This window comes from Methylopila sp. Yamaguchi, from assembly GCF_002897035.1.
In the GTDB taxonomy this organism is placed as follows: Bacteria; Pseudomonadota; Alphaproteobacteria; order Rhizobiales; family Methylopilaceae; genus Methylopila.
Genome location: NZ_BAUX01000019.1, coordinates 1 through 57,167, shown reverse-complemented (window position 1 = coordinate 57,167; position 57,167 = coordinate 1). Strand labels below are relative to the sequence as shown.

The window sequence follows — 57,167 nt, the reverse complement described above, 5'->3', positions numbered from 1 at the left end:
GCTCTACGTCGCCCTCAACCTCCTGATCGACCTCGCCTACGGGCTGATCGACCCCCGCGTGAGGCTGGAGTCATGAGCAACCTCGACGTCTCAGCCGCGCTGCCGCAGCCGCTCCCGGAGCCCGCCCCGGCCGTGATCGAACAGCCCGCGCGGCCCGCCGCCGGCTTCGCCGCCGGCCTCGGCCACGCCCGCTACGTCGCGACCTCGAACCCCGTCACCGGCTTCGCCTTCGCGCTATTCTTCGTGATCGCGCTCGCCGCGATCCTCGGACCCTGGATCGCGCCCTACGATCCCCTCGCCTCCGACACCGCGGCGGCGCTGCAGCCTCCCTCCGCGGCGCACTGGTTCGGCACCGACCAGATCGGGCGGGACATCTTCTCCCGCGTGCTGGTCGCGACCCGGCTCGACCTGACGATCGCGATCTGCTCGGTCGCGCTGGTGTTTGCGCTCGGCGGCTTCGCCGGCGTCTGCGCCGGCTTCTTCGGGGGCTGGACCGACCGCGTCATGAGCCGCGTCAGCGACACCATCATGGCCTTCCCGCTGTTCGTGCTGGCCATGGGCATCGTCGCGGCGCTCGGCAACACGGTGACCAACATCGTCATCGCCACCGCGATCGTGAATTTCCCGCTGTACCAGCGCATCGCCCGGGCGGAGGCCAACGTGCGCCGCGACGCCGGCTTCGTGCAGGCGGCCCGGCTCACCGGCAACTCCGAGATGCGCATCCTGATGACGCAGATCCTGCCGAACATCATGCCGATCATGGCGGTGCAGATGTCGCTGACCATGGGCTACGCCATCCTGAACGCGGCCGGCCTCTCGTTCATCGGCCTCGGCGTGAAGCCGCCGACCCCCGAGTGGGGGATCATGGTCGCCGAGGGCGCCGGCTTCATCATCTCCGGCGAGTGGTGGATCGCGCTGTTCCCCGGGCTCGCGCTGATGATCGCCGTGTTCTGCTTCAATCTGCTCGGCGACGGCCTGCGCGACATCATCGACCCGCAGCGGAGGACGTGAGGCATGACCGCTCTGTTGGACGTTAAGGCCCTCACTGTCGAGTTCGCCACTCGTAACGGCGTGGTGCAGGCGGTGAGGAGCGTCGACCTGGAGGTCGGGCGCGGGGAGACCGTCGGGGTCGTCGGCGAGTCCGGCTCAGGCAAGTCCGTCACCTCCTACGCCGTGATGCGGATCCTCGACCGCGCCGGCCGGATCGCGGACGGCTCGGTCGCCTTCTCCGGCGTCGATCTCCGCGCCGCGAGCGAGCGGCAGATGACAGACGTGCGCGGCCGCGAGATCTCGATGATCTTCCAGAACCCACGCATGGCGCTGAACCCGATCCGCAAGGTCGGCCGCCAGATCGAGGACGTGCTGCGCCGCCACGCGCAGGCGGGCTCCATGGACGCCAGGGCCAAGGCGATCGAGATGCTGGAGCAGGTCAAGATCGCGCGGCCGGAGGAGCGCTATCACGCCTATCCGTTCGAACTGTCGGGCGGCATGTGCCAGCGCATCGTGATCGCGCTGGCGCTCGCCTGCCGGCCGCAACTGCTGATCGCGGACGAACCGACCACCGGCCTCGACGTCACCACCCAGAAGGCGGTGCTGGATCTGGTGACGGAGCTGACGCGGGCGCGCGGCATGTCCACCATCCTGATCACCCATGACCTCGGCCTCGCCGCCGCCTACTGCGACAAGGTCGTGGTGATGAGGAAGGGCGAAGTGGTCGAGACCGCGCCTGCCCGCCAGGTCTTCGTCGCGCCCGCCCACGACTACACGCGGCGGCTGATGCGGGCGACGCCGCGGCCGGGCTCGACGCTCCGCGGCCTGCTGCCGCCGGAGAGCGCGACGCCGGCGAACCCGCGCGCCTCCGTGACCGGCGACGTGCTGCTCAAGGTCGAGGGGCTGGTGAAGGAGTACCCGCGCCAAGGCGCCTCCAAGACCTGGGCCCAGATGTTCGGTCGCGGCGCGCCCGCGGGCGACCAGGCGCCGTTCCGCGCCGTCGACGGGCTCTCGTTCGAAATCCGCCGCGGCGAGAGCCTCGGCCTCGTGGGGGAGAGCGGCTGCGGCAAGTCCACCACCTCCATGATGGTGATGCGGCTGCTCGATCCGACCTCGGGGAGGATCACGCTCGGAACCGACGACATCGGCTCGATCCCGGCGAAAAGCTTCGCGTCGTCCCCACATCGTCGGCGCATCCAGATGGTGTTTCAGGACCCGACCGACAGCCTGAACCCACGGTTCACTGCGGCGCGCGCCATCGCCGATCCCTTGATGCGCATGGGCGCGCTGGAGGGCCGCGACGCGGTCCGCGCCCGCTGCGAAGAGCTCGCGGCGCTTGTCGGGCTGCCGCTCGACCTGCTCGATCGCTTCCCGCACCAGATGTCCGGCGGCCAGAAGGCGCGCGTCGGCATCGCCCGCGCCATCGCGCTCGATCCGGAGCTGGTCATCCTCGACGAGCCGACCGCGGCGCTCGACGTCTCGGTCCAGGCGGTGGTGCTCAACCTGCTCGACGACCTCAAGGCGAGGCTCGGGATGAGCTACCTGTTCGTGAGCCACGACCTTCACGTGGTCCGGCTGCTCTGCGACCGCGTCATCGTCATGCGGCAGGGCGCGGCCGTCGAGCAGGGATCCGCGAAGGCGGTGCTCGAGACCCCGCAGGCCGCCTACACGCGCGAGCTCACCGCCGCGATCCCGCACCCGCCGGCGTGAGGGGCGCGTCGAATGGAAACGCGCCGTCGCGCCGCGCGGCGGCATGCACATCACTTCAGCGGCCTCGATTTCAGGAGCGCGCCATGACGACCAAACTTTCCGAGCTCGCCTTCGATCTCGCCTCGCTCAAGGCGGCCTACGCCGAGGGGCTCGATCCCGTCGCCGTGGTCGACGAGGTCTACGACCGGATCGAGGCGCGGAACGATCCCGGCGTCTTCATCTCGCTGGTCGACCGGGAGACCGCGCGCGCGGCGGCCCGCGCGCTCGGGCCGAAGCCCGACGGGCGGCCGCTCTGGGGCGTTCCGTTCGGCATCAAGGACAGCATCGACTTCGCCGGCCTCCCCACCACCGCGGCCTGCCGAGAGTTCGCCTACGAGCCGGCGCGTCACGCCCCCTCCGTCGAGCGCACGCTTGCGGCCGGCGCGATCGCGATCGGCAAGACCAACCTCGACCAGTTCGCGACCGGCCTCGTCGGCGTGCGCACGCCCTACCCCATCCCGCGCAACACGGTCGATCCGACGCTCGTGCCGGGCGGCTCCAGCTCGGGATCAGCGGTCGCGGTCGCGGCGGGGCTCGTGCCCTTCACGCTCGGCACCGACACGGCGGGCTCAGGCCGCGTGCCGGCGGGGCTCAACAACATCGTTGGCGTGAAGCCGACCGTCGGCCTGACGCCCACCAGCGGCGTGGTCTACTCGGTGCGGCTGGTCGACGGCGTGACGGTGTTCGCGCAGACCGTCGACGACGGCTACGCGGTGCTTGGCGTCATCGGCGGCTACGACCCGGACGACGGGTTCTCGCGCGACATGGCCGTGCCGCCGCTGGGGCCGCTTCCGCCCCGGACGCGCGTCGCAATCCCCGACGCCGCAAGCCGTCGCTTCGGCGGGAACGCCGCGGCGGAGGCGGCCTTCGACGGCACGCTCGCCGACGTACGGGCGCTCGGCGGCGAGACCGTGGAGATCGACTTCGAGCCCTACTTCGCGGTCGCGCGGATGCTCTACGAGGGGTCCTGGGTCGCCTCGCGCTATCACCAGATCCGCGACTTTATCGAAGCCTCGCCCGAGGCCCTGCACCCGGTCACCCGCGAGATCATCGAGGGCGCGCGGACGTTCTCCGCCGCCGACGCCTATGGCGACGTTTACCGCCTGCTGGAGCTGCGCCGGGAGCTCGGCCGCGTCTGGGACAAGGTCGACTGCATGCTGGTCCCGACCTTTCCCCGCGCCCACACGGTTGAGGCGGTGCTGGCGGACCCGATCTCGCTCAACAGCGAGCTCGGAACCTACACCAACTTCGTCAACCTGCTGGACTACTGCGCCCTGGCCGTGCCCGGCCGGCCGCGCGCCGACGGCATTCCCGCCGGCGTCACCCTCATCGGGCCCGCCGGCGCGGACGGGAGGCTCGCGGCGCTCGGGGCTGCGATCCATGCGGCGGGCGGCGTCGCGATCGGCGCGCTCGGGCGCCCGGCGCCGCAGCCGGTTGTCCGGCCGGCCGTCGCGGAAGCCGGCGAGATCGAGATCGTCGTCGTCGGCGCGCACCTCTCCGGCATGGCGCTGAACGGCGAGCTCCTGAAGCGCGGGGGGCGCTTTCTGCGCGCCGTCGCGACGGCGCCGCTCTACCGGCTGCACCTGCTCGACGGCGCGACGCCGCGGCCCGGGTTGCTGCGCGTCGCCGACGGCTCCGGAGCGGCGATCGAAACCGAGGTCTGGGCGCTGCCGGCCGCAAGCTTCGGGCCCTTCGTCGCCGGGATCCCGTCGCCGCTCGGCGTCGGGACGCTTCGGCTCGGCGACGGGACGAGCGCGCTCGGCTTCCTCGTGGAGGCGGCCGGCGCCGCGGGCGCGCCGGACATCACCTCGTTCGGCGGCTGGCGCGCCTATGCGCGCTCGCTGAAGGCGGCCTGACCTCAGGCGGCCGGGGTCGGAACCTGCCGGCCCGCGCGCTTCTCCTGCGCGCCGGTCTCGGCCGACTGGCGCTTCAGCTCCTCGACGAAAGCGTCGACATGGGGCGCGTCGCCCTTCAGCCGGCGCGTCGCCACGAAGTGCTGGGAGTCGAAGCCGTAGCTCTCGGCCTTGAGCGCCTTCATTCGGCCGCGCGAGGCCCAGTCGTCGCCGATGTGGCGTGGCAGATAGCCGATGAAGCGGCCGGACAGGATCAGCATGGCCTGGGCCTCCATGTGCAGGATGGAGCCGCTCGCCCGCGGGTGGTTGACCCGGTAGAGATCGTCGAGGTGCCGGTAGCGCCGGACCGAGAACAGCGCCGCCTCGATGTCGGCGTGGCGGATGTCCTTCATCCCGAAAAGCGGATGCCCCGCGCCGCAGTAGAGCGCGTGCGGCTCCCGGCAGAGCGGGGTGTAAGCGACGCCCGGCGCCTTCTGGGAGAACGGGCCGATGATGACGTCGCGCCGCCCGTCCATCAGCGCCTGCTCGAGCTCGAGCGGCGTGCCGAGCTCGAGGTCGACGAACACCTCCGAGGCGTAGTCCATGTAGCGGCTGAAGGCCGTCTGCAGGCCGAGCTTCGCGTTCGTCACCACGCCGTCGATGATGCCGACGCGCAGGCGTCCGACGAGGCGTTGGCGGTCGCTGCCGACGCGGTTCTGGAAGGCGTCGATGTCCTCGAACAGGCGCTTCGCCGCGGCGTAGGTTGACTGCCCGAACGGCGTCAGCCGGAAGCCCGCGCGGCCGCGTTCGCAAAGCTGGCCGCCCATGTTGCGCTCCAGCGCCGCGAGGTGCGTCGAGAGCGTGGACTGCGACAGGTTCAGGACCACCTGCGCGTCCGCGAAGCTGCCGGCCTCCGCCAGCGCCACGAACACGCGCAGCAGCCGCAGATCGATGTTGTCCAGCCGGCGCATGCGATGCCGCTCCCCGTCGTTCGCCAGTAGGCGATCTTACATCGACATTCCTCGATGTAAGATTTCAACATTCATGATTTTCGTCGATATGAATTCGCGCAAGCATCCGGCCATCGTCCCCGCCCGGAGCTTCCCCGCATGACGCGCATCACGATCGCCGCCGCATTGTCGCTCGCCGTCCTCGCCGGGACGGCCCACGCTGCGGACAACAAGATCCGCGTGCTGGCCCCGACCTGGACCGGCTACGCGCCGGTCTTCGTCGCCATCGACAAGGGCTACTTCAAGGAGCTCGGGATCGACGTCGAGATGCGGTTCGAGGACGACCGCTCGAACGTGCTCGCCGCCATGACGCGCGGCGACGTCGAAGTCGACATGCGCACCGTCGGCGAGCACCAGGGCCGCCCGCGCGACGCCTCCACCCCGGGCGTCATCATCGGCACCATCGACATGTCGGTCGGCGGCGACGGCGTGATCGCCGACGGCAAGATCGGCTCGGTCAAGGAGCTGAAGGGCAAGACGGTCGCGATCGAGCCCAACATTCCGGCCCGCCTGCTGCTGCAGCTCGCGCTGAAGAAGGAGGGCCTGACCCTCGACGACCTGAAGATCAAGGAGATCATGACGCAGGACACCGTGGCGGTGTTCGCGGACAGCTCCATCGACGCGATCGGCACCTACGAGCCGGTGATGTCGCAGGCGCTCTCCTCGCAGACCCAGCGCAACGGCAAGCTGCTGATCTCGTCCAAGGACAGCGACATCGTCGTCGACATCATCGACGTGCGCCAGGACGACCTGAAGAAGAACCCGGTGAAGTACCAGCACTTCCTCACGGGCATCTTCAAGGCGATCGACCTCTACAAGAGCGACCCGGCCGAGTTCATCAAGCTGGCGGCGCCGCACTACAACCTGAGCGACAAGGAGGTGAAGGAAATCTTCGACACCAGTCTTGAGTTCACCGACAAGGCGGCGGCCGCGGCGATGCTCGGGACGCCCGAGAAGCCGGGCAAGCTCTACGAGATCTTCGACACCGTCATGCAGCTCAACCTCGACTACAAGTCGGCGGACGTGAAGCTCGACGCCAAGCAGCAGATCGACCCGTCGGTCATGGCCGCGATCTCCGGCGCGAAGTGAGCGCGGTGGCGGAGACGATCTCCCGGCCCGAGGCCGCCGCGCCCCCTGCGGCGGCCTCGGCGGCGGCGCGCCCCCGGAAGCGCGCCACCCGCGGGCTTCTGCGGCTCAGGACGCCGCTGCCGCGGGGATGGGGCCCGACGATCGCGGTCGGCGCCAGCGTCGCGATCGTGCTGGCCTGGGAATTCGTCGCCCGCCTCGGGCTCACCACGCCGCTGTTCTTCCCCTCCCCCACCGCGATCCTCTCCGCCATGGCGAGGATGATCTCGGACCAGCACCTGCTCTGGCACGCCTGGGTCTCCACGCTCCGCGTCTGGGGCGCCTTCTTGCTGGCGGCGGTGCTCGCCATCCCGATCGGCGTCGCGATGAGCGGCTACCGCGTGGTTGGCGCGGCGCTGGAGCCTGCGATCGACTTCATCCGCTATCTGCCGGTTCCGGCGCTGGTGCCGCTCGCGATCATCTGGTTCGGCGTCGGCGAGGAGACCAAGATCTTCCTGCTGTGGCTCGGCACCTTCTTCCAGCTGGTGCTGCTGGTCGCCGACGACATGCGGCGCGTGCCGCAGGAGTACGTCGAGATCGCCTACACCGTCGGCGCGAACGAGGGCCAGGTGCTGAAGGACGTCGCCTTCCGCGCCATGCTGCCGGGGCTCGTCGACAACCTGCGCATCACCCTCGGCTGGTGCTGGACCTACCTGATCATCGCCGAGATCGTGGCGGCGGACTCCGGCCTCGGCTTCGTGATCTGGGCGGCGCGCCGCTACATGAAGACGCCCGAAGTGATGGCCGGCGTCGTGCTGATCGGCGTCATCGGCCTCGCCACCGACCAGCTGCTGCGGCTCATCCACCGCCGCGCCTTCCGGTATCTGTGAGGGCGCGGCCGTGACGCATCTTCAGTTCGATCAGGTCACCAAGAGCTTCGGCGCCGTGCCGGTGGTCGAGACCCCGTTCAACCTTGCGATCGACCGGCACGAGTTCGTGGTGTTCCTCGGCCCCTCGGGCTGCGGCAAGACCACCCTGATGCGCATGATCGGCGGGCTCGACCAGCCGACCTCCGGAGAGATTCGGCTCGAGGGCGAGCCGGTCGGCGCGCCGGACCGGCGCCGAGGCATGGTGTTCCAGTCCTACTCGTCGTTCCCCTGGCTCACCGTCGCGCAGAACGTCGCCTTCGGGCTGAAGTACCGCAACGACCTCTCCGAGCAGGAGAAGGCCGTCCGCGCCGAACGCTACCTCGACCTCGTCGGCCTCTACGAGTTCTCCGACCACTTCCCGAGCCAGGTCTCCGGCGGGATGCGGCAGCGCATCGCGATCGCCCGCACGCTCGCGGCCGGCGCCGACGTGCTGCTGATGGACGAGCCCTTCGGCGCGCTCGACGCCCTCCGGCGCGAGCAGCTCCAGACCGAACTGCGACGCATTCAGCGGCGCGACGCCAAGACCATCGTGTTCGTCACCCATGACGTGGAGGAGGCGCTGTTCCTGGCCGACCGCGTAGTGGTGTTCTCGAAACGTCCGACCCGGATCGTCGCCGAGATCGACGTCCGCAGCCGGCTCGGCGAGGAGCGGTCGCTGGAGATCCGCGACGGCGAGGACTTCTTCGCTCTCCGGCGCGAGACCATCGGCCTGGTGCGCGCGGCGGCGGGAGACGAACTGTGAACCTCGAGGGGCTCGCCGGCCGCACGGTCGTCGTCACCGGCTCCAGCCGCGGCATCGGGCTCGGCATCGCCCGCGCCTTCTCCGCCGCCGGCGCCGAGCTGATCATGCTCGCCGACGACCCGGCGATCCATGAGGAGGCGCAACGCCTCGGCGCCCGCGGCCATGAGGTCGACGTCACGCGATCGGCCGAGGTCGAGGCCTTCGCCGCCGCGCTGCCGAAGCTCGACGTTCTGGTGAACAACGCGGGCTACGAGCGCCTGACGCCGCTCGACGACGCCAGCGCCGCGAACGAGGCGACCTTCCGCCGGATCCTCGAGATCAACGTCACCGGCATGTTTCTGATGACCCGGGCGCTGCTGCCGAAGCTCTCGTCCGGCGGACGGGTCATCAACACCGCCTCGGTCTGGTCGCGCACCGCGGAAGCGGCGTTCGGCGGCTACGTCGCGTCGAAGCACGCGGTCATCGGCCTCACCAAGACCTGGGCGAAGGAGCTCGGGCCGCGCGGGATCACCGTCAACGCGGTGTGTCCGGGCTGGGTGCGGACCGAGGCTTCGCTGCGCTCGCTCCAGCGCATGTCCGAGCGCTCGGGAACTCCGGAGGAGGCTCTGCTCGACGGCGTCGTGGCCGCGCAGGCGCTGCCGGGCTTCATGGAGCCGGAGGACGTCGCCGGCCCCTACCTGTTCCTCGCCTCCGACCTGGCGGCGAGCGTGACGGGGCAGAGCCTCGGCGTCGACCGTGGAGAAGCGCCGTGGTGAATGGGCACGCAGGCCTGAAGGTGGTGGTGACCGGCGCCTCAAGCGGCATCGGCCGCGCGGGCGCCCTGCGGCTGGCGGAGGCCGGGGCCAAGGTCGCCGGGATCGATCTGTCGCCCGCCGACGCGCCGTTCCTCACGATCACCGCCGACGTCTCGGACGAGGCCGACATGATCGCCACCATGGCCGAGGCGGCGGAGTCGCTCGGCGGGATCGACGCCGTGGTGAACTGCGCCGGCGTCTACCGCGGCTCCCCCCTCGCGGCGTTCGACTTCGCCGCCTTCGACCTGATGGTCGCCGTGAACCTTAGGGGCCTCATCCTGTCCGCGCGGGAGGCGCTGAAGCATTTCGGGCCCGAGGGCGGCAAGATCGTCAACGTGGCCTCCGAGCTCGGCTATCTCGGCCGCGCCGGCGCCTCCGGCTACTGCGCGACCAAGGGCGCGGTGCTGGCGCTGACGCGCTCCTGGGCGCGCGAGCTCGGCCCCCGCGTGCTGGTCAACGCCATCGCGCCGGGCCCGGTCGACACCCCGCTGCTCGACGCCGGCGCGATGTCCCCCGAGGAGCTCGCGGTCGAGACCCGCAACCCGCTCAACCGCATCGGCCAGCCGCACGAGCTGACCGAGGCGATCCTGTTCCTCACCAGCCGCCACACGACGTTCATGACGGGCCAATGCGTCAGCGTCGACGGCGGCGCCGCGATGCACTGAAGGATCCCATGGTCGACAGCGTTTTCATGTCCGAGCTGAGCTGGCCGGAGTTCGAGAGCAAGATCGCCGGGGGCGCCCCCGTGTTCCTGCCGCTCGGCGCGACCGAGCAGCATGGGCCGCACCTGCCGCTCGGCGTCGACGTGGTGCTCCCGACCGGCGTCTGCGAGCGCGTGGCGCGTGAGGTCGGCGGGCTCGTCGCCCCGACGATCCCCTACGGCTACAAGTCGATGCCGCGCTCGGGCGGGGGCGAGCTGTTTCCCGGCACGGTCAGCCTCGACGCCAACACCTTCTCCCTCGTGGTGCGCGACGTCATCCGCGGCCTCGGCCATCACGGCGTCCGCCGCATCGTGCTGGTGGTCGGCCATTTCGAGAACGCCTGGCCCTCGGTCGAGGGCCTCGACCTCGGCCTGCGCGAGCTTCGCCGCGACGGGATCGCCGACATGCAGGCGATGCGCTTCGAGTACTGGGACTTCGTGCGGCGCGAGACGCTCGACCGCCTGTTCCCGGACGGCTTCCCCGGCACCGAGCTGGAGCACGCGAGCCTGCTCGAAACGTCGCTGATGATGCTGCTGTGTCCGGAGCTGGTGGAGATCGACAAGGCGCCGACCGACGGTCCGGCGAAGTTCCCGACCTACGACCGCTTCCCGGTGCCCAAGGGCTTCGTGCCGGCCTCGGGCGTGCTCGCGATTGCGCAGGGATCCACGGCCGAGAAGGGCCAATGGCTGATGGACGACCACGTCGCCCTGATCTCCGCCGCCGTCCGAAAGGAATTCGGGCTCTGATCCAAGGGAGCGCCGCGATGACACGCACGTCCCTATCCGTCGAGGACGTCCGCGAGGCCGTTTTCCAGGCCGCCGCGCTGCCTCTCTCGCGCGCGGTGACGCTGCCGCCGGAGACCTATATCGACCCCGGATTCTTCGCCCACGAGGCGGAGATGGTGCTCGCGCGCGGCTGGATCTGCCTCGCTCACGTCTCGCAGCTCAAGAAGCCTGGGGACTATCTCCGCCTCGACGTCCTGGGAGAGCCGATGGTCGTCATCCGGGGCCGGGACGGAGACATGCGCGTTCTCTCGCGCGTCTGTCCGCATCGTGGCGCCGATATACTCCACCCCGTCTTCGGCGGCGGCGAAGAGGGCAATGAACCTATCCTCGTTTGCCCGTACCACCGCTGGTCCTTCGAGGCCGACGGAGCGCTCAAGGGCTGCCCGGAGATGCAGAAGGCGGAAGGCTTCGAGAAGGCGGACTGGCGGCTCGCGCCGTTCCGCGCCGAGATCTGGCACGGCTTCGTTTTCGTGAACATCTCCGGCGACGCAGCTCCGGTCGCCGAGCTCTACGCCGGCTTCGGAGACGCCATCGCGCCGTGGAGCGCGGCCGAGATGGAGGTCGTCATCGAGTTGAAGTGGGACTGCGACTTCAACTGGAAAGTCATGGTGGAGAACTGGATCGAGTCCTACCACCACCTCGGCATACACCACCATACGCTCAACACGTCCATGCCGGCCGCCATGACCTGGACGGAGCCGGAGCAGGGCCACTTCATCCGCTGCCATCTGCCATTCAACGAGAAGACGAGGCGCGCGACCGAGGAGGCGGCGGCCCGCGACGCGGCGCTCGACGGCTTCAAGCCGGTTCCCGGCCTGCCGGTCGACCGGCAGACCGAGTGGGGCCTCTATCTCGGCCTGCCCTGCTTCATGCTGCTGACCGCGCGCGACCGGGTCATCTGGTACAGGCTGCTGCCGCAGGCGGAGGATCGCTGCGCGCTGCTCACGACGACGCTCGTGACGAAGGCGGCGATGACGGACCCGGACTACGCCGCCACCCTCGAAGCCGAGACGAGGATGCTGCGCGACTTCCATGTCGAGGACATGCAGGTCAACGCCGCCATGCAAGCGGGCCTGCGCTCCTCCAAGGTCGTGCGCGGCCGCCTCAGCCATCTCGAAGAGCCCATCTGGCATATCCAACGCTATCTCTCGCGCCGCCTGCGCGAGAGCGAACCGAGGCGTCCGGCATGAAATCTCCCAACGACGGGCTCCCGCAGCCGCTCGATTCCGGAACGGTGCCGCGGTTCGCAGGCATGCCGACCTTCATGCGCCTGCCTGTGATGACGCCGGAGGAGGTGGACGTCGCGATCGTCGGCGTGCCGTTCGACATCGCGGTGACCAACCGTCCGGGCACGCGGCACGGGCCGCGGGAGCTCCGCAACCAGTCCTCGCTGATGCGGCGTTTCCATCACGTCACGAACCGCTCGCCTTATGACCTGGCGCGGGTCGCGGATTGCGGCGACGCGCCGGTGCACCCGCTCGACCTGATGGAAAACCTGAGCCTCATCGAGGGCTTCTACCGCCGCATTCGCGACGCCGGCGCCATCCCGCTGACCGGCGGCGGGGACCACCTCATCACGCTGCCCATCCTGCGCGGCCTCAATCGCGGCGAACCCGTCGGCCTGATCCAGTTCGACGCGCACTCCGACACCTACGACGAGTTCTTCGGCCAGAAGTACAATCACGGCACCCCCTTCCGCCGCGGCGTCGAGGAGGGGCTGATCGATCCGAAGCGGTTCGTGCAGATCGGCATCCGCGGCTCCATCGGCGATCCGCGCAACTTCGACTTCGCCAGAGACGCCGGCGTCCGCACGATCTTCATGGAGGAATTCGTCGCCCGCGGCGTCGACGACGTCATGGCGGAGGCGCGCGAGATCCTCGGCGACAAGCCGACCTACGTCAGCTTCGACATCGACGGGATCGACCCCTCCCAGGCGCCGGGCACCGGCACGCCCGAGATCGGCGGCTTCACCACCCGCGAGGCGCAGGCGATGGTCCGCAAGCTCGCCGGCCTCAATGTCATCGGAGCGGACCTGGTCGAGGTCGCGCCGCCCTTCGACCCCTCCGGTCTCACCGCAATGACAGGCGCGACGATCATGTTCGAAGAGCTGTGCGTGATCGCCGACAGTCTGGCGGCGCGCCGCGGCTGAGAGGACGTTGGGCAGCGACGACGCTCTGAATCCCGCCGTCGTTCCGGGCTTGTCCCGGAACCCATGATCCCGCCGACCGAGAATGATCTCCAGCGAGGGGATTATGGGCCCCGGCACTTCGGCCGGGGCGACGGCGAGCTTGAAAAGGGCGGTTCGCCGCCCGATCCCAAACCACAAGGACCCTGCGCCATGGCTCATGGCTACGACGCCGGACGGCTCGACCTCCCCTTCGTGGGGGTCGCGACCTTCGGCAAATACCCGCTCTGCCTCGACTGGGACCGGCTGGACGCGGACGTCGCCATCCTCGGCGCGCCGTTCGACCTCGGCACGCAGTGGCGGTCGGGCGCCCGGTCGGGCCCGCGCGCGATTCGCGAGGCTTCGACGCTCTTCGCCTTCGGCCACGCCGGCGCCTACGACCACGAGGACGACGTCGTCTACCTGCCCGCGGGGCAGGCGCGAATCGTCGACGTCGGCGACGCTGACATGGTCCATACCGACACGCTGCAGAGCCACGCCAACATCGAGGCTGCGGTGCGGAAGATCCTGAAGGCGGGCGCGTTGCCGGTGACGCTCGGCGGCGACCACTCAGTCAACATCCCCTGCATCGCCGCGTTCTCGGACGAGGAGCCGATCCACCTTATCCAGGTCGACGCCCATCTCGACTTCGTCGACGAGCGGCACGGCGTCCGCTACGGCCACGGCAACCCGATGCGGCGCGCGGCCGAACGCCCTTACGTCACCGGCCTCACCCAGCTCGGCATCCGCAACGTCTCCTCCACCGCCCGCGAAGGCTACGAGGACGCCCGGGCGATGGGCTCCGACATCCTGTCGGTGCGCCAGATCCGCAAGCTCGGCGTGGACGCCGTGCTCGAGCGCATCCCTGCGGCCAAGCGCTACTACCTCACGATCGACATCGACGGATTCGACCCTTCGATCGCGCCCGGCACCGGCACCCCGAGCCACGGCGGCTTCACCTACTACGAGGTGCTGGAGCTGCTCGACGGGATCACCAAGCGCGGAACGGTGGTCGGCGTCGACCTCGTCGAAGTCGCCCGCGAGTACGATCCCGCGGGCGTAACCTCGATCCTTGCGGCGCAGGTGCTGCTGAACCTGATCGGCCGCATCCTGCACAACCGCTGAGGCGCTCTCGGACGCCTCAGAGCACCGCCTGGCCGCCCGCCACGGTGATCAGCGCGCCGGAGGTGTAGCTCGACTCGTCGGAGGCGAGCATGACGTAGGCCGAGGCGAGCTCGGCCGGCTGGCCGGGGCGCCCCATGGGGGTCTTGGAGCCGAAGGTCTCGACGGCCTCGGGCGGCATGCCGGCGGGAATGAACGGCGTCCAGATCGGCCCAGGCAGCACGGCGTTCACGCGGATTCCGCGCTCGCCCAGCAGGCCGGCGAGACCAAGCGTCATGTTGGCGATCGCGCCCTTGGTCGCGGCGTAGGGCAGCAGCATCGGCGTCGGATCCTTGGAGTTGATGGACGCCGTGTTGATGATCGAGCCGCCGGCGCCCATGCGCGCCACGGAGAGCTGGGCCAGGTGGAAATAGGCGTGGACGTTGACCGCGAAAGTCTTCTCCCACTCCTCGAGCGTGATCTCCTCGATCGACTGATAGGGCTTCTGGTAGGCGGCGTTGTTGACGAGCACGTCGAGGCCCCCGAGTTCGGAGACGGCGCGCTCCACGATCTCCGCGCGGAAGCCGGCGTCGCCGACGTCGCCCGGCAGCATCACCGCCTTGCGGCCCGCCTCTTCGATGAGCGCGCGGCAGGCGGCGGCGTCCTCCGCCTCGTCCGGAAGGTGGACGATCACGAGGTCTGCTCCCTCGCGGGCGAAGGCGATCGCGACGGCGAGGCCGATGCCGCTGTCGCCGCCGGTGATGATCGCCTTTTTGCCCGCAAGGCGGTCAGAGCCGCGGTAGCTGGTCTCGCCATGGTCCGGCTTGGGGTTCATGCCGGAGGTCTTGCCGGGAAAGGACTGCGACTGCCGGGGGAACGGCGGGGTGGGATAGGTCATGGTCTGCTCCTGTCGTCGGGAGCGAAACGACCTCGGCGGCGGTTTGTTCGCCTTCGCCTGCGGTTTGTCGCCCGGCGGCGTCAGGCCGCCGCGGGGCCGACGATCATCGTTCGCGCCCAGACAAGCGCCATGGCGTGTCGCGCCAGCGCGTGCAGACCGTCACGCTGCGCCAGCGTCAGGCCGCCGGGCCGTGGAACGCCGTCGCCGACGCAGACGGTCCCGATCATCTGGCCGGAGGGCGTACGCATGGCGACGCCCGCATAGAAGCGGCAGAACGGCGCGTGGGTCACCACGCCCTTGTGGCGGAACCGCTCGTCCGCCGCGAGATTGTCGACCACGAGTTCGTCGAGGTCGTTCTCGACCATGTACGAGCAGATGGCGTCGTTCCACGCGACCTCCTCGATACCGACGCCGATATGCGCCTTGTACCAATGCCGCTCGGCGTCGGCGAAGCTGACCACCGCCTGTCCCGCCTGGCACAGCACGCCGGCGAGCCGCGCGATGTCGTCGAACCGCGGCTCCGGCGGGGTGTCCAGAACCCCGTAAGCCCGGAGGGCGGCGATTCGAGCGGAGGCGTCGGCCATCTGGCCCTTCTGTCGGCGCCGTTGGGTTCGGTCCTGAGACCGCGGCGCGCGGTCGGCGGATAGGAGGGCGCGCGATGCGCGGAAGGCCTCCGGTATGTAGCTAGACGCCGAAAATCGACCAGCCCGTGCGCTTCACAAGCGCTTCAAGCGCGATGCGTCCGAGGTGCGAGTTTCCGGAGGCGTCGAGGCCCGGCGACCAGACCGCGATCGACGCCTTTCCCGGCGCCACCGCGAGGATGCCGCCGCCGACCCCGCTCTTGCCCGGCAGGCCCACGCGGTAGGCGAAATCGCCCGAGCCGTCGTAGTGCCCGCAGGTCAGCATGATTGCGTTGATGCGGCGCGCGCGCTCCGGCGTCACCACCGAACGCCCGGTCGAAGGCTGTACGCCGGAGTGCGCCAGGAAGCGGCCGGCCATCGCCAACTGCCGGCAGGACATCGCGATGGCGCAGTGGTGGAAGTAGACGCCCAGCGTGTAGTCGACCGGGTTCTCGATCACCCCGAACGACTTCATGTAGTTCGCGAGCGCGGCGTTGCGGAAGCCGGTCCGCTGCTCAGACGCCGCCACCGCTTCGTCGATCGCGATGGTGTCGTCGTCGGCCAGGAACTGCATGAAGCGCAGGATCTCGCCCAGCGCCTCCCGGGGCTGGTGGCCGGAGACGATGGCGTCGGTGACGGCGATGGCGCCGGCGTTGATGAAGGGATTGCGCGGCACGCCCTGCTCGCGCTCCAGCTGAACGATCGAGTTGAACGGACTGCCCGAGGGCTCACGGCCTACCCGCCGCCACAGCCGGTCGCCCGCCTTGCCGAGCGCCAGCGTCAGGGTGAACACCTTCGAGACGCTCTGGATCGAAAACGGCGCGTCGCTATCGCCGCCGGCGCTTACCCGGCCGTCGGCGTCGATGACGACCATGCCGAAAGCCGACGGATCGACCCGCGCAAGTTCGGGAATGTAGGTCGCGACCTCGCCGCGGTCCGGCCGCCGACGCATCTCGTCGGCGAGCTCCTGCACGATCAGGTCAAGGTCGGGGCGTAGGCTCATGGGGGAAGCTTGAACGAATTTACAGGCGCAGGCGCGGGTTTATTGGAGACGCTCCGAGCGACATCCGCGCGCAGCCCAAAACGAAGAGCGCCCCGGCTCGGGAGCCGGGGCGCTCGATGATCTGTCATGGGGCGGCGCGGGGGTCCACCCCCCGCATCCGCATAGCCGGTCATTCCGCCGGGACGAGCGCCGGAGCGGGAGACGCGGCTTCGAGCGCGGTCGGCTCGCCGGCGAGCGCGGCCCGCAGCTTGTCCGCGTCGAGTTCGCCTTCCCAACGGGCCACCACGATGGTCGCCACAGCGTTGCCGACGAGGTTCGTCAGAGCGCGGCACTCGGACATGAAACGGTCGATGCCGAGGATCAGCGCCATGCCGGCGACCGGCACGGAGGGAACAACCGACAGCGTCGCGGCGAGCGTGATGAAGCCCGCGCCGGTGATGCCGGCGGCGCCCTTGGAGCTCAGCATCGCGACGAGCAGCAGCAGCACCTGGTCGGCGAGGCTGAGCTCGATGCCGGTCGCCTGCGCGATGAACAGCGCGGCCAGCGTCATGTAGATGTTGGTGCCGTCGAGGTTGAACGAGTACCCGGTGGGGATGACGAGCCCGACCACCGACTTGCGGCAGCCCGCGCGCTCCATCTTCTCCATCAGCGTGGGCAGCGCGGCTTCCGAGGACGAGGTGCCGAGCACCAGCAGCAGCTCCTCCTTGATGTAGCGGAGCAGCGCAAGGATCGAGAAGCCGTTGTAGCGGGCGACCGCGCCGAGCACGATGAACACGAACAGCAGCGACGTCAGGTAGAAGGTGCCGACGAGCATCGCGAGGTTCGCGACCGAGCCGATGCCGTACTTGCCGATGGTGAAGGCCATTGCGCCGAAGGCGCCGATCGGGGCGGCCTTCATCAGGATCGAGACCAGCTTGAACATCGCCTGCGACAGCGAGACGAGGACGGTCATCACCGGCTCGCCCTTGTCGCCGACCGCGCCCAGCGCGATGCCGAACAGGACCGCGAAGAACAGCACCTGCAGGATGTCGCCCGAGGCGAGCGCGCTGACCGGCGTGTTGGGAATGATGTTGGTGAGGAAGCCGACGATCGTCGTGTCGTGGGCCTTGGCGGCGTAGTCGGCGACCGCCTTCGGGTCGAGCGAGGCCGGGTTGATGTTGAGGCCGGCGCCCGGCTGCACGACGTTGCCCACGACGAGACCGATGATCAGCGCCAGCGTCGAGAAGGTGAGGAAGTAGAGCATGGCCTTGCCGGCGACGCGACCGACCTTGCCCATGTCCCGCATGCCGGCGATGCCGGTCACGACGGTGAGGAAGATCACGGGGGCAATGACCATCTTCACCAGCTTGATGAAGGCGTCGCCGAGCGGCTTCAGGTCGGCGCCGACGGTCGGGTAGAAGTGGCCGAGCGCCACGCCCGCCGCGATCGCGACGAGAACCTGGACGTAGAGGTGCTGGTAGAACTTGCGGGGCGCGGCGGCCGGAGCCGCGGCAGGAACGGCGATCGCCATGATCTGTCCTCCTTGTCGACCGTCGTCGCCTTGTGGGGGCCGGCGCCGTTGCGGTCTGATGTGACGTTGCAGGGCGGCGTCGAGCCGACGTCGCGCAGTTCCATGCGCAATCCGCATGCCAGACGCGCCGAAACGCCGCGACCGCTTTAAGTCGTTGAATTCGCTGGCGATCGCCGGACGTCCAAAGATTTGCCTCGACAGGATGTGCGGAATGCCGCACAAATCCCGGCGGCCGCTGTGCGAAAAGCCACACAGGCTAAAGGGGCCGCGCCGCCGTGAACGCAGGACGCCGATGGTCGGGTTGGGTGCTGATGCTGCTCGCGGCGGCCGCCCTCGTCGCGCTCGACCGCGGCGCCGATTACGCGGGCGAGCGCTGGGCGCGGTCCAACCTGGTCGCCGCGGCGCAGGCGGCCGCGGACCTGCGGATTTCGGCCCTCCGAAGCGAGATCGAGAAGCAGCGCATCCTGCCGGTGGTGCTGGCGCAGGACCCGGACGTGCGCGGCGCGCTCGAAAGCCGCGACGCCGGGCGGCTGGCCGCCCTCGACGCCAAGTTCCGGACGCTGGCGGAGGGGACCCGGGCCGGCGCGATCTATCTGCTCGACGCCAAGGGACTGACGCTCGCCGCGAGCAACGCCGGCACGCCGACGAGCTTCGTCGGGTCGGATTACTCCTTCCGGCCCTATTACAGCCGCGCGATGGCGGACGGCGCGGCGGAGCATTTTGCCCTCGGCACGGTCAGCGGAAAGCCCGGCCTCTACCTCACCCGCCGCATCGACGGCGCCGGCGGCCCGCTCGGCGTGATGGTGGTGAAGGCCGAGTTCGAGGCGCTGGAGACGGAGTGGCGACGTTTCGCCGAGCCGACCTTCGTCACCGACGACCGTTCGATCGTGCTGATCGCGAGCGAGCCCGACTGGCGCTTCCGGGCGACCGCCCCGATCCCCGAGGAGCGGCGCGCCGAGCTCAGGGCCAGTCTTCAGTTCGGCGCCGCGCCTCTGGACCTTCTCCCGATCAGCTCGAGCGGCGACGGCCTTGTGCAGGCGGCGGCGAGCGCAGGCGCGCGCGCCCGCAGCTTCGTCGAAGCCGCAGCCCCGGTCCCCACCACCGCGTGGACGCTGCACGTCCTGGCGCCGACCGCGCCGTCGGTCGCGCTGGCGCGCACGGCGGCGCGCGCCTCCGCGCTGCTCGCCGGCGTGCTCGTGCTGGGCGCCGTCGGGTTCGCGCTGTCCCGACGTCGAAGGTCTGCGAGCGAGCGCGCGGCGCAAGCCGCCGCCCGGCGCGAGCTCGAGGAGCGGGTCGAGGCGCGCACCCTGGAGCTCCGCGCCGAAATCGACGAGCGCCGCCGCGCGGAGGCGGCGCTGCAGGACCTGCAGGACGAGCTCGTCCAGGCGAGCAAGCTCGCCGTGCTTGGCCAGATCGCCGCCAGCGTCGCGCATGAGATCAACCAGCCGGTCGCGGCGATCCGCACCTTCGCCGACAACGCCCGAACCTTCCTGGACCGCGCCCAGACCGGCCCCGCGGCGGACAACCTTGCGACCATCGCCGTCCTGACGGAGCGGATCGGCGCGATCACCGGCGAGCTGCGCGCCTTCGCGCGCAAGACCAAAGGGGTGACGGAGCCGGTCTCGCTCCGCGCCGCCGTCGACGGCGCGCTGCTGCTGGTCGGCCACCGTCTGCGCGAACAAGGCGTGACGCTCGATCTCGACCTCGCCGACGACGTGACGGTTGCGGGCGAGCGCGTCCGACTCGAGCAGGTCTTCGTCAACCTGCTGCAAAACGCCCTCGACGCGCTGGCGGACCGCCCCGGCGGCCGCATCGTGGTCTCCGCGGCCGTGACCGAGGACAGCGCCGTCGTGACCGTCGCCGACAACGGACCGGGCCTGCCGGACGCGGTCATGGGCGCGCTGTTCATGCCCTTCACCACGACGAAGCCGGCGGGCCTCGGCCTCGGCCTCGTCATCTCGCACGACATCGTCGCCGAGTTCGGCGGCCGCCTCGCCGCCGAAAACCGCGGCGGCGCGGTCTTCACCGTCACCCTACCGAGGCTCGCCTGATGGACGTCGCCTTCATCGACGACGACGAGATGCTGCGCGCGGCGAACGCCCAGGCCCTGACGCTGGCGGGCTTCGCGGTCGCGCCCTACCCCTCCGCGACCGCGGCCCTCGGCGCGCTCGGCGCGAGCTTTCCCGGCGTCGTCGTCACCGACGTGCGCATGCCGGGGATCGACGGACTGGAGCTGTTCCGCCGCCTGCGGGCGGTCGATCCCGACCTCCCGGTCATCCTCATCACCGGCCATGGCGACGTCGCGATGGCCGTCGAGGCGATGCGGGAGGGCGCCTACGACTTCGTGGCCAAGCCCTACCCCGCCGACCGGCTGCTGGGGCCGATCCGCCACGCGCTGGAGAAGCGGCGCCTGGTGCTGGAGAACCGCGCCCTCCGGCGCGCTGCCGAAGAAGCCAGCGCCACCGACATGCCGCTGCTGGGCGGGACGCCGGCGATGGAGCGGCTGCGCGCCACGCTGCGCCAGATCGCCGACGCCGATGTCGACGTGCTGATCGAGGGAGAGACCGGCGCCGGCAAGGAGGTGGTCGCGACCGCGTTGCACCGCTGGAGCCCGCGGGCGGCCCGGCCCTTCGTCGCGGTCAACTGCGGCGCCCTGCCGGAAAGCGTCATCGAGAGCGAGCTTTTCGGCCATGAGGCCGGCGCCTTCACCGGAGCGGTGAAGAAGCGTGTGGGCCGGATCGAGCACGCGCACGGCGGCACGCTGTTCCTCGACGAGATCGAGGCCATGCCGCCCGCGCTGCAGGTCAAGTTCCTGCGCGTGCTGGAAGCCCGGGAGGTGACACCGCTCGGCATGAACGAGACGCGGAAGGTCGACATCCGGGTGGCCGCGGCGTCCAAGGTCGACCTGCTGGATCTGGTGCGGACCAACGCCTTCCGCGAGGACCTCTACTACCGGCTGCACGTGGCGACGATCCGCATTCCGCCGCTGCGCGAACGGCGGGATGACGTGCCGCTGCTGTTCGCCCATTTCCTCGACCGCGCCGCCCGGCGGTTCCGCCGCGAACCGCCTCCGATGACCGCGACGGTCCGGCGGAAGCTCGACGAGCACGACTGGCCCGGCAACGTGCGCGAGCTCGCGCATTACGCGGAACGGGTGGCGCTCGGCCTCGACGACGGCCCGCCCCCCGCAGCCGCTCCGCCCGCCCCGCCCGGCGGCACCCTTCCCGACAGGGTCGAGGCCTTCGAGGCGGAGCAGATCCGCCAGGCGCTCGCCGCGACGCAGGGCGACATCCAGGCGACGCTTCTGGCCCTCGGCGTTCCGCGCAAGACGCTGTACGACAAGCTGAAGCGGCACGGGATCGACCAGAGCGCGTTCCGGCCCACCAAACGCTGACGTCCCCCAAAGCTCCGACGCTTCGAGGCGCCTTTCTGGGGAAAAGCCGGCTGCGGCTTGGACTCTGAGGCCGCGATCGACCACGGTTCGGCGCGCGACACGCGCAAGGGACGGCGACGACAAGGCATCATGACGGTCAGCATCGACATCGGCGCGAAGTCGAACGGACAGCGCTCGACGGTCGACCTCGAGGAGCTGCTCGCGACCCGTCTTCTCGTCCAGGGCAACTCCGGCTCGGGCAAGTCGCACCTGCTCCGCCGGCTGCTGGAGCAGAGCGCGCCCTGGGTGCAGCAGTGCGTGATCGACCCGGAGGGCGATTTCGTCACGCTCGCGGACGCCCATGGGCATGTGGTGGTGGAGGCCGCCGGCGTGGAGCGCGACCTTGCGATGATCGCCGAGCGGGCGCGGCGGCACCGGGTCTCGGTGATCCTCAACCTCGAGAGCCTGGACGTCGACCGCCAGATGCGCGCGGCGGCGGTCTTCCTGAACGCGCTGTTCGAGGTCGAGCGCGACTGCTGGTACCCAATGCTGGTGGTGGTGGACGAGGCGCAGCTGTTTGCGCCGGCGGCCTCCAGCGAGGCCGACGAGGAGTCCCGCCGGCAGGCGCTCGCCGCCATGACCAACCTGATGTGCCGCGGGCGAAAGCGCGGCCTCGCCGGCGTCATCGCGACGCAGCGGCTGGCGAAGCTCGCCAAGAACGTCGCGGCGGAAGCCTCCAACTTTTTGATGGGGCGCACATTCCTCGACATCGACATGGCGCGGGCCGCCGACCTGCTCGGAATGGAGCGCCGGCAGGCGGAAGCCTTCCGCAATCTCGACCGCGGCCAGTTCGTGGGGCTCGGCCCCGCCATCGGGCGCCGGCCGGAGACGGTGAAGATCGCGCCCGTGGCGACGCAGGGGCGCGGCGGCAGCCCGAAGCTCATGCCGCTGCCGGAGACGCTCGCCGAGGACGCGGCCGGGCTGATCTTCCGCCGCGGGGCGGACGAGGCTCGCCCACGCGCCGCGCCTGCGACGGCGAACACGGCCGAGGTGCTTGCTCAGCTCGCTCAGTCGCGCAGCGACGCGACCGCCGCCCAGCCGTTGCCGGCCGACCTGTTCGCCGACGCAGAGCGGGAGAGCAAGATCGCCGAGATCATGACGGCGATGATGGCCGAGCCCGACGCGAGCTTTCAGCCTGTGTCCTTGCTCTACCAAGACTTTCTCGTCCGCTGCCGCATCGCTCGCCTGCCTGGCGACGCGCCGGACTTGCCGCGGTTCCGGCGCGAGCTTGCGATTGCGAAGGCCGGCGTCGACGACGGCGAGGTGGCGAGTTCCGACTGGGATCAGGCGACGCTGATCGCGGCGTCGCTGCCGGAGGATGTGCGGGGCGTGTTTCTGCTGGTGGCGAAAGCGGCGTTGATGAAGGGGCCGTGCCCGAGCGACGCCGACATCGCGAAGGCCTATGGCACCCGCTCCACTGGGCGCGCGCGTCGGCTTCTGACCTACATGGAGGAGCGCGGCTTCATCAGTTGCGCCTCGGACCTGCGGGGCAACCGCATCGTCATGCTGCCCGACCTCGGCTGGCAGACGGCGCCCGGCGCGCTCGAAAGCGCGTCGGGGCATTGAACGTCGATTACTTGTTGAGGGCCGCCATCCACCAGGACATTGCGGTCATCCAGAACGCGATCGGGGTTCCAGCGAGAGGATGCATGAGAGGCGCTCCTGTTGCCGCCGACGGCGCGGGTCTCGCTTGGAGCGAGGCCTTTCCCGCCGGCCTTCGCTGGAAAAACGTCCTTCGCGCGGATCATGTTCCGCTAAGCCGACGAAAGCATGAGGCGACGGCCTGGGCCGCCCCGGGGCGTCAGGCGATCTTCTTGACCGTTCCGGCGTCCACGCCGAAGCCGGCGAGCTCGGCGGCGGACAGCGGTTGAAGAGGCGCGCTGGGGACGGCGCGGCCATAGGGAATCGCCTTCCGGGCGGCCTCGCGGTCGGCGATCGCCGCCACGTAGGAGCCCGCGACGCGCTGGTCGCCCTTCAGGTTGACGACCGGGATCGTCAGTTTCCATCCGGCGGCGGGCTGGGGCGTTTCGGTCATGGCGGCGCTCCTCGTCTTGTGATCTTGGCGCGATGCAAGCCGAGCGGGACGCCGGCGTCAATCGGCGCTCGCCCGGTCGACGCGCTTCCGGCCGCCCGTCATGATGCGCGCGCGGTCCGCCGCCCCACTCCCCTCACCTGGAGCCTGACCGGCCGATGACCGTGCGTTGGCGTATTTTCGTCTTCGAGATCGTGACCCTCGCCTTCGTGGCGCTGATGGTCGGGGTGACCGCGCTGTCGCTCAGGGTGGCGGACGATTTCGTGCGCCGCATCGACGGCGTCCATCACCGTTTCGAAGTGATCGCCGAACTGGACGGCCACGCCAACAACTACGCCGAGCAGATCGCCGAGGTGCTGCTGCTCGGGCCGGAGCAGATGCCGGACTTCGAGGCCGCGCGCCGCAAGATGGAGGAGGCGTTCGAGCGCCTCGCCCGCGTCACGCGGGCCGAAGTGCTGACCCTCGAAGGGATCGAGGAGGTGCGGCGGGAGATCTCGGACGTGGAGATGACGAGCCGCATGAACGAGCTCTACCGCGCCATCGACCGCGCGGCCGAGCACGTCTTCGCGCTTCAGCGCGACGGCAAGCAGGCCGAAGCGGTCGCCCATTTCCGGCGCGAGGTCGAGTATCGGTTGTCGAACGACTTCGAGACGCTGCTCGAGAACGCCCTGAAGGACGAGCGCGGCGAGGTCGCGAGCGAGCTCGCCGAGGTGCGTCGGCGTCAGCAGTGGCTTCTCATCGGCGCGATCGCGCTGACGCTGCTCGCCGTCCTGTTCAGCGCCGGCTTCGGTCTGATGCTGAAGCGGTCGATCGTTCGCCCGGTGCAGGATCTCGCGCAAGGCGCGAGAGCGATCGCGGACGGCGCGCTCGACGCCCGCATCCCCGTGCGCGGCCGAGACGAGTTCGCGGCGCTCGCGCGAACCTTCAACGACATGGCGCACGCGATCGAGGCCCAACGGGGAGAGCTCGTCACCGCGCAGCAGCGTCTGCACTCCGAGGTCGAGGCCCGCACCGCCGAGCTTCGGCACGCCAACGAGCGGCTGAGGGACGTGGACGCGCGTCGGGCCCAGTTCCTGGCGGACGTCAGCCACGAACTTCGGACGCCGCTGACGATCCTGCGCGGCGAGGCGGACGTCGCGCTGCGCGGGCGCGGCGATCCGGGCGACCAGGCGGAGGCCCTGTTCCGCATCCAGGAGCAGGCCGAAAGCCTCGGCTCGTTGCTCGACGACCTGCTGGCCTTCGCCCGGTCCGACGCGGAAGACCAGAGCTTCGAGATCACGCTGACGCGCGGCCGCGACGTCGCAGCCGCGGCGGCGGCCGAGGGCGAGGCGCTCGCCGCCCCGCGCGACATCCTGATCGAGACCGCCTGGAACGACGGCGGCGCCGTGATCGCCGCCGATGCGCGGCGGCTGAAGCAGGTCTTCCTGATCGGCCTCGACAACGCGATAAAGCATTCGCCGGCCGGCGGGCGCGTGCGCGTCGCGGCTCTCGTCGCCGACGGTCGGTTCGTGGTCGAGGTCTCGGACGAGGGGCCGGGCCTGTCGGAGGAGGATCGCGCGCATGTGTTCAGCCGGTTCTATCGTGGCCGCACGGTCGACCGCGGCTCCACCGGCGGCCTCGGCATCGGTCTCGCGATCGCTAAACTCATCGTCGAGCGGCACGACGGCGTGATCACGCTCGACAACCGACCCTCGGGCGGCGCCGTGCTGACCGTGTCGCTGCCGCTGGCGGAGGCCATGACGTGAAGATCCTGGTGGTGGAGGACGACCGCCGCATCGCCGACTTTCTCAGCCGCGGGCTGACCTCTGAAGGCTATCAGGTGACCGTCGCCCCGGACGGCCGCGACGGGCTGGAGCGCATGCGCTCGGGCGAGTTCGAACTCGTGATCCTCGACCGCATGCTGCCTTACGTCGACGGGCTCGAGGTCTGCCGGCTGGCGCGGCGGGAGCGGCTGACGGCGCTGATCCTGATGCTCACGGCGAAGGACGGGCTGCAGGACAAGATCGATGGCCTCAAGGGCGGCGCGGACGACTACCTCACCAAGCCGTTTTCATTCGACGAACTGCTGGCGCGGCTCGAAGCGCTGAAGCGGCGCCGCCCCGCGGAGGACACCCAGGCGACCCTCGCCGTCGGGCCCCTCACCCTCGACCCGGAGTCCCGGCGCGTGACCTGCCGCGGCCGCGAGATCTCGCTCACGGTCCGCGAGTTCGAGCTCCTGCGCTTCCTGATGGCGAACGCCGAGCGCGTGGTCAGCCGTCAGCGGCTGCTGAACAACGTCTGGGACTACACCTTCGACCCCGGCACCAAGGTGGTCGACGTCTACATCCGCTATCTCAGGAAGAAGCTTGAGGACGACGGCCCCCCGTTCATCATCCAGACGGTTCGGGGCGTCGGCTACAAGATCTCCGGCCGCGACGTCGCCCCATGATGCTTCGCCTTGTGTTGGCCGCCGCGCTCTCTCCAAATTCTAACCAACCGCTCAACGTGGTCTAACTGTGCCCGCTTAAGTTCAGCTCCAGAAGGGCCGGGCGGGGCGCCCGCCCGCATCATGTGGAGCTGATGAGATGGCGACGATCAACGGAACCTCCGGCGCTGACCGCCTCGTGGGAACGGGCGCGGCGGACGTGCTGCGCGGTTACGCCGGGCAGGACAAGCTGTTCGGCCAGGCGGGCGCGGACACGCTGTTCGGCGGCGACCAGAACGACGACCTCTTCGGCGGCGACGGCGCCGATCGGCTCTACGGCGACAACGGCGACGACGACCTCGAGGGCGGCGCGGGCGACGACCGGCTCGTGGGGGGCGCCGGCAATGACGATCTCGAAGGCGGGCTGGGCGACGACACGCTTTACGGAGGCGCCGGCCACGACGAGATCGAGGGCGGCGACGGCGACGACCGGCTGATCGGCGACGCGGGCAACGACGAACTCGACGGCGGAAACGGCCGCGACGTGCTGTTCGGCGGCGTCGGGAACGACGAACTCGACGGCGGCAAGGGCATCGACGTGCTGAGCGGCGGCGCGGGCGCCGACATCTTCGTGTTCGAGACCGGCGACGGCAAGGACCGCATCACCGACTTCCAGGACGGGACCGACAAGATCGAGCTCGACGTCGACGGCCTTGGCTTCAACGACCTGATCATCCGCTCGAACGCGGCGGGCGACGCCGTGATCACCTGGGCCGGCAACACCGGCTCCTCGATCACGCTCGACGACGTGTCGGCCGCGAGCCTCGGCGCGAACGACTTCATCTTCGACTGAGGCCGCTCAGGCGATCTGGACGAACCGCGCCAAGTCCGGCGCGACCGCGGCGAGCCGCGCGCGCACCCCTGCGCGGCTCGTCTCCGCCAGCTCCGCCGGCAACCGGCCGAGTTCGTGCGCGTAGGCGACCAGCGTCAGGCTGCGAGCGAACTCCGGCCCCGGCAGCGGGGCGCAGACCACCGCCCCCGGCGGCGGCGCGGCTTCGACCACGCAGAGCGGCGTGACGATGGCGAACCGCCCGCCCTCCGCCACCATAGACGCCACGCCCTGCGGCGTGTCGAACGACAGCCGCCGCGGCGGCTCGAGCCCGACCCGCCTCAGGTGCCGCTCGATCTCCACGCCGGTGCTCGACCGCGCGCTGAACCGCACCAGTTCGGAGCGCTCGGCCAGGCCTCTCAGGTCCTCAAGGCTTCCGACCGCGGGCACGCCCGGCGGCAGCATCAGCACGTAGGACTCGGTAAGGATCGGCCGGCGCTCGAGCCCTGCGACCTGCGCGAGGTCGTCGACGCCGATCATCACGTCGAGGTTGCGCGACAGCAGGGCGCTGGCGTGGGAGGCGGTCAGGCCGGACAGGATCGCCACCTCGTCCGCGCGCTGGGCGATCGCGTCCGCGAGCCTCGGCCCGAGCGTGCGCGACAGCGAGTCCACCAGGCCGAGCCGCACGAGCGGGAACCGCGCCCTCCCCGCCTCCCGCAGCATCGGCGCGATCTGGCGCGCTTCGGAGACCAGCGCCGAGGCGCGCTGGCGCAGCAGGACGCCGGCGGGCGTCAGCGCGATCGGGCGGATCGCGCGGTCGAACAGAGCGGCGCCGATCCGCAGTTCGAGCTCCGCCACGGCGAGCGACACCGCCGGCTGCGTCAGGCCCAGCCGCCGAGCCGCCGCCGCCATCGAGCCGGCGTCGCAGACGGCGAGGAAGATCGTCAGCTGCCGGAGATCGAAGGGAAGGTCGTCGGGACGCGGCTGCATCTTGGGGCTCCCACTATAAGTCCGATTTATATCTCATAGCGCCCGGCCGTCGGCCATAGTGCCGCCCGTCCTGTTTCGCGATCACCCCAGGCGCGCTCATGTCGACCGACCGGTATTCGATTTTCTCCGTGCTCCGTGAGGCGCTTCGCGGCCACACCGGCTGGAAGCCGGCCTGGCGCGAGCCGCAGCCGAAGGCGGCCTACGACATCGTCATCGTCGGCGGCGGCGGGCATGGGCTCGCGACGGCGCATTACCTCGCCAAGGTCCATGGGCTCACGAACATCGCGGTGGTCGAGAAGGGCTGGATCGGCGGCGGCAACGTCGGCCGCAACACCACCATCGTCCGCTCCAACTACCTGCTGCCGGGCAACGTCCCGTTCTACGAGCACTCCATGAAGCTCTGGGAGGAGCTGGAGCAGGACCTGAACTACAACGCGATGGTGAGCCAGCGCGGCGTGGTGAACCTGTTTCACTCCGACGGGCAGCGCGACGCCTACGCCCGCCGCGGCAACGCCATGCGCCTGCACGGCGTCGATTCCGAGCTGCTGGACGTGCCCGAGCTCAAGCGCATCCTGCCGATGCTCGACTTCGACAACGCCCGCTTCCCTGTGAAGGGCGCCCTGCGCCAGAAGCGCGGCGGCACGGTGCGGCACGACGCGGTCGCCTGGGGCTACGCCCGCGCTGCGGACAGACGCGGCGTCGACATCATCCAGAACTGCGAGGTCACGGGCTTCCGCATCGAGGCCGGCCGCGTCGTGGGCGTGGAGACGTCGCGCGGCTTCATCGGCGCGAAGAAGGTCGGCCTCGCCTGCGCCGGCAATTCCTCGCGCGTCGCGGGGATGGCGGGCCTGCGCCTGCCCATCGAGAGCCACGTGCTGCAGGCCTTCGTGTCGGAGGGGATCAAGCCCTTCATCGACACGGTCTGCACCTTCGGCGCCGGGCACTTCTACATCTCGCAGTCCGACAAGGGCGGCCTGGTCTTCGGCGGCGACATCGACGGCTACAACTCCTACGCCAGCCGCGGAAACCTGCCGACCATCGAGGACGTCGCCGAGGGCGGCATGGCGCTGATGCCCGCGATCGGCCGCGTGAAGCTTCTGCGGCACTGGGGCGGGATCATGGACATGTCGATGGACGGCTCGCCAATCATCGACCGCACGCCGATCGAGGGCCTCTACCTCAACGCCGGCTGGTGCTACGGCGGCTTCAAGGCGACGCCCGCCTCCGGCTGGAGCTTCGCGCACCTGATCGCGACCGACACGCCGCACGAGACCGCGACCGCCTACCGGCTCGACCGCTTCGCGACCGGCCGCGTCATCGACGAAAAGGGCGTCGGCGCCCAGCCGAACCTGCACTGAGGCCCAAGCCATGCGCATCCCCTGCCCCTATTGCGGCGTCCGCGGCGTGGACGAGTTCTCCTACCTCGGCGACGCCTCGCTGACCCGGCCCGACGCCTCCGCGCCGAACGCCGAGGCCGCCTTCGCCGACTACGTCTACCTGCGCGACAACCCTGCCGGACGGCACCGCGAGCTGTGGCAGCACGCGGCCGGCTGCCAGTCCTGGCTGGTAGTGACCCGCGACACCCGCACCCATGCGATCGAGCAGGTCGAAGCCGCCCGCGACGTCGCGGCGGCGCGCGCTTCGGGAGCCGAATGATGAGCCAGCCGAACCGCCTCGCCTCCGGGGGCCTGATCGACCGTGCGACGCCGCTCGCCTTCACCTTTGACGGTAAGGGCTACGTCGGCCACCCCGGCGACACGCTCGCCTCGGCGCTGCTCGCGAACGGGGTGACCCTCGTCGGGCGCTCGTTCAAGTACCACCGCCCGCGCGGCGTCCTGACCGCCGGCTCCGAGGAGCCGAACGCCCTCGTCGAGCTCCGGACCGGCGCGCGGCGCGAGCCGAACGTCAAAGCGACGGTCGCCGAGCTCTATGACGGGCTGGAGGCGCGCAGCCAGAACCGGTTTCCCTCCCTCGCCTTCGACCTGCTGGCGGTGAACCAGCTCGCGGCGCCGGTGTTCGTGGCGGGCTTCTACTACAAGACCTTCATGTGGCCGGCGAAGCTTTGGGAGAAGCTTTACGAGCCGCTGATCCGTCGCGCGGCGGGCCTCGGCCGCGCGGCGGACGCCGCCGATCCCGACGCCTACGAGAAGACCACCGCGCATTGCGACGTGCTGGTGATCGGCGGCGGTCCCGCCGGCCTCGCGGCCGCGCTCGCCGCCGGCCGCGCCGGGGCGCGGGTGATCCTCGCCGACGACGACTCCGTTCTCGGCGGCCGGCTGCTCTCGGACCGCCTGACGGTCGGCGACGGCGGCGGCGCCCAGTGGGCGGCCTCCGCCGCGTCCGAGCTTGCGAGCCTGCCCGACGTCACCGTGCTGACGCGCACCTCCGTGATCGGCGCCTACGACGGCGGCGTCTACGGCGCTCTGGAGCGCGTGTCGGACCACCGCGCGACGCCCTTGCCGCACCAGCCGCGGCAGCGGTTCTGGCGCATCGTCGCCAAGCGCTGCGTTCTTGCGGCCGGCGCGCTAGAGCGGCCGATCCCGTTCGGGAACAACGACGCCCCCGGCGTGATGCTGGCCGGCGCCGTGCGCAGCTACCTCAATCGCTTCGGCGTCGCGCCGGGCAAGCGGGCGGTCGTCTACGCCAACAACGACGACGCCGCGAAGACCGTGTTCGATCTCGCCGCCGCCGGCTGCGAGATCGCCGCCGTGGTCGACGCCAGCGGCGACGCGCCGGCGCTCGCAGCCGCCGCCCGCTCCGCCGGCGCGCCCTTGATCTTCGGCGGCGCCGTCGTGCGCGCCTACGGCGGCCAGTCTGTGAAGGGCTGCGAGATCGCGGACTCCCGCGGCCGCAGCTTCAACGTCGCCTGCGATCTCGTCGCCGTGTCCGGCGGCTGGAACCCTTCGATCCAGATCGCGACGCATCTTGGCGGCCGGCCGGCCTGGGACGCGCAGCGCGCCGCCTTCCTGCCGGGCTCGCGTCCCCCCGGCATGGACGTCGCCGGCGCCGCCTCCGGAGCGTTCGCCCTGGCGGAGGCCTTCGCCGAAGGCGGTCGGCTCGGCGCTGCGGCGGCGGAGGCTTGCGGCTACGCGGCGACCCCGTTCGAAGCGCCGCAGACCGAGCCCGAGACCGACGCCGTCCACGGCCATGGGCCTTGGAAGCCCAAGAGATCTCGCGGCAAGGCCTTCGTCGACTTCCAGAACGACGTGACCGTAAAGGACGTGGAGCTGGCGGCGCGCGAAGGCTTCAAGTCGGTGGAGCATCTCAAGCGCTACACCACCCTCGGCATGGCGACCGACCAAGGCAAGACCGCAAACGTGGTCGGGCTCGCGCTGATGGCGGAGATCACCGGCCGCTCGATCCCGGACACCGGCACGACGCTGACGCGGCCGCCCTTCACGCCGGTCGCCATCGGCGCGCTCGGCGGCGCGCACCGCCACAAGGAGTTCCGCCCCACCCGACTGCCGCCCTCGCACTTCTGGGCCGAGGAGCAGGGCGCGGTCTTCGTTGAGACCGGGCTGTGGATGCGCGCGGCCTACTTTCCGCGCGCCGGCGAAGCCGACTGGCTCGAGACCACCATCCGCGAGGTCAACACTGTTCGCACCGCCGTCGGCGTCTACGACGCCTCGACGCTCGGCAAGATCGACGTGCAGGGCGCGGACGCCGGCGTCTTCCTTGACCGGGTCTACATCAACGGCTTCTCGACCATGCCCGTGGGCAAGGCGCGCTACGGCGTGATGCTGCGCGAGGACGGCTTCGCCATGGACGACGGCACCGTCGCCCGGCTCAGTCCGACGCATTACTACGTGACGACCTCGACGGCGCACGCGGCGCAAGCCATGCGGCATCTCGAGTACTGCCGCCAGTGGCTTTGGCCCGAGCTCGACGTCCACCTCGCTTCGATCACCGACCAGTGGGCGAAATACGCCATCGCCGGTCCGCGCTCGCGCGACGTGGTGGCGTCGCTGGTCGACGACGCGGACGTGTCGGACGCGGGGCTCCCCTATCTTGGCGTCAAGGAAGTCACCGTGGGCGGCGGCGTGAAGGCGCGGCTGTTCCGCCTCTCGTTCTCCGGCGAGATGGCCTTCGAGCTCGCGGTGCCCGCCCGCTACGGCGACGCGACCATCCGCGCGATCATCGCGGCCGGCCAGCCGTTCGGCATCTGCCCCTACGGCGCGGAGGCGCTCTCGGTGATGCGCATCGAGAAGGGGCATGCTGCGGCGGCCGAACTCAACGGCACGACCACGGCGTTCGACCTCGGTCTCGGCGGCATGATGTCCAAGAAAAAGGACTATGTCGGCCGCGTCATGGCGGAGCGCGCCGCGCTGACCGACCCCGCCCGTCCGCGGCTCGTCGGCTTCAGGCCGGTCGATCGCTCCGCGCGGCTCCGCGGCGGCGCGCACTTCATCCCGCGCGAGGCCACGGCGACCGCCGACAACGACCAAGGCTACATGACCTCGGTCGCTTACTCGCCGTCGAACGGCTGCTGGATCGGGCTCGGTTTCCTCACGAACGGTCCCGAACGTATCGGAGAGATCGTCCGCGCCGTCGATCCGGTGCGCGACGGCGACGTCGAGGTCGAGGTCGTCGCTCCCGTCTTCGTCGATCCCGAAGGAGTTCGCGTCCGTGGCTGAGCCTCTCGTCGCCCGCTCGGCCTTCCGGCCGCACGTCGCTCCCCTCGCCTCGACGACAGGCGTCGCCGGCGTCGCCTTGCGCGAAGCGGAGGGCCTGACCCTCGCCTCGGTGGCGGCCTTCCGCGGGCGCGAGGCTGAGCTCGCCGACGCCGTGCGCGTGGCCTACGGCCTCGAGCTTCCAACCGGCCCGAAGCGCGCCGCCTCAGGCGACGTCGCCTTCATAGGCGCCGGGCCCGGCAAATGGCTCGCGGTGTCCTCCGGCGCCGCGGACTTCGCCGGCCTCCCGGCGGCGGTCGCGGACCAGTCCGATGGCCGCACGGTCGTCCGGGTGTGGGGACCGCGCGCCCGCGAGACGCTTGCGACGCTGACCGCGATCGACCTGCATCCGCGGGTGTTCGGCGTGGGCGACGCGGCGCTCACCCACGCCGCCTCGATCTCCATCCACCTCTGGCAGGCGGATGACGCCCCGACCTATGAGATCGCGGTGTTCCGCACCTTCGCCGCCACGTTCTGGCGCTGGCTGGCGGAGGCGGCGCAGTCCCGCAGCGTCGACGCTCGCCACGGCGGTTAGGAACCGACGAACGCAAGGCTTGGGGATCGGCCAAAGGTTGGTTAGCCTACGAACGTTTCCTGAGAGGAAAAGTCCGTATGGCCAGCAAGTCCGCGAACGTCGCCGCCAAGACGGCCGCGCCCAAACCGTCCGTCGCGAAGACAGCGGCGGCGCCGGTCGCGCCGCAGCTTGAGGTCGTCGAGCCTGCGGACGACGAGGACTACGTCACGGGCTCCGGCGCTCCGGCCGCGCCCGAGCGGCGGACGCTCGAACAGGCGATCGGCCTGCAGATCCGGCACCACCGCAAGCTCATGGGACTGACGGTCGCCGAGCTCGCGGCCGCGGCGAGCGTGTCCACGGGCATGCTGTCAAAGATCGAAAACGGTCAGATTTCACCGTCCCTGACGTCGCTGCAGACGCTCGCGGCGGCGCTGAACATGCCGATCAGCCTGCTGTTCGCCGGCTTCGAGGAGAGGCGCGACTGCTCCTATGTGCCCGCCGGCCAGGGCGTCGTGATCCAGCGGCGCGGCACCAAGGTCGGCCACAATTACGAACTGCTCGGGCACATGCTGGGCGGGGCGATCGCGGTCGAGCCCTACCTGATCACGCTCACCGAGGACGCGGCGCCCTACACCGCGTTCCAGCATGAGGGCACCGAGCTGATCTACATGCTGACCGGCGAGGTGGTCTACGCCCACGCCGGCAACAGCTACCACCTCAAGCCCGGCGATTCGCTGCTGTTCGATTCCGGCGCGCCCCACGGGCCGGAGCGGCTGGTGGTGAAGCCGATGACCTATCTCTCGGTCATTATGTACGAGAAGGACTGATGCTCCCGTCCCTGTTCGGGACGAGGCCAGCGCTGGAAAATCAAAGGCTGAGTTTCTTCTGAAGAATTTTTTTTTCCGCTTCATTGACGCGTTGACGCGCGGCGGATAGCTTCCGGTCTCAAGGCCCCCGGGCCACAGCACGCGAGACAGGGAGCCCCTTCATGTGCGGCATCGTCGGTCTGTTTCTGAAGGACAAGGCGCTCGAGCCGAAGCTCGGCGAGATGCTGAGCGGGATGCTCGGCACGATGTGCGGCCGGGGGCCGGACTCGGCCGGTTTCGCCGTCTACGGCGCGGGCGAGAGCGACGAGGTGAAGCTCACCCTCCGCGCCGCCGAGGGCTATGACTTCGTCGGCCTCGCCGCCAAGCTTGGCGACGGCGCCGAGATCCTCCAGCGCGCGACCCATGCGGTCCTGACCGTTCCCTCCGCCGACGAAGCCGACGTCCGCGCCAAGATCGCGGCGCTCGCCCCCGAGGTGACGGTGGTTGGCGCCGGCTCCCGCATGGAGCTCTACAAGGAGGTCGGCATGCCGACCGACGTCGCGGTGCGCTTCGACCTCGCCAAGATGGCCGGCACCCACGGCATCGCGCACACCCGCATGGCGACCGAGAGCGCGGTCACGACCAACGGCGCGCACCCCTTCTCCACCGGGCTCGACCAGTGCCTGGTGCACAACGGCTCGCTGTCGAACTTCCGCACCGTGCGCCGCAACCTCGAGCGCGCGGGCGTGACGATCCAGACCGAGAACGACAGCGAAGTGGCCGCCGGCTACCTGACCTGGCGCATGAAGGAGGGCCGCTCGCTCGGCGAGGCGCTCGAAGACAGCCTCGACGACCTCGACGGCTTCTACACCTTCGTGGTCGGCACCGAGTCCGGCTTCGGCGTGCTGCGCGACCCTATCGCCTGCAAGCCCGCGGTGATGGCCGAGACCGACCAGTACGTCGCCTTCGGTTCCGAGTACCGCGCGCTCGCCGGCCTGCCCGGCATCGAGAACGCCAAGATCTTCGAGCCTGAACCCGCCAAGGTCTACTTCTGGGACCGCGCCGCGGCCTGATGACGACGACAACACCCAACCAGGGGGCGCCGCTCATGAACGCGAGCACGCAGAGTCATTCCTTCGATCTCTCCACCGCCAAGGTCCGTGATCTCAACGCCGCGCTGCACGCGCTGAAGGAGGGGTCCAACGCCTCGCTGTGGCGGGTGTCGAACCCGCGCGGGCTGCATGCGCTCGCGGCCGGCCTCGACGCGCCGGTCACCGTCGAGATCGACGGACCCGTCGGCTACTACTGCGCCGGCATGAACAAGCAGGCGACCGTGATCGTCCGCGGCAACGCCGGCGTCGGCATCGGCGAGAACATGATGTCCGGGCGGATCGAGGTCGAGGGCGACGCGAGCCAGGCTGCGGGGGCGACCGCCCATGGCGGACTTTTGTTCATCCGCGGTCAGGCCGGGGCGCGCTGCGGCATCTCGATGAAGGGCGTCGACATCGTCGTCGGCGGCTCGGTCGGCCACATGTCCGCCTTCATGGCGCAGGCCGGCACGCTCACGGTGCTGGGCGACGCCGGCGAAGCGCTCGGCGACTCCATCTACGAGGCGCGGCTCTACGTCCGCGGGTCCGTGAAGAGCCTCGGCGCCGACTGCGTCGAGAAGGAGATGCGCGACGAGCACAAGGCGCAGGTGTTCGAAAAGCTGAAGGCGGCGGGCCTCGAGGGTCAGGTCGATCCTTCTGAGTTCAAGCGCTACGGCTCGGCCCGCACGCTCTACCACTTCCACGTCGACAACGCGTCCGCGTACTGAGGGACAGACGACGATGAACGAGCACGTCAAGGGCCCCAGCGCCCCGCGCACCCTCCCCCGCGAGAGCGCGACCTTCGACGCCTACACCCTCTCCGAGATCCGCCGCGCGGCGGCGACCGGCATCTACGACATCCGCGGCGCCGGCGCGAAGCGCAAGCTGCCCCACTTCGACGACCTGCTGTTCCTCGGCGCGTCGATGTCGCGCTACCCGCTCGAGGGCTACCGCGAGAAGTGCGGCACGGGCGTCGTGCTGGGCGACCGCTTCGCCAAAAAGCCGATCGAGCTCAAGATCCCGATCACCATCGCCGGCATGAGCTTCGGCTCGCTGTCGGGTCCGGCCAAGGAAGCGCTCGGCCGCGGGGCGTCCGCGATGGGCACCTCCACGACGACCGGCGACGGCGGCATGACCCCGGAGGAGCGCGGGCACTCGACCAAGCTGGTCTACCAGTACCTGCCCTCGCGCTACGGCATGAACCCGGACGACCTGCGCAAGGCGGACGCGATCGAGGTCGTGGTCGGCCAGGGCGCGAAGCCCGGCGGCGGCGGCATGCTGCTCGGCCAGAAGATCTCGCCGCGCGTCGCCAAGATGCGGACGCTCCCCGAGGGCATCGACCAGCGCTCGGCCTGCCGTCATCCCGACTGGACCGGCCCGGACGACCTCGAGATCAAGATCGAGGAGCTGCGCGAGATCACCGACTGGGAGAAGCCGATCTACGTGAAGGTCGGCGCGGCGCGGCCCTATTACGACACCGCGCTCGCGGTGAAGTCGGGCGCCGACGTCGTGGTCGTCGACGGCATGCAGGGCGGCACCGCCGCCACGCAGGAGGTGTTCATCGAGAACGTCGGCATCCCGACGCTCGCCGCCGTCCATCAGGCCGTGAAGGCGCTGCAGGATCTCGGCATGCACCGTAAGGTGCAGCTGATCGTCTCCGGCGGCATCCGCAACGGCGCCGACGTCGCGAAGGCGCTGGCGCTGGGCGCAGATGCGGTCGCGATCGGCACCGCGGCGCTCGTCGCGCTCGGCGACAACGATCCGCGCTGGGACGCCGAATACGAGGCGCTCGGAACCAAGGCCGGCGCCTACGACGACTGGCACGAGGGCCGCGACCCCGCGGGCATCACCACCCAGGATCCCGAGCTGATGAAGCGCCTCGATCCGGAGATCGCCGGCCGCCGGCTCGCGAACTACCTCTCAGTCATGACGCTCGAGGCGCAGACCATCGCCCGCGCCTGCGGCAAGAGCCACGTCCACAACCTCGAGCCCGAAGACCTCGTGGCCCTGACGATCGAGGCGGCCGCTATGGCGAACGTCCCGCTCGCGGGCACGAACTGGATCCCCGGCAAGACCGGGTTCTGAACGACGAAGAACAGAAGGTCCGCCGACGTCCCCCGGAGGGCCTTCCGTCCTCCGGAACGCGGCCGGCGCCTCGCACTTGGTTGGAACGCCGAAGGAGAGAGCCGTGAACATTGAGGTTAGACCCCAAAAAGGGGCGATCGAGGGGACTGCAGTGGCGATGGATCTTTCCGAAACCGCGCGCGAACGCGGCATCAAATACTTCCTCATTTCCTACACCGACCTGTTCGGCGCGCAGCGCGCCAAGCTGGTCCCCGCCGCCGCGATCGGCGACATGCAGAAGGCGGGGGCCGGTTTCGCGGGCTTCGCCACCTGGCTCGACATGAGCCCGTCGGACTCCGACCTGTTCGCGAAGCCCGATCCGGATAGTCTGATCCAGCTGCCGTGGAAGCCAGAGGTCGGCTGGCTCGCCGCCGATCTCTGGATGGACGGCAAGGAAGTCGATCAAGCGCCGCGCAACCTCCTGAAGCGCCTGATCGCCCGGTCCGGCTACCAGATGAAATCGGGCATCGAGCCCGAGATGTTCCTGGTCAACTCCGATGGCACCCTGATCTCGGACCCTGCCGACACCGCCGAAAAGCCCTGCTACGACCAGCAGGCGCTGATGCGGCGCTACGACGTGATCACGGAAATCTGCGATGCGATGCTTCAGCTCGGCTGGGGCCCCTACCAGAACGACCACGAGGACGCGAACGGCCAGTTCGAGATGAACTGGAACTACGGCCCGGCGCTGCAGACCGCCGACCAGCACGCGTTCTACAAGTTCATGGCGAAGTCGATCGCCGAGAAGCACGGTCTGCGCGCCACCTTCATGCCGAAGCCGTTCCTGAACCTCACCGGCTCGGGCTGCCACGCCCACGTGTCGATGTGGGAGGGCGGGAAAAATCTGTTCGCGGACCCCGCCGGGGAGCTCGGCGTCAGCCAGCTCGGCTACCACTTCATCGGCGGCCTGATGCACAACACCGACGCGATCTGCGCGCTCACCAACCCGACGGTGAACTCGTACAAGCGCATCAACGCGCCCCGGACGACGTCGGGCGCGACCTGGGCGCCGAACTCGATCACCTACACGGGCAACAACCGCACCCACATGATCCGGATCCCGGACGCGGGCCGGTTCGAGTTCCGCCTGGGTGACGGCGCGGCCAACCCCTACCTCCTGCAGGCCGCGATCCTGGCGGCCGGTCTCGACGGCATCGAGAACAAGCGCGACCCGGGCAAGCGCCTCGACATCAACATGTACACGGACGGCCACACGGTCACGGACTGCAAGAAGCTGCCGCTCAATCTTCTCGACGCGATCCGGACGTTCGAGTCCTCGCCCGCCACCAAGGCGATGTTCGGCGAAGAGTTCGTCACCGCCTACGCCAAGCTGAAGAACCAGGAGTGGAACAACTACGCCCGGCACCTCACGCAGTGGGAGCGGGACAACACGCTGGACTGCTGAACGCCCGGCCGGAGGGCTTAAGTCCTCAGATGGCGCGTCATGCCCCGGCTTATTCGGGGCATCCAGCCAGTCGCAGCGGGCGTTCGACGAGGACGTCTCGAGAAAGCCAGAGCTCCTTCCCCCGGGAGAGCATGAGAGAGCGTCGGAGCCGCACGGCTCCGGCGCTTTTTCGTTGCGCGGAGACTGGAGCGATCGCGGCTCGAATTGACGCGATGCACAACAGTTAGGCGATTGACGGCGCGTATTTAGTCAGTACGTTTCTCTTTAAGACTAAAAATATCTCCGCAGGAAAACGCTGCGGCTGGGGAGAACGTCTATGACGGAGCAAGATCCCCGCGTCCGAACCATGTTCGGGCGCGACCGAGCGGCTGCGTGGATCGCCGTTGGCCTTGTCTGGGCCACCTACGCCTTCGTGTTCTGGCGCATGACCGGCGCCTTCGCCGAAACCGGCCTGACGGCGCTCATGGCGGTTCTCGCCGGCGTCGTCCTCTTCCTCAACACAGCGGCCGTGCTGGCGTTGCTGCGGCACTACGAGGAGGACAAGGCCGCGATCTACGGCGCCGACATCTACTACCTCGACCGCATCGCCGCCGAACGCAGAGCCGCCCGATGAGCCGGCGCCCCTACGAGCCGCCGAAGCAGTCGGTGTTCGGTCAGATCGTCGACGCGGTGCTGATGCTCGGCCTCGTCGTCGTCACCCTCTACCTGCCGCTGCTGCTCGGCCTCGCCGGCGGCGGCTCAACGACCACCGCCTACGACAATCCAAGCTGGGAGACGCTCAAGCAGAACCCGACCATGGCCGCGCAGTGGGAGAAGCTTGGCTTCACGCCCGAAAGCGCCGCCGCAATCATCGGCGCGCGGTTCGACTACAGCGTCTCCTGGATGGCTTTCGCCGTCACCGCGCTGGTGATCGTCGTCTATTTCGTCGCGATGCTGCGCTGGTCCGACAGGGAGTACCGCGAGGTGATCGCGGAGCGCTTCGACGACGGCGAGCGTCCGTCCGCCTGAACCGCCTTTCCTCCTCCGAATCGATGGAGCGCCGGATGCTGACGATCCTGAACCTCGGCGCCTGGGCGGTCTCGGCCGTCCTCGCGCTCTGGATGGCCTGGGACATGTTCAAGACGAACCGGTCCTACAGCGAGGACTACCTCACCTCCTCCGCGGAGGGCGACATCATCGACGCCGAGATGGCGGAAACGGCGGCGAGGACCTGATGACCGACATCAGCCACCCGATCGCAGGCGCCGTCGCCGGCGCGCCCGCCGCGCCCGCGCCACGCCGCGTCGCCCTCAAGCGCGTGCTCGGCCCCGCCCACGTCTGGGGGCTTGGCGTCGGCATCGTGCTCGTCGGCGAGTTCATGGGCTGGAACTTCGCGGTCGGCAAAGGCGGCGCGATCGCGGCGCTCACCGCCTGCTGGCTTGCGGGCATCCTCTACACCTGCGTCGCGATGATCGACAGCGAGATCACCTCGACGGTCGCGGCCGCGGGCGGCCAATACGCCCAGGCCAAGCACATCATCGGCCCGCTCGCCGCGTTCAACGTCGGCCTCTACCTCGTCATGGCCTACACCATGCTCGAGGTCTCGAACGCGATCGTCACCGGCGACCTGATCGAGGCCTTCTCCCACAACATGGGCCTCGTCGGCGACGTCGACAAACGCGCCTTCATGGTGCTGACGATCGTCTTCCTGTCGTGGCTGAACTACCGCGGCGTGCTGGCGACGCTGACGCTGAACCTCGTCATCACCGCCATCGCCTTCGCCGCCATCGTGACCTTGTTCGTCTACGCCCAGCCTTGGGCGCCCGGCGAAACCCTGAAGCACGGCGAGCTGCTGACCGGCCTGCCCTACGGCGGCCTCGGCATCCTCGCGGCGATGCACTTCGGGCTGTGGTTCTACCTCGGCATCGAGGGCACCACGCAGGCCGCCGAAGAGGTGCGTTCGCCGGCCCGCGCGCTGCCGCTCGGCACGCTCACCGGCATCATGACGCTGCTGATCGCGGCGACGCTCACCTGGTACGTCGGCACGGGCCTGATGCCCTGGGAGTACCTCGGCCAGGCGGTGACGCCGCTCTATGACGCGGCCCGCCTCACCGGCAGCGCGCCGCTCGAGATCTTCCTGTTCTTCGGAACGCTTTTCGCGACCGTCGCCTCCGCCAACGGCTGCGTGAACGACGCCTCCCGCGCGTGGTTCGCCATGGGCCGCGACCGCTACATGCCGGTCTGGTTCGGGGCGGTCCATCCGACCTACCGCACCCCCTACCGCGCGATCGTGTTCTTCGCCCCGATCGCGATCCTCTTCGCCATCTCGACGCCGCTCGACCAGACGATCACCTTCTCGATCCTGTCCGGCCTGCTCGGCTACACCACCATGGCGCTCAGCATCGTGATGTTCCGCCGCAAGTGGCCGCTTGGCTCCATTCCCCGCGGCTTCGTGCACCCGCTGCATCCGCTGCCCGCCGTGCTGCTTCTGCTGCTCTGCTCGGTCACCTACGCCGCGGTCTTCCTCGGCTACGGCACGCAGTTGCTTGCGATGATGGCGTTCTACATCGCCGCCTCCGCCTGGTTCGTCCTGCACCGCTACAAGTATGTCCGGCGCGGCGACCAGTTCACCATGGCCTGGCCTAAGCCGAGGGGGTACTGAGTCCATGGCGAGCGCCACGCTCCTCGCGCTGGCCTTGAGCGTCGTGGTCTTGGGCGTCGTGCTCTTCGCCGCGGTCGCCCTTCGCCGGGCGGGACGCGCCGAAGCCCTCCGTCGCGCGGGGCGCCTCGACGCCTGCGCCAATCTGCTCGACGGCTGCGTCCGCTCGATCGATCGCTCAGGGGACCCCGTGCTGCGGGGGCGCTACGGCGGCGGCAAGGCGGCGTTGCGGGTTTTCGCCGAGCAGCTCGCCTTCCGCCGCCTGCCGCAGCTCTGGCTCGCGGCGACCGTCCGGGCGGACCTCGCGACCTCCGCGACGCTCGACCTCGTCCGCCGGCCGACCGGCGCCGAGTTCTTCTCGGCGGGCTTGGCCCTGCCCCGCCGCTGGGCGCCGCCTGAAGGCTGGCCGCAGGACACCCGCATCTGCGGCTCGGCCGACGCCGGCGCCCTGCTCGCCGCGCTGACCGACCGCCTCGCGGCGCCGCTCGCGGATCCGCGGCTGAAATCCATCCTCGTCACCCCTCGAGGCGTGCGGGTCGTCCGGCAGGCGGCGCAGGGGAGCCGGGGCGCGTACCTGCTGTTCCGCGACATGCGCTTCCCGAAGGCGAGCGTGACGCGCCACGACGCGGCCGCCGCCCTCGACCTCGCCCTACAAATCGCCGCCGCTTTGGCGCCAGCAACGAGAGACGCTCATGAAAGCGACCGCCTCGACGTCCGCGCCGCGTGATCCCCGCCTCGTTCTTATCGTCGGCGCGCTGCTGCCGGGCTTCGGACATGTCCTCATCGGCAGGGCTGCGCGCGGTCTCGGATTCGCGCTGTTCACGATCCTGCTCGGATGGCTGACGGCGCGGTTCGCCGCCCCCGACGCCTCGATCATCGGCCGTCATGCGGGCGGGTTCTTCGTCTGGGCGCTGTCGCTGCCCGACGTCTATCGCGCCGCGCGGCTGGATTTCGAGCGCGCCCGACAGAGCGCTCGCGTCCTGCCTGCGGCGAGACGCTCCCGCCTAATTTTTCCTCATGGGAAAAACTTTTGACAACGATGCGCAGACCTGCATGATCCCCGGCGAGGTCGCGCGACGCCGCGCGAAGGACGTCCGCGAGGACGAAGGGACCTTCGATGTTCGCTGTCTGGCACGCCAGCCGCACGACGCACGACGCCGGGGCGCTTCGCTCCGGCGCCCGCCCCGCGACCTCATCGGCCAACTCCACGAGAACGCATCGCCGCGCCGGGAACGCTCCCGCCGACGGCCGCCGCGGAGCGCGCCTGAACGTCCGGCCGTCCGGCCGCGCGGTTTCTGGAACGGGGAAGAGCAATGAGCATCGCAACGGCCGACACGCCGGTCTCAGCCAACGACACGCACCAACTTAAACGCCACATCTCATGGACAGGCGCCTTCTGGGTGGCGAGCGGCGTGCCGCCGCTCGTGCTGTTCTCGATCGGCGGCATCGCCGGCACCACCGGCACGCCCGCTTTCGCCATCTGGGCGGCGTCCATGATGATGGGCTTCCTGCAGTCCTTCGTATACGCGGAGATCGCGGGCCTGTTCCCGAACAAGTCCGGCGGCGCCTCGATCTACGGCGCGGCCGCCTGGGTGCGCTACGCCAAGCCGATCGCCCCGCTGTCGGTGTGGTGCAACTGGTTCGCGTGGTCGCCGGTGCTGTCGCTCGGCTGCTCGATCGCCGCGGGCTACATCCTGACCGCCATCGCGCCTGACGCCGCCTCGTCGATCCGCACCTGGACGCTGGTGTCGGGCTCGCTCGGCCCGGTGTCCTTCTCGCTGAACTCGGCCTTCTTCATCGGCGCGGCGCTGATGCTCGGGACCTTCGCCGTGCAGCACCGGGGCATCCTGGGCACCGCTCGGGTGCAAAAGGTCGTCGGCGTTCTGGTGATCGTGCCGCTCGTCATCGTCGGCGTCGCGCCGCTGCTGCAGCACGGCGTGAACTGGTCGAACTTCCAGCCCTTCGTGCCGCTCGCGGAAGCCTACAAGCCGGAGCCGGGCGCGTGGAACATCCCGGGCTGGACGCTGGTGCTCGGCGGCATGTTCATCGCCGCCTGGTCGACCTACGGCTTCGAGACCGCGATCTGCTACACGAGCGAGTTCAAGGATCCCGCCCGCGACACGTTCAAGGCGATCTTCTTCTCCGGCCTGCTCTGCATCGCCGTGTTCGTGATCGTGCCGTTCACCTTCCAGAGCGAACTCGGCCTCACCGGCATGCTCGAGACACCGATCGTCGACGGCTCGGGCGTGGCGGCCGCGCTCGCGCACATGGTCGGCGGCGGCCCGATCATCGAGAACGCGCTGGTCATGCTCATGATCCTCGCGCTGATGCTCTGCCTGATGACCGCGATGGCGGGCTCGTCGCGCACGCTCTACCAGGGCTCCGTCGACGGCTGGCTGCCGAAGTATCTTTCCTACGTGAACCACCACGGCGCCCCGACCAACGCCATGTGGACCGACCTCGTCTTCAACCTGGTCCTGCTCGCGATCGCCTGCGCCGACGCCACCTCGTTCTTCTTCATCCTGGCGGTGTCGAATTGCGGCTACATCATCTTCAACTTCCTGAACCTGAACTCCGGCTGGATCCACCGCATCGACAGCGGCCACATCCCGCGGCCCTACAAGGCGCCGACCTTCATCATCGCTCTCGGCGCCGTGTTCGCCTTCGTCAACGCCGTCTTCATGGGCGCGGGCGCCAAGGTGTGGAACCCGTACGCGCTCTGGGCCGGCCTGATCACGGCGGCGCTCATCATCCCGGTGTTCTTCTTCCGGCACTACGTGCAGGACAAGGGCAAGTTCCCGGCGAAGATGCTCGAGGACCTGCAGGTCGGCGGGGAGGTCGGCGCCAAGATGCCCAAGAAGGCGGGCATGCTGCCGTACATCACGCTGCTGGCGGGCGTCGCGACCGTGCTGATCGCGAACGCGGTCTTCCAGTTCTGACGCGCTCGCCCGAGCCCGGGGGGGACATCGCTCCGGGCTCGGGCCTCGCCGGACGCGGACACGTCCGCGGTCCGTCCTGAAGATCTCTCGACGCTGGTTCCGAAGACATGCTGGTTTCCAACATCAAGAGCCGTCCGGTCTACGGAGGCCTGAAGGTCGACGACGCGGCGCGGCGACATCTCGTGGCGGCGGAGGGCGAAGGAGCCCTTGCGGTGCTCGCGGCCTTCGCCGGCCGCGCCGAAGCCACCGCCCGCGCGACCGTGCTCTATGCGCCCGGCGGCTCCGCCGGCGAGGATCACGCGGCCAAGCTTGCTGCGCTCGGTCTCGACGACCTCTTCGTCATGCCGTCGCAGGCGACGCTGATCACCCGCCTCAACGTCATCCTGGCGACCGCCACCATGGGAACGCGGCTCTACGCGGCGGGCGTCGAGGGCTTCATCGGCTCGGTGGTGGCGGCCGGGATGGCTCACGGGGTCGACCAGGCGTCGATCCGGACCGAACACCGCGGCTCGCTCGCCCGCCGAGTGCAGTGCGTCCATTGCAAGGGAATGACGGAGAACGTGACCGTATCCCCCGTCGTCTGCAGCCACTGCGGCATTCAGCTGCTCGTCCGCGACCACTTCTCGCGCCGGCTCGGCGCCTTTCAGGGCGTGTCCGTGAACGCCGAAACCCCCGGCGAAATTCCGCCAGCCGAGGAGCTCTACGCATGAGCGGCGGCGTCGAGATCCCCGTGCGCGTCGTCGCGATCGAGCAGGCGACGCCGACGGTAAAGCGCTTCAGCCTCGCCGCGCGCGACGGCGCTCCCCTCCCCCTCTACTCCGCCGGCGCGCATGTCGTCGTCGCGATGGACGCGGCCGACCGCCGCATCAAGAACCCCTACTCCCTGATCGACCGGTCGCCCGACGGCTCGACCTACCGCATCGGCGTGCTGCGCACCCAGCAATCGCGCGGCGGTTCGGCCTTCATGCACGAGCAGGTCGCGGTCGGGTCCGAGCTGACGATCACCATGCCGGTGAACCTGTTCCCGCTGAACCGGACCGGCCGGAAGCACCTGCTGATCGCGGGCGGCATCGGCGTCACGCCGATCTACGCCATGGCGGAGGAGCTCGCGCGCCAGAGCGTCGCTTACGAGATCCACTACGCGATGCGCGACTCCGCCCACGGCGCCTTCGCTGACGAGCTGGTCGCACGCCATGGAGACAGGGTCCGGCTCTACCGCGACGATTGCCAGGAGGTGATCGCCGTCGACCGCATCCTCCCCAACCAGCCGCTCGGCACGCATCTCTACGTCTGCGGCCCCGAGGGCATGATCAACGCGATCCTCGCCGGAGGCCGCGCGGCCGGCTGGCCGGAGGAGAACCTTCACGCCGAGCGCTTCCTCGCCCCTCCCGGCGGCTCGCCTTTCGCGCTGCGGCTCGCGAAGGCCGGGATCACCACCGAGGTGCGCGCCGACCAAAGCCTGCTCGAGGCGATCGAGGCGGCCGGCGTCGACGCAGCCTTCCTGTGTCGCGGCGGCGCCTGCGGCCAGTGCGAGACCAGGGTCGTCTCCGCCGACGGGGAGCTCGTTCATAACGACCACTTCCTGTCGGACGACGAGAAGGCGTCGGGCGCGAAGATCATGACCTGCGTCTCGCGGCTTAAGGGCCGCGAGCTGGTGCTGGACCTGTGACGATGGCGCGCGTCGCGAATGCTCACGAACTGAAGGCCGGAGGCCCCCGATGACCATCCAGTTCAAGAACGAAACGTTCCGGGACGACTTCACCTTTTCGAACTCGCCGGAGGCGATCCGTCGCTTTCCGTTCCCGTTCGACAAGGACCAGTACATGTACGCGGTCAACATCGAGCAGCACATGCCGGGGCCGGCGAAGTCGGCGACCGAGTTTCCCATCGACATCGACGAGCACTACGTCTCGGAGATGCGCGATCGGGCGCTGGTGCTGAAGGCGGACCCGCTGCGCTGCCAGTCGCTGCCGCACATGATCACGGCGGAATGGGACCTCGTCGAACTCCTGATGGAGTCGATGGCGAAGCACTACCCCGAGCACTTCACGCTGACCCGGGACGGCGACCGCTGGCATTGGATCAACCGGCCGCTTGAGATCGACCAGACCTTCACCTTCGGCGACGCGGCCACGCTGCCCTGCCCGCCGATGGAGTACGTCACCCGGCAGTGCCAGGGCGACTTCTGCCTGCTCGACCAGCGCAACGACAACCTCTGGATGGACGCCGGCATCGTCACGACGCAGGCGGACTGGTCGCTCGATTTCGACATGGGCATGAACTTCATGGAGTGGCACGGCCCGGTGCCGCTGGCCCATGACATGGGGGTGTTCGACCGGGCGCTGAAGTTCCTGCTCAACCTGCAGCAGGGCCGGCCCGTCCGCCGGCTGAACTGGACGATGACCGTCAATCCGCGGCTCGATACCAGCCCCGAGAACTACCACAAGTGGGGCATCGACCGGACCACGGTCACGCCGGAGAACGTCGGGAATAAGGTCCATCTGCGGGTGGAGCTGCAGGCGCTGTGGCGGCTGCCGCGTTCGAACGCGATTGTGTTCTCGATCCGCTGCTACCTCATCAAGATGGAGGAGCTGGTGACGATCCCGAAATGGGGTCGGCGCCTGCACCGGGTGCTGCGCGACCTGCCGCCGGAGCTCGTCGACTACAAGGGCCTGACGCGCTTCCGCGACACGACGGTCGACTACCTCGCGCGCCACGACGACGGCGCCCCGACCTCGCCGGGCTTCTTCCCGGACTGACCCGCCCCGCGCCGCGCGCGGCGCCCATCACACCCGGCTTCTCGACCCGGGCGGCCCGCCCGGTCGCCCCAGGGGCCGCTCGAGCCTCGTCATCTACCGGAAGGAACCGCCGCCATGGCCACCACCGCTGAAGACTTCCCGCGCAAGAACGCGCTGTTCTCCCGCCATCGCGACCTAGGCTCGCCGCTCGACAGCGACTGGAACGGCATGCCGATCCCCCAGAACTACGCGACCGACCCCTATGAGGAGGTGACGACCGTCCGCTCCAAGGCCGGACTCTTCGACGTCTCGGGTCTGCGGATGATCAACGTCTCGGGGCCGGACGCGGTTAAGGTGCTGAACCACATGCTGACGTCCGACATCGACGCGCTGGCGCCGGGCCAGTCGGCGATCTCCAACATCGTCAACGCGGACGGAGCGCTGATCGACGACGTGCTGGTCTACCGCGACGGGCCGGACGCCTACCGGCTGAGCCACGGCGGCGGCGCCCTGGAAGAGGTCATCGACGGCTTCTTCGAGGGATCGGACGCGAGCTGGGAGAAGGACGACGACGTCCACATCCTCTCGCTGCAGGGCCCGCTCGCGCTCGAGATCCTCGATCCGCATACCCCGTTCGAGCTCAAGACGCTCAAGTATTTCGAGCACGTCCGGACCGAACTGTTCGGCAAGCCCGTATCGCTCGCCCGCGGCGGCTATTCGGCCGAGCGCGGCTACGAAGTGTTCTGCTCCGCGGCCGACGCCCCGGTTCTTTGGGACGCAATCATGGAGGCGGGCAAACCCCATGGCGTCTGTGCGGCGTCGTGGTCGTGCCTCGACATCGTGCGAGTCGAGGGCGGACTGCTGTTCTTCCCGTTCGACATGCCGCAGGGAGATACCACCCCATGGGAGGTGGGCGCGGACTGGACCGTGAACCTGAACAAGCCCGACTTCCATGGCAAAGCCGCCCTTGCCGCAAAAAAGGGCAGCGAGCGGGTCGCGCAGGTCGGACTGGAGATCGACGCCCACGAAGCAATCGAACCCGGAGCGAAGATCTACAAAGATGGCGCGGAAGTGGGCATCGTAAACAGTACGACCTACAGTAAGCACCTGATGAAATCGATTGCGCTGAGCCACGTCACGCCAGAGCTGAAGGCGCTCGGGACGTCTCTCACGGTGAAGTCATCGCTTGGCGAATTCCCAGCCCACATCGTCCGGACGCCCTTCTACGACCCACATCGACTTCGCACCCACCCGCTCGACGAACGGGTTGCGTGACGACATTGTGTCGTCGCCATAGGTGTGGCGGAAAAGCATCTACGGGATGACCGTCGCGCCAAAGCACAAAAAAGGGGCTCGACTTAACGTCGGGCCTCCCCGATTTTCACTGCAACGAACTGAGGTTCCTTGCGGGTTGGGGAAGAGTTATGAAGACTGTCACGGGGTTTGCTTTCACGGCGCTGCTTTCGGCCACGGCCAGCCTGTCGGCGCTGTCCGTCGCGTCGGCGGCTGACCTCGCCGCCCCCGAGGCGGCGGTGATCGAGTCGGCCCCGTCGCCGATCGACGTCGCCTTCGGCGTCAAGTTCACCACCGACTACGTGTTCCGTGGCATCACGCAGAGCGACGGCGACCCGGCCGTTCAGGGCTACGCCGAACTTCAGGCCTTCGACTGGGTCTACGCGGGCATCTGGTCGTCCAGCGTCAACGGCTTCGTGACCGACCCCTCCGCGGAAGTCGATCTCTACGCCGGCCTGCGCCACACTTGGGACGCCTTCACTCTCGACGTCGGCGGCCTGTACTACTACTATCCGGGCGAAGCCGGACCGAAGCGCTTCCAGCTCGATTACTGGGAGATCTACGCCAAGCCGAGCTACGCGATCGGCGATCTGGCCTCGATCACCGGTAATGTCTACTGGACCAGCGACTACGTGAACACCGGCGCGGACGCGACGTACCTCTCCGCCATCGCCAAGGTTAACCTCCCGGTCGACTCCATTCCGGACGTGGGCTTCTACGTCTCCGGCGAGCTCGGCAAGCAGTGGATTGGCAAGACCAGCGACAAGTACGGCAACGTCAACCTGGTCAACTACCTCACCTGGAACGCCGGCATCGGCGCGACCTACAAGGCCGCGACCATCGAGTTCCGCTACTCGGACAGCGATCTGTCCCGCCGCGACTGCTTCACCAACGGCAACGCCCGCTACGCTTGTGGCGACCGCTACATGGTCAGCCTCTCGTTCGACACGGCCTTCAGCAAGCTGAAGTGATCGGCGCCGCCTGACGGCGGCCCCTTCCGAAACGACGACGCCGCGCCCCTTCGGAGCGCGGCGTTTTCGTTTGCCGTGCTGAAAGACGGGCGTCCCCGGCAGCCTCGCCTCCGCTGCGGCCGGCCGCGATCAGACCCGCCGCCTGACGGTCAGCTCTGGTCCTGCAGGCGCTCCAGCGGCACGTCGAGCGTGCACACCACGCCGGTCGGCGCGTAGTCCAGCCGCACGGCGCCCTCGAGCTGGCTCGCCAGGCCGCGCTCGAGAAGCCGAACGCCGAACCCCTTGCGGGTCGGCGGCTCCACTTCGGGCCCGCCGCTTTCCGCCCACACCAAGCGGACGATCTGGCGACCGGGGGCGCCGTCGAGCGTCCACTTGACCGAGACCACGCCCGCGGGCGTGGACAGCGCCCCGTATTTCGCCGCGTTGGTGCCGAGCTCGTGCATCATCAGCACCAGCGGCAGGGCGGCCTTCCGTCCGACCAGCACCTCCGGCCCGTCGGCCGTCAGGCGTTCCGGGCCGTCGAGATGGCTCTTGAGGGCCTCAACGACCACCCCCTCCAGCGGAGCCGCGGACACCGCTCCTCCCAGCAGCACGTCGTGGGCGCGCCCGAGCGCCACCAGCCGGCCCTCGAGCACGCGGCTCGCGCCTTCAAGTGTGCTCGCGCCGCGCATGGTCTGCGACGCGATCGCCTGGACCAGCGCCAGCAGGTTCTTCATGCGGTGGCTGAGCTCCTGGTTCAGGATCCGCTGCCGCTCTTCGGACAAGGCGCGCGCCGCCGCCGCCGCGGCTTGGTCCGCAGCCATCCGCACGAAGGCTACCGCCCCAGTGGTCCAGTCGCGAGGCTCCGCGGCATGGAGGAAGAACACCGACGCGAGACTCCCGCGCTCCCGGATCGGAACGTGCAGCATCGCGCGAATGCCGATCGCGGCGTAATCCGCGGCATGGTCCGCGGTGCGGGGGTCGGCGGCGACGTCGGAGACCGCGAATGCGTCATCATGGACGAGGGCCTGCGCCAGATCGCCAAACCGGTCGAGCGCGTGCACCCCGACCCCGCTTGCGAGATCGCCCGCCCGCCAGTCCGCTTTCACTTCGACCTCAGCTCCACGGGAATCGACCGTTCCGAAGCTCACCCGCGACAGACCCAGCGTGCGCCCGACGACCTCGCAGGCTATGCCGGCGATCACCCGCTCGTCGCTCTGATCGCGCATGCGGACGCCGAGTTCCGCCAGCGCGGCCTTGCAGGCCTTTTCCTCGCGCTCGCCCGTCACGTCTTCGATCATCGCGGTGGTCTGGATGCTTCCGCCGGCCAGCCGGCGGGAAACGAGGTTCACCCGCGCCCAGATGATGCGGCCGTCGCCGCGCCGGTAGCGCTTCTCAAGCAGCATGGTCATCAGCTCGCCGCGAGCCAGTCGTCCGTGCAGCTCCCTGCGCGCGTCGTCGTCCTCCTCGGGCGTCCAGCGCGCGACGGATTGACCGACGATCTCCTCCTTGCTGGCGCCCCAGATCTCGCAGAGCTTGTCGTTCACCCGAAGCGCCCGGGCGGTCACCGGGTCGAGCTGCACGATGCCGACGTTCGCGCCCTCGAACACGGAGCGGAACTGCTCCTCCGCCTCCGCGCGCTCCGTGAGGTCGAGCATCGCGCCGATCGCCCGGACGGCTGCGCCCTCGGCGTCGCGCACGGCCGTGCCGCGGTCGAGGACCATTGCGTAGCTGCCGTCCGCGCGGCGAAAACGGTACTCGCTGCGCCACTCCGCGCCCTTGGGGCCGAGAAAGGCCTGAAAGTCCGCGCTGACGCGGTCGCGATCGTCCGGGTGAATGTGGTCCATCCACCACGCGCCCGTCGGCTCGACATCCTCCAGCCGGTGGCCGTAGGCCGAGCTCAGGGCCTCGTTCCAGATCACCTGATCCGCGAGCAGGTCCCAGTCCCAGATCGCATCGTGCGTGACATGGCCCACGAGGTGATAGCGGCGGAAGGCCTCGTCTCCGCTCGCGATCGCACGGCGGAGAGCCAGCTGGGCTTCGACTTGGCGTCCCAGCGCCTTCAGGATCCTCGCCTGCCCGGGCGTGACGCCCTCCGGCCTTGGCTTGACGTCGAGAACGCACAGCGTCCCGAGCGCGTGCCCCTCCGGGCTGCGCAGCACCGCGCCGGCGTAGAACCGCAGATGGGGGTGGTCGACGACGAGGCGGTTGGCGCGCGTGCGCGGATCCTGCGTGAGATCAGGGATGACCAGCGTCTCGCGCTCGCTCAGGGCGTGCGCGCAGACCGACCGGTCGATCGGCGTCTCCTGGGCGTCCATGCCGATACGCGCTTTGAACCACTGCCGATCGCCGCTGACGAAGCTGACGAGCGCCGTCGGCGCCCCCAACGCTTCGGCGGCGATGGCGACGAGGTCGTCGAATCCCTTCTCGGGCGGCGTGTCGAGAATGGCGTAGCTCGCCAGCGCGGCCAGCCGGTCGGGATCGGCGACGTCCGCTGGGTCAGGAACGCGGTCGGGCATAGGGCTTGGAGAACTCGTCGGAGGGCGCCGGGCTTCGCGCGAGGCCGGTCGCCGCACGATAGCCGACCGCCGGTGGGCCGCAAACAGCATTCGCCGCACGAGCGGCCGGCGGGTGATTGGCTTGCTTCGGGAACCCGGCCGCGCTTCGAATTGTTTCAGTTCGAATCCCCAGCGCCGCCGCGCCGCTTTGCCAGGAGCATCCGATGGAAATTGACCGGTTGACCGCCGCGGGCCCCACCGCTGTGTCCATCGCGCTCAAAGTCAACGGCGTCGAGCGCCGGCTGGAGGTCCCACCCTCGGTGACCCTTCTGGATCTCTTGCGGGAAAGGCTCGACCTCACGGGCTCGAAGAAGGGCTGCGACCAGGGCCAGTGCGGGGCCTGCACGGTGCTCGTCAACGGGCGCCGCGTGAACGCCTGCCTTCAACTCGCGGTGATGAACGACGGCGCGGAGATCACCACGATCGAAGGCGTCGGCCAGCCCGGCGCTCTGCATCCGCTGCAGGAGGCCTTCATCGCCCATGACGCCTTCCAGTGCGGCTACTGCACGCCCGGGCAGATCTGTTCCGCCATCGGCATGATGAACGAGGGCCATGCCAAGACCGAGGCGGAAATCCGCGAGCTGATGAGCGGCAACCTCTGCCGCTGCGGCGCCTATGGCAACATCGTGGACGCGATCGAGGACGTGATGGGCCGAAGCGCCTTCAAGGAGGCCGCGGAATGATGAACTTCAGCTACACCCGGGCCGAGACCGTGGCCGAAGCCATCGCGGCCGTCGCCGGCGACCCCGCCGCACGTTTCATCGCCGGCGGCACCAATCTCGTCGACCTGATGAAGTACGACGTGATGAAGCCCGAGAGGCTGGTGGACATCACGCGTCTGCCGCTGCGCGAGATTGAGGCGACGGACGCCGGCGGCCTTCGGATCGGCGCGCTGGTTCCGAACTCCGACCTCGCCTACGACGCCCGCGTCCAGCGCGACTACCCGTTGCTCGCCAGCGCGATCCTGGCGGGCGCCTCCGCTCAGCTCCGGAACGCGGCGACCACCGGCGGCAATCTGCTTCAGCGCACCCGTTGCTACTACTTCTATGACGTTGCGACCCCCTGCAACAAGCGCGAGCCGGGCTCCGGCTGCGCCGCGAAGACCGGGGTTAACCGCGTGAATGCGATTCTCGGGACCAGCGAAGCCTGCATCGCGACCCACCCGTCCGACATGTGCGTCGCCCTCGCGGCGCTGGAGGCGACCGTTCATGTCGAAGGCCCGAACGGCCCCCGCGTGCTGCCCTTCGCCGAGTTTCATCGCCTGCCCGGCGACGCGCCGCAGCACGACAACACCTTGGCCCACGGCGAGATGGTCGTCGCCGTCGAACTCCCCGCTCCGAGGTTCGGGCGGAACCACACCTATCTCAAACTCCGCGACCGACTGTCCTACGCCTTCGCGCTTGTGTCGGTGGCCGCCGCTTTGGAGATGGACGGCGAAGGGATCGCCGAGGCCCGCATCGCGCTCGGCGGGGTCGCGCATAAGCCTTGGCGCGTGCCCGACGGGGAAGCCGTCCTGAAGGGAAAGCCCGCGACCCCTGACAGCTTCGGGGCGGCGGCGGACGTGATCCTTGCGGGGGCGAAGGGGTATGGCGGCAACGACTTCAAGATCGAGCTCGCGCGCCGCGCCATCGTCCGCGCTCTCGCGCAGGCCGCGGCGGGCGAACCGCAGGTCCAGTCCGACAAGACCGTGAACTGAGGGAGACCAGCCGATGTCCAACATCCATCCCTATGTCGGCCGCGCGACGTCGCGCGTCGACGGGCCGCTCAAGGTCTCTGGACTCGCCCAGTACGCGGCCGAATTCGGGGCCCCCGACCTTGCCTACGCCGCGGCTGTCCCGAGCGCGATCGCCAAGGGTCGCGTCACGTCGCTCGATGTCTCGGCGGCGCGTGCGGCGCCCGGCGTGATCGACGTGCTCAGCCACGAGAACAAGCTCGCTTTCCCCGAGGACGACGAACCCTTCAAGAACGACATGGTCGCCGTGCCGGGAAGCCCGTTCCGGCCCTTCCGAGACGACCAGGTGCACTACAGCGGCCAGGCGATCGCGCTTGTGGTGGCGGACACCCATGAGAACGCCCGCCATGCAGCCACCTTGGTGAGGGCGACCTACGCCGCCGAAACGCCAAACGTCGACGTGGCGTCGGCGGCGAACCACTACGAACCGCCGGAACCCAGAGACGGCATTCCGCCCACGCCCGAGCCGCGCGGCGACGCCGCCGGCGCCTTCGCCGCTGCGCCCGTCCAAGTGACGGCGGACTACCGGGTCGTGGCGGAACACCACAACCCGATGGAGCTGCAGGCGACGACGGTCGTGTGGGAAGGGGACGGGCGTCTCCTGATCCACAACAAGACGCAGGGCGTCGTAAACCCGAAGAACTACATCTGTTCGGTGTTCGGGCTCGACGAAGACAAGGTGCGGCTCGTCTCGCCCTTCGTCGGCGGCGCCTTCGGCATGGCGCTTCGCCCCCATTACGACGTCTTCCTCGCCGTGATGGCCAGCCTGAAGCTCCAGCGTTCAATCCGCCTCGTGCTGACGCGCGGGCAGATGTTTACGATGGGCTGGCGGCCGGACTGTCTGCAGACCGTGTCGTTCGGCGCGGACGCCGGCGGGCGGCTGACGTCGATCCAGCACCACGCGATCCAGGCGACCTCGCGCTACGAGGACTACCAGGAGCCGATCGTGAACTGGTCGGGCTTCCTGTACGACTGCGACAACGTCGCGCTCAAGTATGAACTCGGGAAGGTCGACACCCCGACTCCATCCGACATGAGGGCGCCGGGCGCCACGACCGGCGTGTTCGCGCTCGAGTGCGCGATGGACGAGCTGGCCTACGCGGCGAAGGTCGATCCCGTCGAGCTCCGGCTCATGAACTACTCCGACCGCGACAAGAACGACGACAAGCCGTTCTCCTCCAAGGAGCTGCGGGAAGCCTATCGGCTGGGAGCGGAGCGCTTCGGCTGGTCGAAGCGTTCGCCCGAGCCGCGTTCAATGCGGGAGGGCCGCGAACTGATCGGCTACGGCATGGCGACCGGCTGCTGGGAGGCGATGACCATGCCGCACAAGGCCCGGGCCACGCTGACCGCCGACGGCAAGCTCGAGGTCGGCTGCGCGACGGCCGACATCGGCACCGGCACGTACACGATCCTCGCGCAGATCGCCGCCGATGCGCTCGGGCTCGACATCGCGGAGGTCACGTCCCGGGTCGGCGACACCTCGCTGCCGATGGCGCCGGTCGAAGGCGGCTCCTGGGCCGCTGCGTCCGCGGGCTCCGCGGTGAAGAGCGCCTGTGAGACACTGAAGGACGAGCTGCTCAAGCGGGCACGCGGGATTGACGGCTCGCCATTGGCCAACGCCGGCCTGGACCACGTCGTCTTCGGAAACGGGCGCATCGCGCTCGCGTCCGACCCGGCGAAGGCGGTGTCGTTCGCTGACGTCCTGAAGGGGGCCGGCCTTGATAAGCTTGAGGCCGACGGCGGCTTCGAGCCGGACAAGGACTTCGCCCAGACCTACGCCGGCTACACCCACGCCGCCTGTTTCGTCGAGGTGCGCGTCGACGAGGATCTCGGCGTGGTCCGCCTCGCCCGCGTCGTGAGCGCGGTCGCGGCAGGCAAGATCCTGAACCCGCTCACCGCGCGCAGCCAGATCCTGGGCGGCGTGGTGATGGGCTGCGGCATGGCGCTTCACGAGGAGACGCTGTGGGACAAAACCCTCGGCCGCGTGATGAACGCCAATCTCGGCGAATACCACGTGCCGGCGCACGCCGACATTCCCGACATCGACGTGGTCTTCGTCGACGAGGAGGACGGCAGCAATCCGCTCGGCGTCAAAGGGCTCGGTGAGATCGGGATCGTCGGAACGGCGGCTGCGGTCGCGAACGCCATCTTTCACGCCACTGGCAAGCGCGTCCGCGAACTGCCGATCACGATCGATAAGTTGCTCTGATCCTCCACCCGGCGACGGAGCGCCGCGGCGTCGCCGCGCTCCGTCACTTCCAGAAGATCTTCGTGTCCCGCAGTTTCCGCAGACGCCGGTCCGCCTTGGCCAACGGCGCCTGCGCGCGGCCGCCGGTCGACCCAGCAATGACCCCGGCGGCGAGCCCGAGCGCGGCCTCCCCACGCTTCACCGCGTCGTGGCCGATGCGAAGCGCAAGGGGGCCCGAGGTGGCGATGTCGTTCAGCGTCCCGAGCGCGTCCAGCAGCTTCTTCAGCCTCCGGTCGAACCGCTCGAACCGTCGCCTGACGGCGGCGTCCCGCTGGTACAAGGGCGCAAAGAAGCCGACGGCGTACCGCAGCGCCTTCGCCTCGATGCGAGCGTCGTGGCGCTTCTCCGGGGTCAGCCGCACCAGCCCCTTGGCCTTCTTCTCGAATTTCGCGAAGCGCGCCGACAGCACCTCCGCCGCGAAGGTCTCGATCGGGGTCTTGCGGACTGCCTCGGTCTTGGGCGCGGTTCGCCACTCCCCGATCGCCATCCACTCCGCAAGATCAAACAGAGCCCCGCGCGCGCGCGGCGACCGCAGCGCGTCGAGGGCGGCGGCGTAAGCCTCCCTCCGGGACGCCTCGACCTCGTCCGCAAGCGGACCGACGTCGACGTGCCGTCCCGCGTCCGCGAGCGCGCCTTCGGCGAAGACGTCGAGATCCCGCGCCGCGCCGAGCGCATGCGCGAGCCATTTGATCTCACCCGCGACCACGGGAAGCCGCGCGTCGGACAGCGCCGGCCGAAAGATCTTCAGCGCCGAGCGCAGCCGCCGGAGCCCGACCCGCGCCTGATGCACCGCCTTGTCGTCTCCGCCCGCCAACAGCGCGTCCTCATTGCCGCGGAACTGCCGGACGCACTCGGCGAGCACCGCGACAGCGGACGTCGCCACATCCATGTCGGGCCTGACCGGCGACGCGCCCGCGGACACCGCGCCAAGCGGCTCCCCCGCAGCCAGACGAATTCCGCGCGCCGACTTCGACAACGTTGCGAGCCGCAACGGCGCATGGTCGGCGAGGTCGCGGGCGAGAGCGAACAGCGCTGCGGGTTCGCCGCGCTTGAGCTCGAGTTCGAGCTCCGCGAATGCGGCGACGCCCCCTCCCGCCTGAACGTTGGCGTCGTCGAGCGCGACCTCGATCGCCGCATCGTCGCGCGAGACGTCGAACACCGTCCGCCGTACGCGGGTGGTGACGACCGGTTCGAGCTCCTCGATGGTCACCCCACGCCCGACGACCGTTTCGACGAGGGCCGCGTCCTCAGCGTCTAGAACGGGAACATCCGCGTAGACGCGGCGCTCGCGCTCGAGCCGATCCGACATTCCGGCGCCGACCTCCCCCTGCTTAAGCGTCTGCACGCGCCACCGCCCTTCCCTGCGGACGCGCAGCGTGACGCCAGCCGCCGCGAGAGCGCGGTGCGGCGTATCGAAATAGACGCTCAGAAGCTTCGCCGTCCGGGCGCGGCGCACGGCGCCTGGCGTGTCCGCGAGCCGATCGGCCAGGGAGGCGAGGTCCTCGCGCGCCACGTCGAACTTCAGCTCCCGCTCGTGCGGATCGGACGGGGGCGAGACGACGGCGTTGGGCATGCGCAAGGCTCCTGCAGGCGGACCGGCGCGACGTCGAGCGTCGCGCCGCATCCGCGAAGACATGCTCTCATTGCCGTCGTGTGACGCTGTCATGATCAAGCGGCCTCGGGCGCCGAGGCGTCGCGCAAATCACCGGTCGCGTTCCGCCCGCCGTCTCGCGGGACGGTCCCCCCAAACCGTCGCGCCGCGAGGAAGATCGTCGATTCAAGTACTTAGCCTTCGCGCCAAGAACTTCTCGGCCTTCCGCTGCGTCGCAACACGGCTTTTCCACCGCCCGCCCACAGCCCCGCATTTTTTCGTGTGACGTCGT

Annotated in this window: 52 protein-coding genes (1 of these 52 running past the window's edge); 43 read left to right on the top strand and 9 right to left on the bottom strand. The window is 69.5% G+C overall.

All coding sequences use genetic code 11. The features are described from left to right. From METY_RS18260 to atzF, 4 genes are all read left to right on the top strand, one after another. A protein-coding gene (locus METY_RS18260; protein ID WP_103122815.1) for an ABC transporter permease crosses the window boundary here: on the top strand, positions 1-76 show its 3' portion. It extends 938 nt beyond the left edge of the window; only the last 76 of its 1,014 coding nucleotides appear in the window; its start codon lies beyond the left edge, outside the window; the stop codon is at positions 74-76. Beyond that, the gene (locus METY_RS18255; RefSeq protein ID WP_103122814.1) at positions 73-1,011 is read left to right on the top strand and encodes an ABC transporter permease; all 939 of its coding nucleotides are present in this window, start codon (positions 73-75) and stop codon (positions 1,009-1,011) included. Before METY_RS18260 ends, METY_RS18255 begins: the two co-directional genes overlap by 4 nt. A gap of 3 nt (positions 1,012-1,014) precedes the next feature. Beyond that, complete coding sequence (locus tag METY_RS18250) at positions 1,015-2,700, top strand: dipeptide ABC transporter ATP-binding protein (protein ID WP_103122813.1); 1,686 nt, start codon at positions 1,015-1,017, stop codon at positions 2,698-2,700. Positions 2,701-2,783: 83 nt separating this feature from the next. Beyond that, a complete protein-coding gene (gene atzF, locus METY_RS18245; protein WP_103122812.1) occupies positions 2,784-4,595 on the top strand; it encodes an allophanate hydrolase in 1,812 nt (603 codons plus the stop codon). Positions 4,596-4,597: 2 nt separating this feature from the next. On the opposite strand, the gene METY_RS18240 is transcribed toward atzF, so the two are convergent. Beyond that, on the bottom strand, positions 4,598-5,542 hold the full coding sequence (locus METY_RS18240; RefSeq protein WP_103122811.1) for a LysR family transcriptional regulator: 945 nt from the start codon (positions 5,540-5,542) through the stop codon (positions 4,598-4,600). A gap of 138 nt (positions 5,543-5,680) precedes the next feature. Between METY_RS18240 and METY_RS18235 the strand changes: the two genes are divergently transcribed. The 9 genes from METY_RS18235 (at position 5,681) to speB (METY_RS18195) (ending at position 13,886) form a co-directional block, all read left to right on the top strand. Continuing rightward, positions 5,681-6,670, top strand: a complete 990-nt coding sequence (locus METY_RS18235) for an ABC transporter substrate-binding protein (protein ID WP_103122810.1) — start codon at positions 5,681-5,683, stop codon at positions 6,668-6,670. A gap of 5 nt (positions 6,671-6,675) precedes the next feature. After that, positions 6,676-7,536: an ABC transporter permease gene (locus tag METY_RS18230; RefSeq protein WP_103122809.1), complete on the top strand. Its 861-nt coding sequence runs from the start codon at positions 6,676-6,678 to the stop codon at positions 7,534-7,536. Positions 7,537-7,546: 10 nt separating this feature from the next. Next, the gene (locus tag METY_RS18225; RefSeq protein WP_103122808.1) at positions 7,547-8,317 is read left to right on the top strand and encodes an ABC transporter ATP-binding protein; all 771 of its coding nucleotides are present in this window, start codon (positions 7,547-7,549) and stop codon (positions 8,315-8,317) included. Next, entirely contained in the window at positions 8,314-9,072 is a 759-nt protein-coding gene (locus METY_RS18220; RefSeq protein ID WP_103122807.1) for an SDR family NAD(P)-dependent oxidoreductase, read from the top strand. Before METY_RS18225 ends, METY_RS18220 begins: the two co-directional genes overlap by 4 nt. Beyond that, complete coding sequence (locus tag METY_RS18215) at positions 9,066-9,776, top strand: SDR family NAD(P)-dependent oxidoreductase (protein ID WP_103122806.1); 711 nt, start codon at positions 9,066-9,068, stop codon at positions 9,774-9,776. The genes METY_RS18220 and METY_RS18215 overlap by 7 nt, the downstream gene beginning before the upstream one ends. An 8-nt stretch (positions 9,777-9,784) precedes the next feature. Beyond that, entirely contained in the window at positions 9,785-10,558 is a 774-nt protein-coding gene (locus tag METY_RS18210; protein WP_103122805.1) for a creatininase, read from the top strand. A gap of 17 nt (positions 10,559-10,575) precedes the next feature. Then, positions 10,576-11,787: an aromatic ring-hydroxylating oxygenase subunit alpha gene (locus tag METY_RS18205; protein ID WP_160147389.1), complete on the top strand. Its 1,212-nt coding sequence runs from the start codon at positions 10,576-10,578 to the stop codon at positions 11,785-11,787. Continuing rightward, a complete protein-coding gene (gene speB, locus METY_RS18200; RefSeq protein ID WP_103122803.1) occupies positions 11,784-12,746 on the top strand; it encodes an agmatinase in 963 nt (320 codons plus the stop codon). The genes METY_RS18205 and speB (METY_RS18200) overlap by 4 nt, the downstream gene beginning before the upstream one ends. A 189-nt stretch (positions 12,747-12,935) precedes the next feature. Continuing rightward, positions 12,936-13,886, top strand: coding sequence for an agmatinase (speB, locus tag METY_RS18195; protein ID WP_103122802.1), 951 nt, complete (start codon positions 12,936-12,938; stop codon positions 13,884-13,886). A gap of 16 nt (positions 13,887-13,902) precedes the next feature. Here the strand turns inward: speB (METY_RS18195) and METY_RS18190 are convergent, their stop codons facing one another. The 4 genes from METY_RS18190 to METY_RS18175 all read right to left on the bottom strand — a co-directional run bounded on the left by METY_RS18190 (position 13,903) and on the right by METY_RS18175 (position 17,893). After that, complete coding sequence (locus METY_RS18190) at positions 13,903-14,760, bottom strand: SDR family oxidoreductase (RefSeq protein ID WP_146035760.1); 858 nt, start codon at positions 14,758-14,760, stop codon at positions 13,903-13,905. An 80-nt stretch (positions 14,761-14,840) separates the two neighbouring features. Next, entirely contained in the window at positions 14,841-15,344 is a 504-nt protein-coding gene (locus METY_RS18185; RefSeq protein WP_103122801.1) for a GAF domain-containing protein, read from the bottom strand. 100 nt (positions 15,345-15,444) lie between these two features. Further along, the gene (locus METY_RS18180) at positions 15,445-16,383 is read right to left on the bottom strand and encodes a glutaminase (protein WP_103122800.1); all 939 of its coding nucleotides are present in this window, start codon (positions 16,381-16,383) and stop codon (positions 15,445-15,447) included. Positions 16,384-16,552: 169 nt separating this feature from the next. After that, positions 16,553-17,893: a dicarboxylate/amino acid:cation symporter gene (locus tag METY_RS18175; protein ID WP_103122799.1), complete on the bottom strand. Its 1,341-nt coding sequence runs from the start codon at positions 17,891-17,893 to the stop codon at positions 16,553-16,555. 275 nt (positions 17,894-18,168) lie between these two features. Here METY_RS18175 and METY_RS18170 point away from each other — a divergent pair, with 275 nt between their 5' ends. The 3 genes from METY_RS18170 to METY_RS18160 all read left to right on the top strand — a co-directional run bounded on the left by METY_RS18170 (position 18,169) and on the right by METY_RS18160 (position 22,892). Then, positions 18,169-19,944 carry a sensor histidine kinase gene (locus METY_RS18170; protein WP_244593729.1) on the top strand — a complete coding sequence of 592 codons (1,776 nt, stop codon included), beginning with the start codon at positions 18,169-18,171 and terminating at the stop codon, positions 19,942-19,944. Further along, on the top strand, positions 19,944-21,287 hold the full coding sequence (locus METY_RS18165; RefSeq protein WP_103122797.1) for a sigma-54-dependent transcriptional regulator: 1,344 nt from the start codon (positions 19,944-19,946) through the stop codon (positions 21,285-21,287). The genes METY_RS18170 and METY_RS18165 overlap by 1 nt, the downstream gene beginning before the upstream one ends. 129 nt (positions 21,288-21,416) lie before the next feature. Beyond that, positions 21,417-22,892, top strand: coding sequence for an ATP-binding protein (locus tag METY_RS18160; protein ID WP_103122845.1), 1,476 nt, complete (start codon positions 21,417-21,419; stop codon positions 22,890-22,892). A gap of 235 nt (positions 22,893-23,127) precedes the next feature. Here the strand turns inward: METY_RS18160 and METY_RS18155 are convergent, their stop codons facing one another. After that, positions 23,128-23,361 (bottom strand): hypothetical protein, encoded by a 234-nt coding sequence (locus METY_RS18155; protein WP_103122796.1) that lies wholly within the window; start codon positions 23,359-23,361, stop codon positions 23,128-23,130. Positions 23,362-23,516: 155 nt separating this feature from the next. On the opposite strand from METY_RS18155, the gene METY_RS18150 reads away from it, so the two are divergent. From METY_RS18150 to METY_RS18140, 3 genes are all read left to right on the top strand, one after another. Next, positions 23,517-25,103: a sensor histidine kinase gene (locus METY_RS18150; protein WP_103122795.1), complete on the top strand. Its 1,587-nt coding sequence runs from the start codon at positions 23,517-23,519 to the stop codon at positions 25,101-25,103. Beyond that, positions 25,100-25,786 carry a response regulator transcription factor gene (locus METY_RS18145; protein ID WP_103122794.1) on the top strand — a complete coding sequence of 229 codons (687 nt, stop codon included), beginning with the start codon at positions 25,100-25,102 and terminating at the stop codon, positions 25,784-25,786. Before METY_RS18150 ends, METY_RS18145 begins: the two co-directional genes overlap by 4 nt. 136 nt (positions 25,787-25,922) lie before the next feature. Next, on the top strand, positions 25,923-26,615 hold the full coding sequence (locus METY_RS18140; protein WP_103122793.1) for a calcium-binding protein: 693 nt from the start codon (positions 25,923-25,925) through the stop codon (positions 26,613-26,615). Positions 26,616-26,621: 6 nt separating this feature from the next. Here the strand turns inward: METY_RS18140 and METY_RS18135 are convergent, their stop codons facing one another. Then, a complete protein-coding gene (locus METY_RS18135) occupies positions 26,622-27,581 on the bottom strand; it encodes a LysR family transcriptional regulator (RefSeq protein WP_103122792.1) in 960 nt (319 codons plus the stop codon). A 98-nt stretch (positions 27,582-27,679) separates the two neighbouring features. Between METY_RS18135 and METY_RS18130 the strand changes: the two genes are divergently transcribed. The 21 genes from METY_RS18130 (at position 27,680) to METY_RS18035 (ending at position 48,767) form a co-directional block, all read left to right on the top strand. Then, positions 27,680-28,939, top strand: a complete 1,260-nt coding sequence (locus METY_RS18130; protein ID WP_103122791.1) for a sarcosine oxidase subunit beta family protein — start codon at positions 27,680-27,682, stop codon at positions 28,937-28,939. 10 nt (positions 28,940-28,949) lie between these two features. After that, a complete protein-coding gene (locus METY_RS18125) occupies positions 28,950-29,237 on the top strand; it encodes a sarcosine oxidase subunit delta (RefSeq protein ID WP_103122790.1) in 288 nt (95 codons plus the stop codon). After that, positions 29,237-32,215: a sarcosine oxidase subunit alpha family protein gene (locus METY_RS18120; RefSeq protein ID WP_103122789.1), complete on the top strand. Its 2,979-nt coding sequence runs from the start codon at positions 29,237-29,239 to the stop codon at positions 32,213-32,215. Before METY_RS18125 ends, METY_RS18120 begins: the two co-directional genes overlap by 1 nt. Next, positions 32,208-32,786, top strand: coding sequence for a sarcosine oxidase subunit gamma (locus tag METY_RS18115; RefSeq protein WP_103122788.1), 579 nt, complete (start codon positions 32,208-32,210; stop codon positions 32,784-32,786). Before METY_RS18120 ends, METY_RS18115 begins: the two co-directional genes overlap by 8 nt. Before the next feature lie 77 nt (positions 32,787-32,863). Then, positions 32,864-33,592: a helix-turn-helix domain-containing protein gene (locus tag METY_RS18110; protein ID WP_103122787.1), complete on the top strand. Its 729-nt coding sequence runs from the start codon at positions 32,864-32,866 to the stop codon at positions 33,590-33,592. A gap of 161 nt (positions 33,593-33,753) precedes the next feature. Next, on the top strand, positions 33,754-34,644 hold the full coding sequence (locus tag METY_RS18105) for a class II glutamine amidotransferase (protein WP_103122786.1): 891 nt from the start codon (positions 33,754-33,756) through the stop codon (positions 34,642-34,644). 35 nt (positions 34,645-34,679) lie between these two features. Beyond that, positions 34,680-35,387, top strand: coding sequence for a protein glxC (locus METY_RS18100; RefSeq protein ID WP_103122785.1), 708 nt, complete (start codon positions 34,680-34,682; stop codon positions 35,385-35,387). 13 nt (positions 35,388-35,400) lie between these two features. Next, the gene (locus tag METY_RS18095) at positions 35,401-36,744 is read left to right on the top strand and encodes an FMN-binding glutamate synthase family protein (RefSeq protein ID WP_103122784.1); all 1,344 of its coding nucleotides are present in this window, start codon (positions 35,401-35,403) and stop codon (positions 36,742-36,744) included. A gap of 157 nt (positions 36,745-36,901) precedes the next feature. Further along, on the top strand, positions 36,902-38,188 hold the full coding sequence (gene glnT / locus METY_RS18090) for a type III glutamate--ammonia ligase (RefSeq protein ID WP_103122783.1): 1,287 nt from the start codon (positions 36,902-36,904) through the stop codon (positions 38,186-38,188). A 316-nt stretch (positions 38,189-38,504) separates the two neighbouring features. After that, positions 38,505-38,801: a hypothetical protein gene (locus tag METY_RS18085; RefSeq protein ID WP_103122782.1), complete on the top strand. Its 297-nt coding sequence runs from the start codon at positions 38,505-38,507 to the stop codon at positions 38,799-38,801. After that, a complete protein-coding gene (locus METY_RS18080) occupies positions 38,798-39,196 on the top strand; it encodes a hypothetical protein (RefSeq protein WP_103122781.1) in 399 nt (132 codons plus the stop codon). Before METY_RS18085 ends, METY_RS18080 begins: the two co-directional genes overlap by 4 nt. A gap of 35 nt (positions 39,197-39,231) precedes the next feature. Continuing rightward, positions 39,232-39,402, top strand: a complete 171-nt coding sequence (locus METY_RS21275) for a hypothetical protein (protein WP_244593728.1) — start codon at positions 39,232-39,234, stop codon at positions 39,400-39,402. Beyond that, entirely contained in the window at positions 39,402-40,829 is a 1,428-nt protein-coding gene (locus METY_RS18075; RefSeq protein WP_200819728.1) for an APC family permease, read from the top strand. The genes METY_RS21275 and METY_RS18075 overlap by 1 nt, the downstream gene beginning before the upstream one ends. A 4-nt stretch (positions 40,830-40,833) precedes the next feature. Beyond that, complete coding sequence (locus tag METY_RS18070) at positions 40,834-41,553, top strand: hypothetical protein (protein WP_103122780.1); 720 nt, start codon at positions 40,834-40,836, stop codon at positions 41,551-41,553. Next, the gene (locus METY_RS18065) at positions 41,519-41,860 is read left to right on the top strand and encodes a hypothetical protein (RefSeq protein WP_244593727.1); all 342 of its coding nucleotides are present in this window, start codon (positions 41,519-41,521) and stop codon (positions 41,858-41,860) included. Before METY_RS18070 ends, METY_RS18065 begins: the two co-directional genes overlap by 35 nt. Positions 41,861-42,139: 279 nt before the next feature. Further along, complete coding sequence (locus METY_RS18060) at positions 42,140-43,765, top strand: APC family permease (protein WP_103122779.1); 1,626 nt, start codon at positions 42,140-42,142, stop codon at positions 43,763-43,765. A gap of 107 nt (positions 43,766-43,872) precedes the next feature. Beyond that, entirely contained in the window at positions 43,873-44,475 is a 603-nt protein-coding gene (locus tag METY_RS18055) for a dimethylamine monooxygenase subunit DmmA family protein (protein ID WP_103122778.1), read from the top strand. Then, complete coding sequence (locus METY_RS18050) at positions 44,472-45,434, top strand: PDR/VanB family oxidoreductase (RefSeq protein WP_103122777.1); 963 nt, start codon at positions 44,472-44,474, stop codon at positions 45,432-45,434. The genes METY_RS18055 and METY_RS18050 overlap by 4 nt, the downstream gene beginning before the upstream one ends. A gap of 49 nt (positions 45,435-45,483) precedes the next feature. Beyond that, on the top strand, positions 45,484-46,524 hold the full coding sequence (locus tag METY_RS18045; protein ID WP_103122776.1) for a heme-dependent oxidative N-demethylase family protein: 1,041 nt from the start codon (positions 45,484-45,486) through the stop codon (positions 46,522-46,524). Between the two features lie 114 nt (positions 46,525-46,638). Then, on the top strand, positions 46,639-47,778 hold the full coding sequence (locus METY_RS18040) for an aminomethyltransferase family protein (RefSeq protein WP_103122775.1): 1,140 nt from the start codon (positions 46,639-46,641) through the stop codon (positions 47,776-47,778). A gap of 149 nt (positions 47,779-47,927) precedes the next feature. Further along, positions 47,928-48,767 (top strand): TorF family putative porin, encoded by an 840-nt coding sequence (locus tag METY_RS18035; RefSeq protein WP_103122774.1) that lies wholly within the window; start codon positions 47,928-47,930, stop codon positions 48,765-48,767. Positions 48,768-48,916: 149 nt separating this feature from the next. On the opposite strand, the gene METY_RS18030 is transcribed toward METY_RS18035, so the two are convergent. Next, complete coding sequence (locus METY_RS18030) at positions 48,917-51,265, bottom strand: PAS domain S-box protein (RefSeq protein ID WP_103122773.1); 2,349 nt, start codon at positions 51,263-51,265, stop codon at positions 48,917-48,919. Between the two features lie 203 nt (positions 51,266-51,468). Here METY_RS18030 and METY_RS18025 point away from each other — a divergent pair, with 203 nt between their 5' ends. Genes METY_RS18025 through METY_RS18015 form a run of 3 tightly spaced genes read left to right on the top strand, consistent with a single transcriptional unit; the run spans position 51,469 to position 55,245 of the window. Continuing rightward, on the top strand, positions 51,469-51,987 hold the full coding sequence (locus METY_RS18025) for a (2Fe-2S)-binding protein (protein ID WP_103122772.1): 519 nt from the start codon (positions 51,469-51,471) through the stop codon (positions 51,985-51,987). Next, positions 51,984-53,000, top strand: coding sequence for an FAD binding domain-containing protein (locus METY_RS18020; RefSeq protein WP_103122771.1), 1,017 nt, complete (start codon positions 51,984-51,986; stop codon positions 52,998-53,000). The genes METY_RS18025 and METY_RS18020 overlap by 4 nt, the downstream gene beginning before the upstream one ends. Before the next feature lie 13 nt (positions 53,001-53,013). After that, positions 53,014-55,245, top strand: a complete 2,232-nt coding sequence (locus tag METY_RS18015; protein ID WP_103122770.1) for a xanthine dehydrogenase family protein molybdopterin-binding subunit — start codon at positions 53,014-53,016, stop codon at positions 55,243-55,245. 43 nt (positions 55,246-55,288) lie between these two features. Here the strand turns inward: METY_RS18015 and METY_RS18010 are convergent, their stop codons facing one another. Then, positions 55,289-56,857, bottom strand: a complete 1,569-nt coding sequence (locus METY_RS18010) for a CYTH and CHAD domain-containing protein (RefSeq protein ID WP_160147388.1) — start codon at positions 56,855-56,857, stop codon at positions 55,289-55,291. Positions 56,858-57,167: the final 310 nt, after the last annotated feature.

Excerpts from the sequence above, each read along its gene's own strand:
- METY_RS18210 (WP_103122805.1), top strand. The coding sequence starts at position 9,785 with ATGGTCGACAGCGTTTTCATGTCCGAGCTGAGCTGGCCGGAGTTCGAG.
- METY_RS18250 (WP_103122813.1), top strand. The coding sequence starts at position 1,015 with ATGACCGCTCTGTTGGACGTTAAGGCCCTCACTGTCGAGTTCGCCACT.
- METY_RS18035 (WP_103122774.1), top strand. The coding sequence starts at position 47,928 with ATGAAGACTGTCACGGGGTTTGCTTTCACGGCGCTGCTTTCGGCCACG.
- METY_RS18135 (WP_103122792.1), bottom strand. The coding sequence starts at position 27,581 with ATGCAGCCGCGTCCCGACGACCTTCCCTTCGATCTCCGGCAGCTGACG.
- speB (WP_103122803.1), top strand. The coding sequence starts at position 11,784 with ATGAAATCTCCCAACGACGGGCTCCCGCAGCCGCTCGATTCCGGAACG.
- METY_RS18180 (WP_103122800.1), bottom strand. The coding sequence starts at position 16,383 with ATGAGCCTACGCCCCGACCTTGACCTGATCGTGCAGGAGCTCGCCGAC.
- METY_RS18110 (WP_103122787.1), top strand. The coding sequence starts at position 32,864 with ATGGCCAGCAAGTCCGCGAACGTCGCCGCCAAGACGGCCGCGCCCAAA.
- METY_RS18255 (WP_103122814.1), top strand. The coding sequence starts at position 73 with ATGAGCAACCTCGACGTCTCAGCCGCGCTGCCGCAGCCGCTCCCGGAG.
- METY_RS18105 (WP_103122786.1), top strand. The coding sequence starts at position 33,754 with ATGTGCGGCATCGTCGGTCTGTTTCTGAAGGACAAGGCGCTCGAGCCG.
- METY_RS18030 (WP_103122773.1), bottom strand. The coding sequence starts at position 51,265 with ATGCCCGACCGCGTTCCTGACCCAGCGGACGTCGCCGATCCCGACCGG.
- speB (WP_103122802.1), top strand. The coding sequence starts at position 12,936 with ATGGCTCATGGCTACGACGCCGGACGGCTCGACCTCCCCTTCGTGGGG.
- METY_RS18175 (WP_103122799.1), bottom strand. The coding sequence starts at position 17,893 with ATGGCGATCGCCGTTCCTGCCGCGGCTCCGGCCGCCGCGCCCCGCAAG.
- METY_RS18125 (WP_103122790.1), top strand. The coding sequence starts at position 28,950 with ATGCGCATCCCCTGCCCCTATTGCGGCGTCCGCGGCGTGGACGAGTTC.
- METY_RS18015 (WP_103122770.1), top strand. The coding sequence starts at position 53,014 with ATGTCCAACATCCATCCCTATGTCGGCCGCGCGACGTCGCGCGTCGAC.
- METY_RS18205 (WP_160147389.1), top strand. The coding sequence starts at position 10,576 with ATGACACGCACGTCCCTATCCGTCGAGGACGTCCGCGAGGCCGTTTTC.
- METY_RS18075 (WP_200819728.1), top strand. The coding sequence starts at position 39,402 with ATGACCGACATCAGCCACCCGATCGCAGGCGCCGTCGCCGGCGCGCCC.
- METY_RS18185 (WP_103122801.1), bottom strand. The coding sequence starts at position 15,344 with ATGGCCGACGCCTCCGCTCGAATCGCCGCCCTCCGGGCTTACGGGGTT.
- METY_RS18240 (WP_103122811.1), bottom strand. The coding sequence starts at position 5,542 with ATGCGCCGGCTGGACAACATCGATCTGCGGCTGCTGCGCGTGTTCGTG.
- METY_RS18055 (WP_103122778.1), top strand. The coding sequence starts at position 43,873 with ATGCTGGTTTCCAACATCAAGAGCCGTCCGGTCTACGGAGGCCTGAAG.
- METY_RS18045 (WP_103122776.1), top strand. The coding sequence starts at position 45,484 with ATGACCATCCAGTTCAAGAACGAAACGTTCCGGGACGACTTCACCTTT.
- glnT (WP_103122783.1), top strand. The coding sequence starts at position 36,902 with ATGGATCTTTCCGAAACCGCGCGCGAACGCGGCATCAAATACTTCCTC.
- METY_RS18040 (WP_103122775.1), top strand. The coding sequence starts at position 46,639 with ATGGCCACCACCGCTGAAGACTTCCCGCGCAAGAACGCGCTGTTCTCC.
- METY_RS18190 (WP_146035760.1), bottom strand. The coding sequence starts at position 14,760 with ATGACCTATCCCACCCCGCCGTTCCCCCGGCAGTCGCAGTCCTTTCCC.
- METY_RS18080 (WP_103122781.1), top strand. The coding sequence starts at position 38,798 with ATGAGCCGGCGCCCCTACGAGCCGCCGAAGCAGTCGGTGTTCGGTCAG.
- atzF (WP_103122812.1), top strand. The coding sequence starts at position 2,784 with ATGACGACCAAACTTTCCGAGCTCGCCTTCGATCTCGCCTCGCTCAAG.
- METY_RS18010 (WP_160147388.1), bottom strand. The coding sequence starts at position 56,857 with ATGCCCAACGCCGTCGTCTCGCCCCCGTCCGATCCGCACGAGCGGGAG.
- METY_RS18060 (WP_103122779.1), top strand. The coding sequence starts at position 42,140 with ATGAGCATCGCAACGGCCGACACGCCGGTCTCAGCCAACGACACGCAC.
- METY_RS18155 (WP_103122796.1), bottom strand. The coding sequence starts at position 23,361 with ATGACCGAAACGCCCCAGCCCGCCGCCGGATGGAAACTGACGATCCCG.
- METY_RS18150 (WP_103122795.1), top strand. The coding sequence starts at position 23,517 with ATGACCGTGCGTTGGCGTATTTTCGTCTTCGAGATCGTGACCCTCGCC.
- METY_RS18095 (WP_103122784.1), top strand. The coding sequence starts at position 35,401 with ATGAACGAGCACGTCAAGGGCCCCAGCGCCCCGCGCACCCTCCCCCGC.
- METY_RS18070 (WP_103122780.1), top strand. The coding sequence starts at position 40,834 with ATGGCGAGCGCCACGCTCCTCGCGCTGGCCTTGAGCGTCGTGGTCTTG.
- METY_RS18025 (WP_103122772.1), top strand. The coding sequence starts at position 51,469 with ATGGAAATTGACCGGTTGACCGCCGCGGGCCCCACCGCTGTGTCCATC.
- METY_RS18050 (WP_103122777.1), top strand. The coding sequence starts at position 44,472 with ATGAGCGGCGGCGTCGAGATCCCCGTGCGCGTCGTCGCGATCGAGCAG.
- METY_RS18065 (WP_244593727.1), top strand. The coding sequence starts at position 41,519 with ATGAAAGCGACCGCCTCGACGTCCGCGCCGCGTGATCCCCGCCTCGTT.
- METY_RS18130 (WP_103122791.1), top strand. The coding sequence starts at position 27,680 with ATGTCGACCGACCGGTATTCGATTTTCTCCGTGCTCCGTGAGGCGCTT.
- METY_RS18120 (WP_103122789.1), top strand. The coding sequence starts at position 29,237 with ATGAGCCAGCCGAACCGCCTCGCCTCCGGGGGCCTGATCGACCGTGCG.
- METY_RS18160 (WP_103122845.1), top strand. The coding sequence starts at position 21,417 with ATGACGGTCAGCATCGACATCGGCGCGAAGTCGAACGGACAGCGCTCG.
- METY_RS18235 (WP_103122810.1), top strand. The coding sequence starts at position 5,681 with ATGACGCGCATCACGATCGCCGCCGCATTGTCGCTCGCCGTCCTCGCC.
- METY_RS18100 (WP_103122785.1), top strand. The coding sequence starts at position 34,680 with ATGAACGCGAGCACGCAGAGTCATTCCTTCGATCTCTCCACCGCCAAG.
- METY_RS18140 (WP_103122793.1), top strand. The coding sequence starts at position 25,923 with ATGGCGACGATCAACGGAACCTCCGGCGCTGACCGCCTCGTGGGAACG.
- METY_RS18020 (WP_103122771.1), top strand. The coding sequence starts at position 51,984 with ATGATGAACTTCAGCTACACCCGGGCCGAGACCGTGGCCGAAGCCATC.
- METY_RS18085 (WP_103122782.1), top strand. The coding sequence starts at position 38,505 with ATGACGGAGCAAGATCCCCGCGTCCGAACCATGTTCGGGCGCGACCGA.
- METY_RS21275 (WP_244593728.1), top strand. The coding sequence starts at position 39,232 with ATGCTGACGATCCTGAACCTCGGCGCCTGGGCGGTCTCGGCCGTCCTC.
- METY_RS18165 (WP_103122797.1), top strand. The coding sequence starts at position 19,944 with ATGGACGTCGCCTTCATCGACGACGACGAGATGCTGCGCGCGGCGAAC.